This window comes from Spirochaetota bacterium (genome assembly GCA_035477215.1).
GTDB lineage: Bacteria > Spirochaetota > UBA4802 > UBA4802 > UBA5368 > MVZN01.
The window spans coordinates 1-57,671 of sequence record DATIKU010000018.1 but is presented as its reverse complement, the minus strand read 5'-3'; the positions used below and the strand labels follow the sequence as shown (position 1 = coordinate 57,671).

Genomic DNA, 57,671 nt, shown 5'->3' with positions numbered 1-57,671 from the left:
TGGCATGACGATATCCGGTTTCATTGGAATGCGCACCATTTTGCCGACAAGGCACCCACAACGGGCACGGGCGGATTATAGCACGATCGCACTGTCACTGACAAACGAAAAACCTCCGGCGGACGGAACACGCCACATCGGGCGCGCCGAAATTGTCCTTAAGACTTTATAAAGCGTATCTCCACCGAACCGCCGTGCTTGTCGTCAAAGCCCTCGATGCGGGACATCGTCATCACCGGCTCGAGCGCGTCGCGGAGCGCGCCGGGAGTAAGGTGCTGGAATGTGGTTCGCCGTAAAAAAGTTTCCACCGATACCCCCGAGGAGAACCGCGCGGCTCCGCCTGTGGGCAGTATATGATTGGTGCCCGAATAGTAGTCGCCGACTGCGACCGGCGCATGTGTCCCCAGAAAGAGCGAACCCACGTTTCGGATGCGCCCCAGGTACTCGAGCGGCTGTGGAACCATTAATTCCATGTGCTCGGGAGCGTAACGGTTTGAAAACTCGATAGCCTCGTCGATCGAATCCGCCAGGATGATGACCGCCCGCTCGAGCGCCTTCTTTTTAATTTCGATGCGGCCCATACCGCGTTCGATGTCCTTTGCTATTTCAGCGACAACCCGGCGCGCGAGAGTCTCGGAAGTCGTCACCAGCACCGCGAGCGCCCGCTCTTCGTGCTCCGCCTGCGACAGCAAGTCGTACGCCACCCATGCCGGATCGGCCGATTCGTCGGCGATGATGAGTACCTCGCTCGGGCCGGCCATCGAATCGATCTGAATAATCCCCATGCTGAAGAGATAGGTCTTCGCCGCCGTCACGTAGATGTTGCCCGGCCCAACGATGATGTCGGCCTTGCGGACGCTTTCGGTTCCGAAACCGGAAGCCGCTATCCCCTGGGCGCCGCCCGACTTCAGCACGCTGCCAACGCCGATGATTTTACAGACGGCAAGCACCGCGTCCGGAATGTTTCCGGCTTTATCCGGAGGCGTGATTATCGTGATATTCTTCACCCCGGCGATCCGGGCCGGAATAGCCCCCATAAGCACCGAGGACGGGTACGACGCCTTGCCGCCCGGCACATAGAGCCCCGCACTCTCGATCGGTTCATATTGAACGCCAAGGGTCGTACCGTCCGGGCGCGCGTACATAATGTTCGTGCGCCTCTGGTGCAGGTGGAACTCCTCTATGTTTTCCTTCGCCTTCCGGAAGGCCGCGAGCGCCTTTTTATCGAAACGGGCGGAAGCCCTTTCGATCTCCTCTTCCGTCACCATCATGCCATCAAGCTTCGCGCCGTCGAAGCGCTCGGTGTACATGCGCACGGCGTCATCACCCCGTGCGCGAACGTCGTTCACGATGGGAACCACCGTGTTGATCATGATGTCGCTGAAATCCCCGCCGAAGCGGTTGAACAGGGCATCAAGCTCGTCCGTCGAAAGCTCCACAAGCCTTTTTACCGGTATCATCACGTGCACCCCGCGTCGTGTAGTAAGGTTTCCCCGCCGGGATATTCACCTGCATTTACCCGGTCGGCCTGTTATTTTTCAAGAATAATAAACCTGTTTCACGTTTGGTCGGCTCGATAAACCGCCATATGACACTATCGATCACCCTGATAAATATTCTTGACATCTCGAAAAATCTCATTCATACTGCGTCGGCAAACGGTACTACTTATAACGGCATCAGAGCCAGCCGCAGGGAGCGCCGGAGAATATTGACGAAATCCAGGAGGTATTATGAAATACGCGAAGTTATTGCTGATCGCCATTGTCGCCTTCGCTCTTGCCACCTCATGCTCTAAGTTCTCGGGCGAGATGACGCCGGAGGAATTTCTGAGGATAGACAGCGAGATATACGATACCGATCTCACTCCCGAGTCGAAGGAAGTCATCGTTAAGAAATACAATTACACCCTCAAACAGTACGAGGATTTCGCAACGAAGGTCGAGAGCGATCCCGATCTCAAGGCTAAAATCGGCGAGATCAGGCTCAAAAAGCTCCGGGGCGAACAGAAATAGCAGGACCTCCGTTTCTCCGGGCAAAGACGGCACACGCGACAGACACGGCGAGCCGATGCCGGTCTGTCGCGTTCACTTTATACCTCCAAGCAGCTTACGGGCGTTTTCTCCCATCACGGCCCGCCTCTGTATGTCGGAGAATGGCGCCGCTTCCATGGCATCGAGATAGGGCCGGTATCCGGCAAGCGGATAATCGGATCCGAAGAGTATTTTTTCCACGCCGGTAATCGAAAGCGCCGCGGGGTAGACCTCGTCCCGATAAAGAAACGGCGACGCCGCGGTATCGTAATAGACATCCGCAAACGCCTCCTTCACCTCGGGCATCAGCTCATAGAAGAGTATGCCGCCCCCCCAGTGCGCCAGAATTATTGGAAGCCCCGCCTCCGCGCCGATGGATTCATATAACATGGAAAAATCCGTCGCGTACTTGCCCGCATAGCGATGACCCAACGGCTCGTTCACGTGCACGCAGACTGGAAGCGCGGCTTTACGCGCCGCGGAGAACAGTGACGGGAGGATCCGGGCCGTTTCGGCGGTCAGGCCCGTAGAATAAAAGGCCACCTCTCCTATCCCGGCGAATCCATCGGTCCGCGCTCTCTCAACGGAGCGTGAAACGGCCCCGGCCTCCCCGACGGGAAGCCCGCAGAACGGCAGTATCCTTCCTCCGGATGCCGAGGCTGATTCGAGAAGATAGTCGTTGTGCAGCCACAGGCGGTCGGCATCGGACCAGGGAAAACCCATCACCACGGCCGCGTCGATTCCGTTTTCATCCATCGCTCGCAGAAGTCCGTCGCCGCCCACGATTCGGGATTTCACGGAACCGTATATGGCGCGAAAGTCGGCGTCGTCCAGAAAATCATCGCGGTTCCGGACAATCCGGTCGGGGAAGATGTGCGTGTGAAAGTCGATGACCATGACCGCATCCTATCCTCTTTCTCCGCAGGCGCAAGATATTTCCATCCTGGGAAGCCGGGGCATTCGAATTTTATTTGCCTTTTCCCGGCGAAACATTTACTCTCCCGTCGTCAGGATGGAACACGAAATACCGGAAAAGGATCAGACGATGAAAAAAAACGCACTGTTCGTTTCCTTGATGGCGTGCATCCTCGCCGCGTCCTTTGCGGTTGTGCTGTTCTCCCAGATACTTCCCCCGCAGGTGGAAAATATCGCGAACATGGGTCCATCTATTAATACCCCTTTCGATGATTTCGCCCCCTCCTTTACCGCCGATGGGAAGACCATGGTATTCAATTCTAAACGCTCCGGCGAACCCTACCAGAACATCTACCTGTGCAGCAATAAGGACGGCGAATGGAGCGAGCCTCGCGCCATCAGAGAGATAAATTCGTCGTTTAACGACGAAACCCCGTTCATAACCGCCGACGGGACCTTCATTTTTTTTGCGTCCGACCGCGACGGCAGCCTCGAGATGCCCGCCGACGCCGCCGGGAAAATACGGGTTTCGTACGACATCTATGTAAGCCAGAACATCAACGGGAACTGGCAGCGCCCTATCAGACTGCCCGGCACGGTCAACACCATCCACCACGAGCGCTCTCCCAGCCTCAGCCGGGACTTCACCACCCTCTACTATACCACATGGCCTTTCGGCACCATAGACAAGGCCTACATAATGAGCGCCGAATACCGTGACGAAACCGGCGACGGTTCCTTCGTCGATCCACGGCGCATGCCCGCGCCGATCAACACCGGCGAGCAGGACATCAGCCTCGTCCCCTCGCTCGACGGTAAAGGCTTCTTTTTTTCCTCGCGTCGGGCGGGCGGGTTTGGGGGATGGGACCTGTATTTCGCGCCCTTCGAGAACGGCAAGTACGGCGCTTCGGTGAACCTCGGCCCCGGGATCAATTCAGACGCCAACGACGTCCATCTTTCCGTAATCGGCGGCAGCCTGTTTTTCTGTTCCAATCGAAAAGGCGGCCTGGGGCTGTACGATATCTACACCTCCACCATCGTTAAAATCGAGCCGCTTAAAATCATCATCCGCGATAAAAAGACCGGCAACCCGGTAGAAACCGAACTTAACCTTTTCACCAGGATTGAACAGGACGGAGAGGATGCCATGACCGTCGCGCTCAAAAAAAAGACCGACGCGAAAGGCGAGGCCGTAATCACCTACAATCCCGCCGTTAAAACGATCGACCTCAATATCAGCGAAAAGGGATACATGCCGCTCTTTAAAACGATCGACCTCGCAAAGGCAAAGGGTACGCCTCAGGTTATCGAACTCACCCCCGTCGAAAAAGAGGCGCGCTTCGATATGCACGCAATACACTTCGATTTCGAATCCGCCAGGATCAAGCCCGAATCGATCCCTTATCTGGACGCGCTCGCGGAGTATCTGAAGAAGAGCCCGGAGCTCCGGTTTCAAGTCATCGGCCACACCGACCTCCACGGCACGGACGAATTCAACAACAAACTCAGCCTCGAGCGCGCCCGCGCGGTTAAAGACTACCTGGTCAATAAGGGCGTCAACGCGTCGCGCCTCTCGATACGCGGTGCGGGAAAGACCGAGCCCAAGGTCGGGAAAACCGGCCCCGAGTACGACGAGCAGAACCGCCGCACCGAATTCAGGCTGTTGCAATGACGGAACGGGAAAGGGCGGATCGATAAAAAGCGAAAAAAAAACACCGATTGTTTCGATCATTAAAGCATGGACCGATCGCCGCGCTTCGTCATAGAGCCATCCCGTGAAGGCCCGCCGACCCTCGCCGTCATGGATGGCGGCGCCAGGCACTACCTGCACAGCAGGGTGGCTCCCACACGAGAGGCGGAATCCCTTCGCCCTTCGTTCAATACCGATAAATACGACGTGCTCATCGTCCTCGGCGCCGGCCTCGGCTACCACCTACTTCCCTTGGGTGAGGACGCCCTTGCATACACGCGGGTGCTGATCATCGACATCCTGCACGGAATCGATTCGGAGATCGCCCGTAATCCATTGACGGCCTTTCTGCTCGAGCAGCCCGTAAGCCTGGTCGCCGGCTGCTCCATGGACGAAATCGAGCCCCGTGTCGACGAATTTCTCTCCCATGGCGCGACGAGGGGTATCCAGGTGCTCGAGCACCCCGCGTCGCTTCGTCTTTTTCCGGAATACTACGACGGTGCCAGGACCGTCATCCGCAGGGCCCTCGACCGCTTTAGCGCCAATATAGCAACCAGGAATGCCTTCGCCCGGCGCTATCTCCGCAACGCCATCCTCAACATCGGGAGCCTCGGGCGTTTTTACCCGGTCAACGCGCTGTTCGACCGGCTGGAGGGCCTTCCCTCCGTCGTCATCACCTCGGGACCGACGCTGGATTGCGTTCTTCCGTTTATTAAAGAATCACGCTCGCGCATTGTGATCGTTGCGGTAGACTCGGCGCTTCCGGTGCTCTCCGGCGCCGGAATTACACCGGATTTCGCGATCTCCATCGACCCTCAGCAGCATGTCTGTGAACACTTCGCCCGCGGATGGCCCGAGGGAGCGATGCCCGTATTTTCGCTCACCGCATATCCGCTTCCGGTTAGGCGGCACGGCGGGCTTTTATCGCTCAACACGCATCCCGTCTCCCAGCTTATCGAGGAGCTTCACCCGGGGGCAGTGGGCTCTATCGATTCAGGAACAGGTACGGTCGCCGGAGACGCCATACTGTTTGCGGCGCGTCTTGGGCTATCGCCCATCGCTCTTGCCGGCTTCGACTTCTGCTTCGGCGATCACACCATCTACGCGCGATATACGGCCTATCAGCGGCGCTTCGCTCTCTTTTTCCAGGGACGGTTCGAACCGATTGAAACGCGCAACCTCGCCTACATCATGAAATCAAGCGGCGGTCATCTCGTTGACGGCCGGTTCAGCCGCAAGTCCTTCGCCGCTTACCGCGGTTCCATCGAGTCGCTCATCCGCCGCAAGGACATCCGTAACCTGTACCGACTCCGGACCTCTGGCGTTTCGCTTGCCGGCACGTCGGATATCGAACCTGAAATCTTTTTCTCGTCGTTCGCCGTCCGCGCCCTCGATTCCGCGCAGATCATCCGCTCGGCCATCGAATCGTTCCCGGTCATTTCCCAGAATCCGGAAATGCGCGCTCTGCGAAACGCCTTCGCTCATCCCGATATTCGAAATCGCCTTCTGCGCGCCTCGCTCCCCGGAGAGACCGATGAAGCGATCATCAATTCAATGAAGACCAAAACAATGCATGTGTTGAATATGGAGGATGAACAATGAAGATCGGGGTAACAGGAATATTCGCATCGGGCAAGGGCACGGTTTGCGCGATGTTCGAGGATCTCGGCGCTCGCGTCATCGACACCGACATCATCGCCAGGGACATAGTCGAGCCCGGCACCGAGGGGCTTGCTCTGCTTGTCGAGGAATTCGGCACTGAAATAATCGGAACCGACGGCGCGCTCGACCGCCGGGGGTTCGGCAACCTGGTGTTCAAAAATCCCGAATGGGTAAAACGTCTCAACTCCATCACCCACCCGCTCATTTTGAAAAAGGCCGCTGAAATATTTCAAAGCGCGCCGGACGCCATTTTCATGGTGAACACACCGCTCCTTTTCGAAAGCGGTTTCGACCGGTTTATGGATAAAACAATAGTCGTCACCGCCGCCACCGAACAGGCGCTCGAACGGGGTTCGCTGCGGGACAATATAAGCAGGGAAGAAATCCAGGATCGGCTGAACAACCAAATTTCTCTCAATGAAAAGATAAAAAGGGCCGATTATGTAATCGATAATTCAGGCGGGCTGGAAAACACCAGGAGGCAGGTAGTAGAAATATGGAACACTTTGAAGAATTCCACCAGAAGGGAGTGAAGGAAAAGAACATGTATACCGTCAATCTCGACACGCCGCGCATCATCATCGTCGCGTCGGTCGCGATCGGGGTAATCATAATATCGTTTCTGCTCGGAATGAACCTGTATAAGGCGCACGAGAAGCCCGGGGACTCCCTCGCGCAGCGGGACTCCCTGCTCGATCTGCCGACGGACTCGATTTCCCCGGGAAGGATCCCGCCTCCGGACGATAGTATGATGAACGCCCAGTCTGAGATAGACCGACTCATCATGCCCGGCGCAGGCGAAAGGGACAAAACACCGGCGGCCAGGGGAAATGAGTTCGCCGCGATGGAGAAGAATTCCTTATCTCACGATGTACTCACCTCCGAGGCCATTAAGGAGATCATACCGCCCGCACCCGATCTAAAGGAGCATGCCGTTCCCGCGGAGAAGATTAAGCCTTCAAAAAAACAGACGGTGAAGAAGGGGGACAAATCGCGCAGGCAGAAGACCGTGGAGGTCGTTTCGGACACGAAGAAGGAGACCAGCCATGCGCTCAGGGGGGAGTACTCCGTGCAGGTCGCGGCATTTGATAAAAAATCCAAGGCCGCTACCGAAATCGAAAGCCTCAAAAAGATGAAATACGACGCCTTCATGGACCGGACACAGGTGAACGGTAAGAGCTATTTCAGGGTTCGCATCGGCCCCATCGCAACGAAAGCCCGCGCGCTCGACATACTGAACGAGATACAGGAAGACTCGCGTTACACCGAGAGCTTCATGATCCGCGAATAACAAACTCTTATATAATAAAAAAAGCGCGGGAAACCGCGCTTTTTTCGCACCGGCCCACCGGCCCACGAGTCTCCTTCTACAGCTCTTCCGAAATTACCGCGAAATCCGTAACCACATCGCTTTCGTTCAGATCAAGGAGCTTGACTCCCACCGTTGACCTGCCCTGTATCGACACGTCCTTCGCCAGAAGGCGTATGGTCATGCCGGTCTTCGACGCAATGATGATCTCGTCCTCGGGGAATACCGATCGTATACCCGATGCAGGCCGGTTTTTATCCGAAACCTTGAGGTAAGCCATTCCCTTGCCGCCCCTGCCCTTGGTGGCGAAGTTGCGGTAATCAATCTTTTTCCCGTAGCCCTTTTCGGTTACAACGAAAAGCGAGGAGTCCTTTTTCACCACGTCCATTCCTATAACCATATCGCCGGAAGCAAGGCGCATGCCGATGATCCCCGAGGAGTTCCTCCCCATCGGGCGCATCGACCGGATGTTGGTCCGCACGAGAAGTCCCTTACGCGAGGCGATAATGACATCGTCATCTCCCTTGACGAGCTTGACCTCGGAGAGTTCGTCGTCCTTTTTCAGGTTGATCGCGATGATTCCACCCTTCTTCGCGTTGCGGAAATCCTCAATCAATGTTTTCTTGAGGATGCCGCCCTTCGTCACCATGCAGATGTACATTTCGCTTTCCATGTCGGGAACGGCACAGATGGCCGTAATATCCTCGCCCGAGGACAGGTTTATCATTCCCTTCAGCGATTTTCCGCGACTGGTCTTGGAAGCCTCCTGAAGCTCGTAGGTCTTCATCCCGAAGATCTTGCCCTTGTTCGAGAAGAGAAAAACCATATCGTGCGTGGCCGCCACCATCATCAGCTTGATAAAGTCTTCCCTCTTGGACGACATCCCCGTAACGCCCTTGCCGCCGCGCCTCTGTTTTTTAAACGTGTCCACCGAGAGCCTTCGGATGAACCCGTCGTTGGTAACCGTGACCACCATGTCCTCGTCGGCGATGAGGTCCTCCACGTCGAACGAGGTGGATGATTCGGCCCCGACCAGTATCTCCGTGCGGCGCGCGTCGCCGAACTTCTGCTTAACCGCAAGAAGCTCGTCCTTCACGATTCCGAGGATCCGCTTGTCGCTTTTAAGGATTGCCTTTAGCTCCTCTATCAGCTTCAGTAGATCCTTTAGCTCCTCTATTATCTTTTTCACCTCCAGGCTGGTCAGCCGCTGCAGGCGCATCTCGAGAATGGCCTTTGACTGGACCTGAGAGAGCTTGAACCGCTTGCGCAGGCGCTCGTCGGCTTCGTCGACGGTCTTGGAGGAGCGGATTATGCTTATGACCTCGTCGATATTGTCGAGCGCGATCTTAAGGCCCTGCAGAATATGCTCCCTCTCCTCGGCGCGCTTGAGCTCGAACTGGGTCCTGCGCGTCACCACGATCTTGCGGTGCATTATATAATTTGAAAGCAGGCCCTTGAGGTCGAGCACCTTGGGCTCGTTGTTCACCAGCGCGAGCTGGATGATGCCGATCGAGGTCTGGAGCGGCGTATGCTTGTAGAGCTGGTTGAGTATGATATTGCTGTTTGCGTCCTTCTTTAGCCCTATGACGATGCGCAGGCCCTCGCGGTCCGATTCGTCGCGAAGCTCGGAGATGCCCTCGAGCTCCTTGTTGTTAACCATCTCTGCGATGCGCGTTATCAGCAAGGCCTTGTTTACCTGGTAGGGTATCTCGCTTACGATGATCGTTTCGCGCCCTTTTTTGTCCTCCTCTATTTCCACGCGCCCGCGCACGACAACGCTTCCCCTTCCCGTGGAATAGGCCTTGGCAATGCCGTCCGCTCCCATTATGATTCCGCCGGTCGGCAGGTCGGGCCCCTTGATGATCTTCATGAGCTGCCTGATGGTAAGATCGGGATTGTCGATTAGGGCCACGGTTCCGTCCACCACCTCGGAGAGGTTATGAGGTGGTATGTTAGTCGCCATACCAACGGCGATGCCGGACGACCCGTTGACCAGCAGATTGGGATAGGCCGCGGGAAGCACTGTCGGCTCCTTCCTCGTCTCGTCGAAGGTGGAGAGAAAATCCACCGTCTCCTTGTCGATGTCTTTAAGAAGCTCCTCGGCGAGGTTCGCGAGCCTCGCCTCGGTGTACCGGTAGGCGGCCGGCGGGTCCCCGTCGACCGAGCCGTAGTTGCCCTGGCCGTCGATGAGCGGAATGCGCATCGAAAAATCCTGCGCCATTCGGACCATGGTATCGTATACGGCCGCGTCACCGTGCGGATGATAGTTACCGATGACCTCACCGACGATCTTCGCCGACTTTACATAGGGACGGTCGCTTCGCCAGGCCCGCTCGTTCATGGCGTGCAGGATGCGCCGGTGCACCGGCTTCAGCCCGTCGCGGACGTCAGGCAGCGCCCTTCCGACGATGACGCTCATCGCATAGGCCAGATACGAGTCTTTCATCTGGTCTTCGATCTCTATGTTGATGACCCTCTGACTCTGGTCTTTCCCTTCTTTGGAGTCCTTCTTCGTCACGTCCTGTTCTCCTCTCTCAATCGGTCTGTTTAACCAGGTCGACCCTTACAGGTCGAGGTTCCTCACGTTGCGGGCGTTGTCCTCGATGAATTTACGCCGTGGTTCTACCGCGTCTCCCATGAGGACCGTAAAAACGTCCTCGGCCCCCACCTCGTCCTCCATGTTTACCTGGAGGATCGTACGTCGTGCCGGGTCCATCGTGGTTTCCCACAGCTGGTCCGGATTCATCTCGCCGAGGCCCTTGTAGCGTTGAATGTTCACCTTGGATTTGTCAATGCCCTTCAGTATCCTGTCGCGCTCCTCGTCCGTATACGCGTAGAGCTTGTCCTTGCCCGACTTGATGTTGTACAGCGGCGGTTGGGCGATGTACAGGTAACCGTTGCGTATGACTTCCGGCATATACCGGAAAAAAAAGGTCAGAAGGAGCGTTCGTATGTGTGAACCGTCCACGTCGGCGTCGGTCATGATGATGATCTTGTGATACCGCGTTTTGGCGATGTCGAACTCGTCTCCGATCCCGGTCCCGATGGCCGTGATGATGGTCTTGATCTCTTCGTTCGAGAGCACCTTGTCCAGGCGCGATTTCTCGACGTTGAGTATTTTACCCTTCAGCGGAAGGATCGCCTGGAAACCCCTGTCACGCCCCTGCTTCGCCGAACCGCCTGCGGAATCGCCCTCGACCAGGTAAAGCTCGCAGTGCGCAGGATCACGCTCCGAACAGTCGGCGAGCTTTCCGGGGAGCGTATCGTTTTCGAGTGCGTTCTTGCGGCGCGTGAGCTCCTTCGCCTTTTTGGCCGCGAGGCGGGCCTGCGCGCTCAGAATGCATTTTTCGAGAATCTTCCGCACCACCTGCGGGTTCTCCTCGAAAAACTGTCCCAGGTTTTCGTTCGTCGCCGACTCCACGATTCCCTTGACGTCGCCATTGCCGAGCTTCATCTTGGTCTGCCCCTCGAACTGGGGATTCGGAAGCTTCACGCTTACGATGGCCACAAGGCCCTCGCGGACGTCGTCGCCCGAAAGCTGCGCCATCTTCTTGTCGAGGCCCTCTTTTTTCAGAAACTCGTTCAGTACGCGCGTTAGCGCCGATTTGAACCCGATAAGGTGCGTTCCACCCTCTTTGGTGTTGATGTTGTTTGCGTACGTGTACACCATCTCATTGTAGGAGTCGATGTAGTCCATCGCCACCTCGATGTCCACTTTCTCGCGCACCGAGTGAAAAAATATGGTCTTTTTTGTGATTGAAACTTTGTTCTCGTTCAGATACTGAACGAAGGAGACGATACCGCCCTTAAACTGGAAGACGCTCTCCTTGCCCTTGCCGCGATCGTCGCGCAGGATTATCTTTATTCCGCCGTTGAGAAATGCGAGCTCCCGGAGCCTTCTTGCAAGCGTGTCGAAATTGTATTCCGTCGTCTCGAAAATCTTCGGGTCGGGCTTGAACACAACGCGTGTCCCGTTTTTCTTTGTTTCGCCGGTCTGCTTTACCTTTTCCTTCGGGATTCCCCGCACGTAATTCTGCACATAGGTCTTTCCGTCACGGTATACCTCAACCTTCATTTCGGCGGAAAGCGCGTTGACAACCGAAACACCAACGCCGTGCAGTCCCCCTGAAACCTTGTACGACAGGTTATCGAATTTCCCGCCGGCGTGCAGCTTGGTCAGCACGATCTCCAGCGCCGACGCCTTGTATACCGGGTGAATGTCTACGGGTATGCCGCGACCGTTGTCGATGACCTCGATCGAGTTGTCCGAGTGGACCGTCACCACGATGGTGTCACAGACCCCCGCAAGGGCCTCATCAATTGAATTGTCCACCACTTCGTATACGAGATGATGAAGACCGTTATGATCGGTCGAGCCTATATACATGGCGGGGCGCTTGCGTACCGCCTCGAGCCCCTCCAGCACCTGTATTTTATCCGCACTGTATTCGCTAGTCATGTCTCCTTCTCCAGTAAAAATCTTCCTCTTCAAGCCTGCGTTTGATCACGGTAAAGGGGCTTACAATACCGCCCAGTCTTCCGTTTTCCCTGTCGATAAAGACGGCCTTGTCGTCATCCGTAATACCTTCCAGATGGTGCGCGTTTTCCAGGGATTTTCTGAGCGTCTCCACGTTGAATATTCCGACGATCTTCCTGTCTGAAACGAGTATCCTGCCGCCGATATGTATGAACATCAACGTTTGCCCCCGCCGTTTTTTCCGGACGACGACCGCCCCGCGAAGAGGTCCCGGCGTACCACCACGCGCAAATCGCGAAGCCCGGGAACGCCGCATTCGTCCCTGACCTTGGCGAGAATTAAATCACGCATCATCGATATCTCGCCTCCATAGACGGAGTGATCAACAGCCACAAAAAGAATTCCGCTGAATATCCTGTCGGGATAACTATGCGCCGAGATGAGTTCGCCGACAACAGAAGCCCACCTTGAACGGATGGACTCAACGAGAAAATCGTCCCTGAAGCCGAACTGTGCAATTATCGACTCCACGAGGACGCCGAACCGCGTCGGCCTGTTCATCCTCGGTTCCTTTACCCTGAATTTCATTCTACGAAATCATCCCCCCTGGACCGACGTTGAAAATGCGCGCTCCACAAAAAGTCGCCGGATCGATCGATCCTGTATTAACGATCGTAAAAATAACCTGGTTCTCACCCCGAAGTGAATCGACCAGGTTTTCCCTTCTCTCGGAATCGAGCTCGGAAAAAACATCATCGACCATAATAACGACTCGCTCACCGGTGGCTTCCTCAATGAAAAGGCGCTCAGCGTTTTTCAGGGCTATGGACGCGGTTCTCTTCTGGCCCTGAGACGAGCAGCTTGAAAAGGTCCTTCCATTTTCATGGTATAGGACGTAATCATCGCGATGAGGACCGGCCGTCGTCGTACCGGCCATCATATCCCTTCTTCTGTTTCCGGATATTTTTTCGCGTATCTCATGCAGTGGGCCCTCCCCGAAGCCGCAGAGGTAGCGGAGCACGGGAACGCTGTCCTGTTTCGCCATACACTGATACGCACCACTGAAAGAGGGCGTAAAAGATTCCAGAAAATCCATTCTTTTTTTAATGACCCCTGACGAGCTCGACGCCAGCATTTCATCCCAGACGTCAAGCTCGCTCACGGCGGCTTTCCTTTCAAGAAGGGCCTTTAACAGGCGATTCCGAGACGCCAGTATTTTTCTAAACTCACCGATCATGGAAAGGTACTCACGATCAACCCGCGCGATGATGGCGTCGAAGAAACGTCGTCGACCCTCCGGCGATCCGGATATAACCAGTATATCACCTGGGGAATATATCACCGTAAGAAGTCTGCCGAAATAGTCCGATGACCTGTGTATTTCACAGCCGTCCACCTTGGCTTTTTTTGTGGTCGACCCGGGCACGGACGAGTATCCTATTTCAAGTTCTCTGAAGTCGGACTCTGCCGACATCAACCTGCAAAAATACGATTCCTCGCCCCATTTTACCATGTCGGCGTCCGCGGCCCCCCTGAAAGACCGTATATTCGCCGCCACCGAGACCGCTTCGATAATATTAGTCTTTCCGCTTCCGTTGGGACCGACGATAAAATTTATGCCGCTCGAAAAGCCCAATTCCAGGGTATCATAATTGCGAAATTTTTTTAGTACGATGCTGTCCACAAACATCGGTATAAGCCATTAAGGCGGCACACGGAAAAATCCGATTCCGTCAACCGTCTCCTATGATGATTTTACCTGGATCGGCATGATAACCGAAAAGCAGTCAGGGTCACCATCAGGAGTAATCGTGACCGGGCTCATCTGCCCGGTCAGTCCGATCGATACAGAGTAAGCGTCCATCTCCTTGAGCGAATCCATCAGGAACTGTGCGTTTATTCCCACCTGCAGAGTGTCTCCGGCGTTCGATTCCATTGCGATCTCCTCGCTCGATTCGCCGAGATCGGGAGTCTTCGCTTCCACCACAAGGCTTTCCTTGCCGAAAGTGAGGATGATCTTATTCGCGGGCTCTTTTGTAAAAACCATGGCCCTTCTCACCGAATCAATCAGGCGCTTTGTCTCCAGAACCGCGGTTATGCTCTGTTCTTTCGGAATGACCTGCCGGTAATTCGGAAACTGCCCCTCAACTATCCTCGAGATAAGATCCGTCTCACCTATCTTGAAAAAACACTGGTTTTCAAAAAAAGAAAAACTGCACATGCCGCCGGCGAGAAGACGCACTATTTCATTCACGGTTTTCAGCGGTATTATCACACTCTCGGGGAGCTGGACATCGTTTTCAACCGTCCTGGTCACCATGGAGAGCCGGCGAGAATCTGTCGCTACCACGGTCACCTTTCCTTTCTGCTCGGACACCATGTACACACCGTTGAAAACCGGTTTTATCGTGTCAATCGCCGCCGCGTGTATCACTTTTCTGAGCATGTCTTTTAATACGCTCTGGCTTATCTCCACGGCATTCTCTTCAGCGAAAAACGGGACTGCTGGATAATCATCCTTCGATGTCCCTACCAGCGTATAGCGGGCCTTTATATCCTTCGACCTGGTCTTTATATTGACCTGATATGAATTGTTGACATCGACGATAACCTCTCCCTTCGGCAGCTCCTTTAGGATGCTCGCGAAGCGCTTGCCGTTGGCGGTGAGGGACATGTCTCCGTCCGCGACCGCGTCCAGCCGCGTGCGGATACCTATCTCGTTGTCGGTCGAAACGATCTCCACCGAATCCCTTGAAATATTGAAAAGGCAATTCGATAAAATCGTATTTACGTTCTTGCTCGATATTATCGAGTCGGCGATCATTATCGACCGCTGGAGGGAATCTTTGTCGACAGTAAGATTCATATCGGTCTCCGTCCGCTGATAAAAGTTGCCGTGTTGAGAAACCGGGAAAGACCGGAAATCCAGATGTTCTGCAACACTACTGTTATAAACATATTAATTATTAATTATACTTCGTAGTAATAGTATCGCCGGATATGTTGATAACTCCGGAACTGCTGGTATGTCCAGCGGTTAACACCGTAGCATACATGTGAATAAAATCAACAACTTAATGAGACATAAGTGAATATTGGATTGTTAAGGAAAAAATATCGTATAAATACCAACTGAGAATAAAATAAAAATTTTATACCGCTGAAAAAGAAGGATATCCACCGGATATCAAGAGGATATTAACGGGAGATCAGCACTTGAGTTCGGTTATCATGTCCTCGACGCGCTCCTTGAATTCTTCGTCCTCTTTTATCATTTTTTCGACATTGTTCATCGCATTGAGTACGGTGCTGTGGTCCCTGTCGCCAAATTCCCTGCCTATATCGATAGTTGTAAGATCTGTCATCTTTCGGGAGATATACATCGCGACGAATCGCGGAAGAACGACACGGCTGTGGCGGCTCTTTGAGGAGAGGTCCTCGACGGAGACTTCAAAGCGCTCAGCGACCTTTGACATTATATCGGCCGGTGATATCTTTTTCTGCGTGTCCTCGTCGAAAAGGTCTTTGAGATGTGTCTTGGCGTGCGCTATTGTAATAGGCTCGTTTTTAACGACGGCCACCATATTGAGCCTGATAAGCGCGGCCTCGAGCGCGCGTATACTCGACTTGATGCGTCGTGCAATATAATTGAGCACCTCGTCGGGAATGTTCATGTTATCGCGCTCGGCCTTGTTGCGGAGAATGGCCTCGCGGGTCTCGAGATTGGGAGGCTGAATGTCGGTGAGCAGTCCCCATTCAAAACGGGTGCGAAGCCGCTCTTCGAGCGTGGAAAGATCTTTCGGAGGACGATCGCTCGAGATGATGATCTGCTTTTTATTGTTGTGGAGCGTATTGAAGGTGTGAAAGAACTCCTCCTGTGTCTGCTCCTTTTTTTCGATAAACTGAATATCGTCGATGAGGAGGACATCGACGTTGCGGTACTTGATCTTGAAACTTGTAATCGTGTTGGTACGGATGGCCTGTATGAACTCGTTGACGAACTCCTCGCTTGGAACGTACAGCACTTTAAGATAGGGACGTTCCCTGAGGATGTGATGGCCGATCGCCTGCATGAGGTGCGTTTTGCCGAGACCAGTGCCGCCGTGGATGAAAAGAGGGTTGTACTGAGTCGCGGGCGCGCGCGAGACGGAAATTGCGGCAGCGTGGGCGAGCTGATTATTCGGTCCAATGACAAAGTTCTCGAAGGTATAGCGCGGATTGAGCCGCTGGGCGGAATAGTCGGTCCCCTCAACCGGTCTTGACGGCTCGGCGGGCGCGGGTGTATCTACCGCAGTGGCGCGACCGTTTCCGGTGACGAACTCGCAGAACATGTTATGCCCGGTAATGGCGCCGAGAGCCGCGACTATCATCGACGAATAATTCTCGGAGATGTGCCGGCGGGCAACCTCGTCGGGAACCTTCACCTTGAGCGTGTTGTTAGACAGGGAAACAGGCTCCGTGTCCTTCAGCCACATATCAAAAGACTGCTTGTTGATATTTGACTGAACGGACAAAAGAACCTTTACCCAGATTTCCTGTACCATAAAGACAACTCACCAGTTATCAACAAATGTGGATAACTTTGTTTATAAAATGAATAATGGTTCGAGTAATGTTTGTATAATTTTTTCTGTTACGTACGGCGGACGTAAGACGAAAGAAAGATCTATTGGCACCGCGCTGCCCTTTCTTTAGTTTAGAGCTTGTATTTTTGCAACCAATTAATTCAGCAAAAAAAGTATAAGTCGAAAAAAAACGGTATTCTTGATATGTTGAGGATAAGCCCGTGAATTCGAGTGCATAAGGTGTTAATAAGTGGCATTTTTTTGTTAAAAAGCAGGTAGTAGTCTGTGGATTGGTGTTATTGGTGTTAAAAGAAAGGCGGGCGCCATGCCCGCCTTTCTTTTAAATTGAGATCAGATCAGGGAATCTATTGAAGTTCCGAAAGGTTCTTCCGGTAATCAGCGTTGTTCGGGTCGCGCTTCGCCGCCTCGCCATACCAGAAACGCGCCGTGGATGCGTCATTCAGCTTGTTGCGGTAGAGCCATCCCAGGTATCCGGCGGGCCACGCGTAATCTGGGTGATAGTCGTGTGCCTGTCGGAGGTATTTAACGGCGTTAGCGTTATCGCCAGTCTGCGCATAACAGTAGCCGAGATTCGCCAGCGTGTAACGATATTTCGGATCATGCTTGAGTGAGACAAGATAATTCTTTATCGCCTCCGGGTGCTGGTTTTTCAGAAGATAGACATAACCGATCTCGCTCCATGCGTTGGCGTAGTCGGGCTTGACCTTGACGGCCTTCTGGAACTGCTCCATTGCATCGTCGAGCCTGTTCAAACGCCTATAGCCGATTCCGAGGTTTATTATCCCGAGCGGATAGTCCGGATATTTCTGAAGCACGATCTTATACATGTCCAGGGCGCGCTCAAGATGGTTATTGCGGTCATACACCACGCCGAGGTTCATGTATCCGGTCTTGAACTCGGGATCAATTTCGACGGCCCTCGTGAAGGACTGCTCGGCAAGGTCCAGTTTTTTCTGGTCCAGATAAATGACGCCCAGGTTGTTGTGCGCGTCCGTAAGGAAGTTGTTGAGCCGGATGGCCTTTAAAAGATATTCCTCCTCCTTTGCGTCGTCGTAGCCGTAAATCCGACTGAGAAGAAAATACGCCTCGGCATTATTTGGATTGATCTCGAGCGCCTTGCGCGTTTCGTCCTCGCAGAGCCGCCACTTGTCCGGGTAGCGCTTGTCGTCGGCCTCCTGGTAGTAACGCGCGACAGAAAGGTGCGCCTCGTCGAGATTGGGGCTTATTTCAATGGCCTTCTTGCTGAACTTGAATGAATTCTCGATAAGAGAGACGTCGATTTTATTGGCGTAATTTCGAAGCTCCCAGTAGCGAAGCGAATATGCCTTGCCGAGACCGGCGTACGCAAGGCTGTAATTGGCGTCTATCCCGACAGCCTTGTTGAACATCTCGATAGCCTTTACGTAGTCGAGTTTGTTAAGCAGGAACTCCTGCCCCTTAACGTAGTACTCATAGGCGCCGATGTTGCTCGTGAAGTTCTGGGTGATGCGGTTCTTTACATCGAGCGTAATTGCGATGTTGGTCTGGTTTATGATCTTCAGTGCGATCTCGTCCTGAAGTTCGAAGATATTGTCGAGGACGCCGTCGGACTGCACCTGCTTGAGTATTTTATGGCTCTCGACCTCGACGAGCTTGGCATTGATTCGGATGCGATTGCCGCTCTTCACGTAGTTTCCCACAACTATGATATCCGCCCCCAGGGCCTTCCCGACCTTCTTGGCCTTGGTCTCGTCGAGCACCCCGGACTGGCCCAGCTGGACCTCGCCGAGCACCTTGTCCACGTTGACCCGGTCGATGACGATATAATCCTGTACGTTTTTAAGCTTGTACGAGATGGAGTCGGCCAGGCCGATCTCGAGCCAGGCGATGGACTTGTCCATGGTCAGGTTGCTGAACGAGGACACGCCGATCACCTTTTCCGCGAAGAGGGAACCGGCGAAAAGAAATTGAAAAAAAAATAGAAATATGAGAGTTGTTCTCTTCATGGACTGTCTCCTGATTTCGAGTTTTCCGAGCCCGGTTACCCTGGTCCCGCAACTGGGCGAAACCAGACAATACGACTGAAATGATATAAAATAAAGAAAATTTTAAGGCGACCAGCAAAGGGAACATTTAAACACATGATGTAAGATGTAAACAATTATATGCAACGAGATAGAAGGGACGGATAGATGATCATGCGCAGGCTGTTGATACGGGGAGGGAGTATAGCAGCGGGAATAGGAGCCTCCGAGCCGTACGCGTTGATTCTTGCCGGTGAGCTTGCGGCGAATGGAGTCGAGGTGTTTAACCGTTCCCGGGCGGGAGACACGAGCTTTGAGGCGGTACGGACGTTTTTCGATGACATCGCTCCGCTCAGCCCGGACATACTAATTCTTCATTTCGGATTGGACGATATGTACCATCCGGTTTACCGGTCCGAATTCAAGGAGAATATGGTGCAGGTAGTGAGGCTCGCGCGCGAACGATTCGCTCCCGATATATTATTGTTGACCTCGCAGTCCTTTACCGATTCCTCTGTGATGGACGCCGCGTCGATTTACTACAGGGCGATCCGTGAGGTCGCTGTGGACCTCGGCTGCGAGTATCTGCCGGTGCATCTGTGGTGGATGTCGCATCTCGAGTCGAAGGGCGAGAACAGCGCCACGCTGTATGATTACGATGAGCGATTTCCCAATACGGAAGGGCACAGGATAATCGCTTCGGCAATCGCGGAGAAAATAAGGGAAATACTGAACAAATCGGAGAAATTGCAATGAGCGTTCTGATAAAAGACATTCCAAAATCGAACAACGAGATCATCAGGATAGAGATATCCGAATTCAAGGGACGGGATCTCATCAATATACGGATATGGTTCCAGTCCCTCGATGAAAAGGGAAACGCCGTGTACAAGCCGACACAGAAGGGCATAGCGGTCAATGTCGCCCAGTATGAAGAGCTGAAGGACGGCATAGAGCGTATCGGCGCATACCTCAACGACAAGAAGGACGGCACTACCTCGAAAACCGAATGACGCCGCGTTCATAGAGCGAGAGTATGCGATCGGCGAGTTCGTCACCGGCCCTGCGCACCTGGGGTTCATCGTGCAGGATGTCGGGATTGACAGTTCCCCTGAGTACGTCCTCGACGAGAAAGCGTGCGGGCTGCACGATCCCCGCGAGAAGGCGTCGGCGCGTTTCGCCGCCGACCCCCTTAAGCGCGGTCGCGATAAGGAACCATCCCGCGTCCACCAGAAGAAGATCGTAATCCCGGGGTCCGGCGAGGCGTGAGAGCAGGAACGCGATGTCCGTACGCCCCGAGGAAAGGCGGCGCATCCCTGCCTTTCGGACGGTTGAGGCGAAACGCGCCCTCGCCTCGGACAGTTCCGTAACGCCGAAAGCGGTGCAGCCGGCCGGAAATACAATGGCCTCGACGGTGCGCCCCGAAACGCACGACCGAAGCGCCTCAACGCACGACGGGGGGGCTCCCGCCAGGGCTATGGCGGCGGTACGCTCGCCGCAGAGACCGAGAGCCTCGTACAGATATCCATCACGGGCAGCGGTCTCACAGAGAGACCATAACTCGCCGCAGGGCAGGGAACGTGTAAGGCGAAGGTCGAGGATGACGGCACGCAGTTCGCGAAAGGGCTTAAAATACTTAGGGGGATCGGCCGACATGATGAGACGGTGCAACGCTTCCTCGACGGAATAAACGCCCCCGACAAGGTCGCGCCGCGTTATTCGCAAACAGCGCGCGGCGGCAATGCCAAGGCCCTCCCGGACGAGCGCCGGGGGCAATGCGGCGCGTATGCGATCGACGTATTCGGGAAACGCATGGAGCAGCAGAAGGGCCTGGTAAGCGGAAAGATGACCGTGGACGCGGAGCGCGTGGAAAAGAGCTTCGAGATCCAGGGGAGGAAGACAGTCGATGAGCGCCCTGATGCGGGGAAAGCACGCACGGGACTCCAGGAAGAAGGCGCCGATCGCCTCTTCTATAAACTGAGGGTCTTCACCGCTAAATTTAAAGGGCAGGAACAGACGGAAGAATTCAACTGGAATAACCAGCCTGAGAAAACCGCCGCCTACAATGGAAAGATCAATAATATAGGATACCCCGGGCACCGCGTCCGGTGCGAACGTCTGCACGCGCACCGAGACCGGCATACCGAAGGCGATGCATAAAAGCATGGACACGCTGCGCTCAAGCCAAGCGGCATACCCGGCGAGCGTTTTGCAGGTTTCATCGGAAAGGCCGCCGGTGGAGAGTATAACTGACAGGCGGCGGTGCCCGGAGGCGATCGCCATTGAGAGCACGGGGGCCGCGAAGGGGTCGCGCGGGTCAGTCCGGACGAGAGGGGAAAGCGCGGCAATCCCGCCGTCAACGTGCGCCTCGATCCCCGGAAGAAGAAGGCCTGTAAGGATACGCGAGGGCATGGTATAATGCATTGATCGCTCCGGTCCGGATTATCAAGGTGGGTGTATGATACGTCGAGGCGCGCCGTCGGGCAACAAAAAGATCATGAGCATCCTGTACGTGCAGCTACCGCTCATCGACCACGGATACAATTATATACAGGGGAATGTGCCCTACGCACCGGCAGCCATCGCGGCATACGTGCGCCGCAATCACCCCGGCAGGGTCGCGATCGAACACCTGCCATTCGTCATCGCGAACCTCTGCTCAGACCGGGTGATCACCCGGTATATAGGGAACACCGCGCCGGACGTGCTGTGCTTTTCATGTTACCTGTGGAACGTCGAGCGCAACGTCGAAATAGCCGGTATCATCCGGACAATGCTGCCGGAACTGACCGTGCTGATGGGAGGCCCGGAAATACGGGAAGGCTCGTGGGCGCTTTCGGAGCGTCGTGATGCGGTAGATTATTTTGTCGCCGGAGAGGGGGAATGGTTTTTTGACCGGTTCTTTTCCGGTAATGGAAATGGAATTGAAAAATATATAAAGGACGTAAACGGAAACCGTCTGGTCCGTCAGCCCGATACGGAACTGGTGGACATCATTAAAGCGCCGGAGCCGTTTACGGGCTGCGAGCTTGACACCATGACCGACGGCTCGGTCTTCATGGAGATGACCAGGGGATGCCCGTACCGCTGTTCGTACTGCTTTTACTCGGGCAACTGCCCCGGCGTCCGGGAGCGCGAGTTTGGCGTGCTGCTCGACGCGCTCGATAAAAACGGGCGAATCGATCTTTCCGAGATATATATCCTTTCGCCGACCTTCAACCGCATGCCGGACTTTCGCGCCAGGCTGCGAACGCTTGCCGGGCGCAACAACGGCGTCCGCCTGCATACGGAAATGCGCTCGGAGGATATTGACGATGAGACCGCGATGCTGCTCCATGCCGCCGGTTTCCGCAGCCTCGAGGTGGGCATCCAGACGCTCACTCCCGGTGCGCTGAAGCGCATAGGCCGGAGTGGAAGCGTGCAACGCGCTATGCAGGGAATGAAAAGCCTCGCATTTGCCGGCATCGATCTGAAGATCGGCGTCATTCCCGGGCTTCCCGGCGACAACCCCGCGCGTTTTCTTGAAGGCGTGCAGACCCTGGTGGATAAGGGCTTCGGGGAATCGATCGAGCTTTATCCTCTCATGATGCTTCCAGGAACCCGCATACGTGAAGAGGGAACGCGGGAGGGGGCGGTGTTTCAGAAGAAACCCCCTTATTATCTTGTCGATGGATGGGGCTTCGATTTCAGCGATATAACGGCCATCAGACGCGACCTCGAGGCGATGACCGGCTATTCGCATCAGACGATGAGGATCCCGGATTTCAGCGAGGCCGAGGGGGGCCTGTTCTGCCGGGGCGTGCGATTTGATGGGAGCGTCGCCGGGGCATGGGACGGGGCGCGATACGCGGATCTCATTGAGAGCGCGGTATTCGGTTTTAACGTTTATTGCGATACCGGGATAAAAGCCATGCCGGCCCTGGTATCCCTTTTCGAGGCCCTTCCGATGCGACACCAGTTTTACAACGTGGTTTTCTTTTCGGAAGAGCCGCAGGACGAAAGGGGTATCGGCGAATTCCTCAGGCACATCGACGGCGATTATCCGAATCGCCGCATGCGCGTATTTGACGAATGGAGGGAAGGCTCACAGATCATGTTTTACCAGGTCTTTCGCGGCGAGCGAAGGTTCCGGGAAGCCCTCGGGAGGTATCGCATCATCGACCCGATACTGCGGATCGATGCGAACGGTGGTGGCGCGCCGGCGGCCGTTGCGCAGCTCCCCGGGGCCGCCATACTCGTGGCGCGGGGCGCCCTCGACGCGATCGGGGACGAGATACTGGAGCACTGGGCTGACCGGATAGAAAACATGGCATTCGAGAGCGAGGAGGAGGCGGCGCGATACTATCGACGCGCCGGGTGCGAATTCTTGAAATGGCCGTTCAACTTCGGCGTGAAAGACATGCGATAGCGTGCCGGCATTACGAACTCTGCCGCATGTTCGATATAAACGGTCCCGAGGCGTGAAAGATCTTTAGATCTTTAAGAATCTGAAATTCGTCTTCGAGGAGGATATTGCGGGCGAGTACGGGTATTCCCAGCTCGTCGGCGAAGAGCTTGAGCCCGTTGATGATCTTGATGCGATCGGGAAACAGGTGGATGTTCCGTATAATGTTCTCGGAAAAGCAGAGCAGGCGAAGGTCCACCGTGGAGAGTATATTGAGAATGTCGTTTCCGATATAGCAGTTGTCGATTCCCAGCGAGACGTTCCCGGGCAGATCGGAGGCTATGCCGACGAGCAGCTCGGGCGGAAACGACTCGAGAACGCTCTCATTCAGCATAAGCACCACCTCCCTGTCGGGGAGCGCCGCGCCCAGCAGCCGCGCGTACTCGTCCAGCTCGACTGCGGAAACCCACGGGATGACGAGTGGGCATTCAATCTCGTCCGAGAAGGATTCGGCGAAGAGTCTCATGAATCTCTCGAAATCATCGCTCCCGACGATGCTCTCCCTGAGGAGGAGCTCGGTGAAGTCGGCCTTTATGATGAAGTTGCACGATGAGAAATAATTGTACGAGGGCTTCATCGACAAGAAGTTGTAAAAACTCCTTATCTCGAGCACGCCTTTCAGGGAGGAGGAGTCATAAAGTGCCTGGCGAACCTCGTTGAAGATGTTCACGAAGAAGTCTCGTTTGTCGTCCAGCAGGTACACCCTGTCCCGTATGTGCTCGATTTCATCCAGGAGGTTGCGCGGATTCCACTTTTCGAAATAGATAACGTCGCCGGAGAAGTAGATGTCGAAAAAATAGTTAAGGATGAAGACGAAAAAATCCATGGAGATGTCGCGGCAGAGAGTCTTGAACTTCTCCGGGTTGTAGGAGAAATCGACGATGCTGGGGAAGAGGGCCACGACTTCGTGGCTGAAGAAATTGGTGACGGCCAGGTAGATGTCTGACGGGAAGTTGCACTCGCACGCCCAGCTGATGATGAACTTGATGTTCTCGACATCATAATCCATGTTCTTCTGTCCGCGTAGCTCCCTGAGATTAAACAGCGGCTGGAGCTTGATGATGAGCACGCCGATGCTCCGCACCTCGTAGTCGAGGTTGATGATCTGTTCCAGCGTCTGGGGAAGATAGGGGAGCTTGGAGACCGGCTCGTTGAACGGCGCCTCGAAAAATGTCCCCTTGCAGGTCTTCAGGTATTCCCAGAAACGGTCGTTGCGCGCCATGATGGGCCTGAAAATGTAGGTGCGCGCCCTTCCATCGTTCTTGGCCGCATAGAGCGCCTGGTCGGCGCGGGAAAGCAGCTCGGAGATGTTGGAGGCCATGGATGGATATTCGGCAATCCCGGCGCTGAAGGAGATATGGAACACCTCGCTCGAGCCGGCATGTCGAAACGGCGTCGCGGCGAGCTCATCGCGGAGCGAATCGATCGTCGTAACTGCGGAAGGCGCGCTCGTGCCGGGAAGGAGGATAACGAATTCCTCCCCGCCGAAGCGCGCAGGGAAGAAATTGTCGGAAGAGCGATTCTTTAACATATCCGCCAGCTTCATGAGTACAAGGTCCCCGGTCTGGTGGCCGTAGGTGTCGTTGACTTTCTTGAAAAAATCGAGATCGAGAATACAGAGGGCGACAGACTGGGTCCGGGGATTCTCGAGCTCGCCGGCGAAGCGCTTGAGAAACTCGCGCCGGTTGAAAAGGCGTGTGAGATCGTCGGTGACGGACAGATGATACAGCTCGTCGAAGCTGTTTACCTTTGAGCGCACCAGTGCCCGCAGCTCGTCTGCGTTGAACGGCCTGGCAAGGAACGCGTCGGCGCCGGTCTGCAGGGCGGCGATACGGTCGTCCACTTTGTCCGACGGGGCGATGAATATGAATGGGATCAGGCGCGTTTTTATACCCGCGCGGATCTTACGGCAGAGCTCGTAGCCGTTGAGTTCGGGAAGGTAGATTTCGGAGATGATGATGTGCGGAAGCCGGTAGGTGATGACGCTGAGCGCCTCGATCCCGGTGTGCGCCGTAATATAATCGTAATCGATGTCGTTCAGGACCTCGCAGATAAGATCGACGTCCTCTTGCCGGTGGGCGACCACCAGCACTGTTTTTTGGCTTCCTCTGGGGTCCTTCAACCGGGGCCTCGTCACTCGGTAAGAAAGGAGTTGATTTCGTCGTTCAGGACGGCAAGCGCGGCCGCCGCGGCGTCATCGAATCGGAGGTCCGGCCGCTGACGGTACGCGTAGTTGATGGCGCTCGACGAGTTGATCCGGTGTATGGAGGAGTCGGGATGGAGCCTGAGCGCGGAGCAGACGGCCTCGACGCTCCCTCCCTGGGAACCGACGCCAGGTATCAGCAGGGGAATCTCGAGCCCGGAATCAATAAAGATCCCGCAGATGTTCACGAGCTCCTCGGGGTAGGTGGCGCCGACTACCGCACCTATGCCGGGACGGTGCCATTCAACGATTTTTTTCGAAACGCGAATGTACAAAGGCTCCCCGTCGACGATGAGGTCCTGGAGCTCGCCGGAGCTTTTATTAGAGGTCTTGTTGAGGATGTACGCTCCCTTCCCGGGGTAGTTTGCAAGGAACGGCTCGATGGAATCGAAGCCGAGGTAGGGAGAGAGCGTCACAGCGTCGGCATTGAAAAAATCATAGGCCTCGCGGCTGTACGCCTCGGCGGTGGAGCCGATATCGCCGCGCTTGACATCGAGGATGACGGGGAGGCCGAGCCCCCTGCACGCGTCGATGACGGAGGCGAGGGTGCCGATGCCGTCGAGACCGTGCTGGGCATAAAACGCATAATTGGGTTTAACGGCCGCCGGAAGGATGTTCCTGCGCGCCATCGTGTTGAGCATCGTTTCATAAAAGGACCGGATACGGTCGCCCGGGCTTCCATTCTCGACGGGTATGTTCCCCAGCACCGGATCGAGCCCCAGGCAGACGATGGAGTTGAACTTCCTCGAAGACGACCTGAGCAATGAGCAGTAATCCATATATGATCCCTTGTGAAAGGTTTTGCCTAAACGGTCCCCGGTAGATGCGCATCCCGTACGGGGCGGGCATGCCTCACCGATTTCCGCCGTCTGCTGGAGGAGCGGCCTGCCTCCTTAGTGCTTCAATAAAATTAGAATATATATAATAAATGTTATTATCAAATAAAATAAAATAAACATCAATCATATGTCCGGTTTCCGCCATAAAATCCAGGACGGCATACACGGCAACCTCGCAGGCTTCCGCGGCCGGGTAGCCGTATACGCCTGTGGATATGGCGGGGAATGCAATGGAGCGCAGACCGTTGTGCATCGCCAGGTCCATGGAGGTCCGGTACGAGGAGCGCAGTGTCTCCCGCTCTCCCGATGCGCCGTCTTTATAGACGGGTCCGGGAGTATGGATGACATGTCGCGCCGAAAGATTATACCCTCCGGTGATTCTCGCCTCGCCATGGCGACAGCCGCCGATGCGCCGGCATTCCTCGAGAAGCCCGGGTCCGGCGGCACGATGGATCGCCCCGTCGACGCCCCCTCCGCCGAGCAGGGCCGGATTGGCGGCGTTTACGATCGCGTCGACGCGCTCACGGGTAATGTCTCCCTGCCGGACAAAAAGCCGATCGAGCAGTTCGGATGGATACGAATTCACGGCCCGTCCTCTCATGAAGAATTAATTTTGTAAGCGTGCCGGGGGCTGTTTATACACCGTTCGCCCCCGTTCTCTTTGTATTGCGGCCTGACTGGCGTACTGTAAGACCGTGTAAGGACGAACGATACTAAAAAATTATTCCAATAGTAAAAATGTTGTATACTACTTGCGATGGGGCGATGATGAACCGTCCCGCTGAAAAATGGAAGTAAAATAATATGTCTCATTGAAAAACGATAAAACAGAGGAAGATGATACGGACGTTCGACATAATCATTGTGGGGGCGGGGCACGCCGGTGCGGAAGCGGCACTCGCCTCCGCACGCATGGGATGTTCGACGCTGCTGCTGACGGGGAACCTCGACACGATCTGCCAGATGAGCTGCAACCCGGCGATCGGCGGGCTCGCCAAGGGGCACCTTGTGCGGGAGATCGACGCGCTCGGCGGAGAGATGGCCAGGGCAATCGACGAGACGGGAATCCATTATAAGATGCTCAACAGAAGCAAGGGTCCCGCCGTGTGGGCGCCGAGGGCCCAGGCCGACAAGAAGGCGTATCAACTCAGGATGAAATCGGTCATCGAGGCCGAGCGCAACATCACGCTGATACAGGACATCGCCGCCCGGATCGTGGCGGAGAGCGGCCGCGTTCGGGGGGTTGCGACCGTGCGGGGGCAGGAGCATCGGGCTGAGGCGGTCATCATCTGCACGGGGACGTTTCTAAAGGGGCTCATCCATATCGGGGAGTACAATGAGAAAAGCGGAAGGCTGGGCGACTTTTCGTCAGAAGAGCTTTCGGATTCCCTGCGCGAGCTTGGATTCCCCGTACGCAGGCTGAAGACGGGTACGCCGCCGCGCGTTAACGCCGATTCGATCGATTTTTCCAAATGTATTATTCAACACCCCGACGAAGTGCCGTCACCGTTTTCGTTCGACACCGCATCGATCGACCGTCCACAGTTGCCGTGCTGGATCACCGGTACAACCGGGGAAACGCACCGAATCATCCGCGAGAACCTGCACCGCTCGCCGCTCTATGGAGGGCGCATCAGGGGCATCGGGCCGCGATACTGTCCCTCGATTGAGGACAAGGTCGTCCGCTTCGCGGGCAAGCCGGGTCATCAGCTGTTTCTCGAACCCGAGGGAATGACGACGAAAGAGGTATATATAAACGGTTTTTCGAGCTCACTGCCGGAGGATGTACAGCTCGAGATGATTCGTACGCTGCCGGGGCTCGAGAACGTTCGGGTGATGCGACCCGCATACGCGGTGGAATACGACTTCGTTCCACCGGATGAATTGAAAAGCACGCTCGAGACCAGGCGCATCGCCGGACTGTACCACGCGGGACAGATAAACGGCACGTCGGGTTACGAGGAGGCGGCGGGCCAGGGGCTTGTCGCCGCGATAAACGCCGTGCGAAAGATACGGGGGATGCAGCCTTTCGTCCTAAGGCGCTACGAGGCCTATCTGGGCGTGTTGATCGACGATCTGGTCACCAAGGGCGCGGACGAGCCGTACAGGATGTTTACCTCGCGGGCGGAGCACCGGCTGATCCTCAGGCAGGACAATGCCGACCGCCGCCTGATGGGATACGGCCTCGAGAACGGCCTGGTAAGCCGGGAGCGCTGCGAGCGAATGGAATTGAAATACAGAAGGGCGGACGATCTGGTGCGGGAACTGTCGTCGAGGGTTGTCGTCGTGGAAGGGGCGCTGAAGGAAAAGCTTGCCGTGTCCCGGCAGGGAGGATCGGAGGTGTCGGGGAAAATGAACGCAGGACAGCTTCTCAGGCGTCCCGAGATCAGGATTTCGGATATACTCGACGCGCTCGGGGAGGAGATCGACGCGGACAGGGCCGCTATAGCGGAGATGCATATTAAATACCAGGGGTATATTGAAAGAGATCTTGAACGGATACGGAAAATGGAACGGATGGAGTCGCGCCGTATTCCGGAATCGTTCGATTACGCCACGGTTGCGGGGCTGAAGAACGAGGCTCGAGAGAAGCTTAAGCGCCTACGGCCGGAGACGATCGGGCAGGCGACAAGGATCTCCGGCGTAGATCCGTCGGATATATCGCTTGTAATGGTGCGCATCGAGGCGATGGCGCGTGCCGCACGCAAAGCGGAGACGGAGAACGGCCATGATGGACCGTAGGCCGGAGGACTCCGTCGGTCATGCGCGGGGCGCCGGACAGGCGGACGAGAAGGACGGAATGTTCCATGTGGAACGGGAGGCCGTTCGTGAATGGGCCGAGCGAAACGGAATTGTCCTCCCGGAAGGAGCGGCGGGCCTGCTGGCCCGGTACGCGGGCATGGTGATCGAGGCGAACGGGCGACACAACCTTACGGGCTGCTCGACCACCATGGGGGCGCTCGAGGCGCTGGTGCTGGGGAGCCTGGAGCCCCTTTGCCGCCTTGATGTTCCACGTGGAACGCGCTTCGCGGACATTGGCTCGGGCGCCGGGGTGCCGGGAATCCCGCTCGCGCTCGCTCTCTCCGGGATTACGGGCGTGCTGATGGAGGCGCAGGCGAAGCGGGCGGAATTCCTCGAGTACGCGCGGAAGGAGCTGCCGGTCCCCGGCCTGTCGGTGGTCTGCGGACGGACCGAAGAGCTTGCACGAGTGCCGGAGTGGAGGGGGGCATTCGACGCGGTGTTCAGCCGCGCTTTTGGGCCGGTCTACGCGGTGATCGAGATGGCGCTTCCGCTTTTAAAGACAGGAGGATATCTGTATATATATTCAAAACTTCTGGGGGCCGATCTGGGGAGGGTAATCGCCGATCATGCCATGGCGCTGGGGGGGCGGATCGATACGGACCCCATGGGTGGGCCCGGCATCATGGTGAGAAAGGTCGGAGAAACGCCGGATGCCTACCCGCGCCGCTACCCGGCCATCAAGCGTGCGGCCGAACGCATCGGCGGGGACGCGGGCCATGAGACATAATAAATCGACAATGGGGGCCCGCTGCAGGCGTGAAGTGGCGCCATCATCCCGGGGGAGAGGGCAATGATGAATCATTCCATCGTGCTGGGTTCATTGCTCGTTATCACGGGGAGCCTGTTCTCTCCCGACGAGCTCGCTCTGCGCTTGAAGAACGATACCTCGCTCGTGGCGCCGGGTTTGGGCTCGGAAGGGGTGGTGCTGGGCGAAAATGTCAGTTCGCTCGTACGCGACCGGGGCCGGGCGGACCGCGTCGCAATGCCCGGGGGGGTGAGGGACCTCCTGAGGGATGTGTTCGGGCAGACATCGGGCCCCGCCATCCGTTTTGATCGCGTCTACCACTATGCGTACGGGCGCTTCGCGGTATTCCTGCTGGGGGATGAAGTGGTCGCCGTCGCCGGGTACGATCGGTCGCGCGTTACGACGGACGCGGTGAGCATATCCGCGGGGGCCGAATCGTTTGTCTTTAATTACGGAAACGAGGGGCTGGAGCGGCTGACCAGGCGTAAAAACGTCATGTACGTCTACCGGAACCTCGGCATCGCCGTCGCCGATGACGGCGGCGACGATTCCATCGACCTGGTTATCGTCTTCACTGCGGTGAAAGCGCCGGTGCCGGGGAGAGCACGGCCTCGCTGATGCGCGCGGCCTCGGCGTCGCCGATACCGTAGATGCTGAAGACAATGTCCTCGATCGTCTCCCTGCTTCGCATCCCCGCTCCCGAATCCGGCGACTCCATGACGCGTCTCACGAGTGAGCGGATCTTTCGCCTGGTTCCGCCATCGGCGGTCCGAAGCGGCAGTCGCTCGAGGTTTCCCCTCAGGACCTTCACCGTAAAGAAGTTCTTTTCATAGTAATACTGCATGAGGCGCGAGTTGAGGAGCGCAAGCAGGCATTCGGGTTCGAGCATCTTATCCCCGGGAATGAACGCGTTGACGTTATTGAGCGAGTAGCGCCCCTCGGTGTCGAGCGCAAAGACCAGGCGCCTGCCGATGAATTTATAGAGGAGCTTGTTCGGCGTAAGATAAAGTTGGCGCGGCGCCACCTGCTGGAGCGCGCCGGGGTCGAACCTGAAATGATGGCCGCTGAAATCGATCCTGTACTGCGAAAGATCGCGTCCGACAATGATAGGGTCGGGCGCATCTTCCGAGCGCGCGTCCCTGAGGTGATGCGGGTTATCCCCGGTCACCACGCCGAGGAAAAAGCGGGCGGAACCCTTCAGATAGAAGCACCCCTCATCCTCCATGCGCGAGATGAGCTCGACCGCCCTGCGCGAATAATGGATGTTGAAGATGTTCTGAGGTGTCGAGTCGTACTGCGCTTGCGGTATCAGTGTGGCCGTTGCGGAGCCGCCCGCCGGCGCCGAAGATATCCTGACTACATGCCGCGATCGCGCACTCGCCGAATCCTCGCGGGCCGCGATGAACGAAACGGAGGGGGCGAACACACCCCTGAAGCGCTCGCCCCAGGCCGCTATATCGAGTATCCGCATGTGGTCGAGCACCTGCCGCCGCGAAGCACTGTGCGCGCCGATGTTCAAATAAGCCTCGGGAAGAAGAAAGGCCATCGTCCCCCCGGGGGCCAGGAGCCTGCGCGTGCGCTCGATAAACAGCGTAAAGGTATTGATGCCGGACCCTGCCGAGGAAAAACGCTCGCGGGCGGCGCGCCGCTCGTCCGCCGAAAGGCGCGACCCCCAGGGAGGGTTGCCAATGACGGCCGTATAGCCAGCGGCTTCATCGCGGGAGTCACCGCGAAGGCTTTTGAACAAATAATTATTATTGTGTATATTTTTGATTTCACTCTCATTGATGCCGGAAACCCTGGAAAGGTTCCATCTGCATATCGACGCGGCGACCTGGTCGTTGTCGATGCCGTGAATACGGTGATGGATAAGCTCCTCCGTATTCCGGCGCATACTACCTCGCCGGTTGCCGGAGCACGAGAGGAGGGCATAGGCGGCGATGAGAAACTGGCCCGATCCGCAGGCCGGATCAAGAATCAGCGGAAGATCCGCGCCGGGTACTGGAGCGAGCGCTCGTGAAACGATGTAGTCGACGATATCGCGGGGGGTGAAATAGCGGCCGTGCTTTTTGCGCGTTTTCCTGGACTGGAGTTCCTGGTGGATGTAGCCGAGAAGGTCTCCATCACGCAGGATGTCCCACCGGCGCAGGAGATCCTTCAGCTCCTCCAGCGCCCGGCGGGGTTCTCCCCGAAGAGCCGCCGGCAGCGGAGCGTGGTCCATGAGGTAGGACACCATCCCGCAGGCAGACGCGCATTCCTCCTCGTCCCAAAGGTTGGGACCGCCGAGGAGGGCTATGCGGTAATCGACGTATTTTCCGTGCCGTGAGAGATAGTGTTTTCGATTCATCGGTATGGCGGCCTGCCGCCGGGAATTTGTCTTGAAATAAACGCACCGGTCTCAGCATCTATATCGTGCCTTTGCGGTAAAAAGATTTAGCAAAACATCGCGGGCGGGGACGCCGACAATGCACGAGCTTTCGATAATGGGCAGCATCCTGGACATCGTCCTGGATTCCGCGGGGAAAAACGGGGCCAAACGGGTCGCCCGAATCAACCTGCAGGTGGGTGAAATTTCCGACCTTATCCCGGAATGGATGCAGACCTATTTCGATTTTGTCAGCAAGGACACCATCGCGGAAAAGGCCGAGCTTTCGGTGGAAAAAGTACCCGCCGTGCTGCGCTGCAAATCGTGCGGAACGGAGTTCAGGTTCACGAAGGAGGACTGGCGCTTTTCCTGTTCCGCGTGCGAATCGGCCGATATCGAGATCTTAAGCGGCCGGGAATTCAGGATCATCAGCATCGAGGTTGAATGAGGAGGCGGTCATGGTCCGTGTCGGAATAATCACCGTCAGCGACCGCTCGTCGAGGGGGGAGCGCGAGGACCTCTCGGGGCCCGAGATACGGCGCTGGGCGGAGCGCAGGGGGCACCTGGTGGAGGCTGAATCGATCGTTCCGGACGAGACGGAACGCATACGGGACGAGCTGATCGCCTATGCCGCGAGGGGGATCGATCTCATCCTAACCACGGGAGGAACCGGTTTCGCACCGCGCGACGTGACCCCCGAGGCGACGCTCGCGGTCATTGACAGAGCGGCCCCCGGTTTCGCCGAGGCGATGCGGCATCGTTCGCTTGCCATTACCCCCCACGCCATGCTCTCAAGGGCGGTTGCCGGTATCAGGGGGACGAGCCTGATCGTCAACCTGCCTGGAAGCCCGAAAGCAGTGCGCGAAAACCTCGAGGTGATCGAAAAGGCGGTCCCGCATGCCATTGAGCTTTTGCGAGGGAGGGTCGGCGACTGCGGTGCTCCGAATTGCTGAAGACTTTCGTTCGGCGTACAATCATGCGCGTTGCCCTGCATGGAAAAAGCCTGCACAGATTATCCGCGGAAACCGATAGTATATAATGAAAACGGTATCATGCGTACAATCGAACCATGACATGATTTTACTACCCGAACACAGGACGAAACCGGTGCTCCGCACGGCGGCGCTTTTGCTTCTCGCGGCATGCATGCTCACACCTGCGCTGGCCGGCCCCAACATAGAAATCATCTCGGCGGACGGCGAGTCAGAGTTTCCGACGGTCCTGCTCCGCATCGCCGTGTCGAACGGAGGACGGGGAGCGCCCGGCGACCTTACCGACGAAAACATCCAGGTCTATGAGGACGGCTTCCGCGTAAATTACGTGAGCGTCAAGCCTTCGGCTAAAGACGCAGTAGCGGCCAGTTACGTTCTCGCCATCGACTCGAGCAAAAGTATCCGCCCGAAGGAACTCGAACGCATCAAAAAGGCGGCGCGAGGGCTCATCGCCTTGTCATCTCCCGCGGACGGCTTCGCCGTCGTGCGGTTCAACGACGAGGTGAAGATAGCCTGTACTCTCACAACAGCGCGCGACAGGCTGGACCGCTGCGTCAGTGAAACGCGCCGGCATGGTTCGCGCACCAGTCTGTATACGGCGCTCTACGATTCGATCGAGCTGCTCGGAAGGGAAGCTGACGGGGCGAAAGCCGTAATCGTTTTTTCCGACGGCAGGGACGAGGGGAGCAGCCTGGAGGGCGGCGATGTTGTGGCCCTTGCGAAGGAAATGTCTGTTCCGGTCCACGTCGTTGCAGTTCGCCCGGGAAAGGCGTCGCGCCGGCTCGAGCGGATCGCCAGGCTCAGCGGCGGCAACTTTATCCGATGCTGCACGGAAGAGGACGTTCGCGCACTGTACGGTACCCTAAAATCCGGCGGGTCGAACCGATACGACGTGCGTTTCCGATCGATGGCCGCGGCCGACGGCAAAGCGCGCTCGGTCGAGGTGCGCCTGCGCTACGATTCGATCGCCGACCGGGACGTCCGGGAGGTCACCTACCGGCGCGGAATCGCCGGCGTGGAGCTTCCGGCATTGCCGCAGATTCTCCTGGTGGCGCTCATCCTGCTGATCATCGGTCTTTTAATCGGCTGTGTATTCATACTCCTGCGCAGGGGCACTCTCGCGATACGACGGGCGGCAATGAATCCGGCAGGGTTCGCTCCGGGCCTGCGCCCGCCCTTTTCGGCGGATGAGTTTGAAGCGGCCCTCAAACGCGACGAGGAGGCGAAGCTTCACCGGGACCGTCTGGTCACTTCACAGGACCCGGAATATGTATACGCAAAGGCATGGCTGGTGCAAAAGGATGGTCCCGAGGCGGGTAAGAAGTTCCCGATGTACTGGGAGGAGATTACGATCGGGAGGGACGAAGAAAACGCGATTGTCGTACGGGACGACGCCGTGTCGCTTAGACACGCCCGAATAAGGGAAACGAAGGGAGCATATTATCTCTTCGATCTCGCCTCGGACAACGGCACGTTTCTCAACGGCAAGAAGCTCCTCAGGCCCCGGCCCCTCTACGACTGGGACGAACTTCGCATGGGGCGCACCCTTTTCATTTTTCGAGGGACGAAGATTTCCTGACCCCCGTGCGCCGTTGGCACGGGCCTTTTTGAATCGCGCATTTTTGCTTGCCAATATTTGATAAATTCACTTTCATACGATCCATTGACCGCCGGGACTTCCCGGATTGAAGCGCCGCGCCGCGGCGGTCCGGACGGCCGATTGCGCACCGGAGAAAAAGACACGCGGGGGACAGACATGCGGTATTGCATAATAGGTTCCGGGGGCAGGGAGCACGCGATCGCCTGGAGGCTTATGACCGATGGCAGCGCCAGAGAGGTATACGTGCTGCCCGGGAACGGCGGCATCGCCGATGAGTTCAGGGTGAACATGAAGATCGATGATTTCGGGGGTATCACGAAATTCTGCTACAAAAAGAAAATCGATATGGTGGTGGTAGGGCCCGAGGTGCCGCTGTCGGCCGGGATTACGGATTATCTCGTTGAACGCGGAATTAGGACCTTCGGCCCCTCGAAGCGAGCGGCGATGCTCGAGGGAAGCAAGCTCTTTGCGAAGAAAATCATGCGCGCGTATGGAGTCCCGACGGGAGACTACCGCGAGTTCGATTCGCGCGACGGGCTGCTTCGCTATATCGACTCGGTGCAAACGTTTCCGATGGTGATCAAGCTCGACGGTCTTGCCGCGGGAAAGGGGGTCGGGATTCCCGAGAGCAGGGAGGACGCCCGTGCTTTCGTCGATTCCATGGTCAGGGACGGAATGAAGGTCTTCGTTGAGGAGTATATTGAAGGCGAGGAGGCCTCGGTGCTCGGGATCTGCGACGGCGAGACGGTGCTCCCCCTGGTGGCGGCCCAGGACCACAAGCGCGTTTTCGACGGCGACCGGGGGCCCAATACGGGCGGAATGGGCGCATACGCGCCGGCGCCGGTGATGACGGCCGACCGCCTCGAGCGCGTCCGCCGCGAGGTCCTGGTGCCGACTGTCGAGGGCATGAAGAAAGAGGGTATCCCGTTTAAGGGAATCCTGTACGCCGGCGTCATCGTAAACGGGGACGATCTGAGGGTCCTCGAGTTCAATGCCCGCTTCGGCGATCCCGAGACGCAGGTGATTCTGCCGCTGCTTGAGAACAGACTGGGGGATCTTTTTACCGCGGCGGAGGACGGCACGCTTGCGAAGTGCGACATACGTTTCGCGCGCAAGAGCGCGATCACGGTCGTGATGGCATCGGGGGGATATCCCGGGGACTACGAAAAAGGGAAAGCGATAAAGGGGCTCGACGCGGTGCCGGAAGGCGCGCTCGTGTTCCACGCCGGAACGGAAAAGCGCGACGGCTCCTGCCATACGGCGGGCGGGAGGGTCCTCAATGTAACGGCGACGGGAACCGACCTCTCCGCTGCGCGGGACCTGGCGTACGAGGCGGTCGGGAGGATATCATTCGAGGGTGCTTTTTTTCGCAGGGATATCGGCTACCGGGCTCTTAAATAATTCGCGAAGGACGAACCGCTCCTTTTGAAAAAAAGAATCGGGATGTTCGCGCTGGAATTCGAGGTTGATGGCGCCGAGCATTGTATTGAGGTTTTCAAGCCCGAGGATGAACGGCGATTCGATGCGGCTGACTTCGGTAAAGTTTTTAGGGCAGAAGTCGACGGCGCCGTCAAGGTAGACCGGAAGCCCGTGGGTGCGGCATATGAGCGGCCGGGCCTCGTAGACGGCGCAGAGCCCGTTTTCGAGGAAGACGCAGGGCTGCCCGGCGCGCGCTGGTTCGGCCGCCCGGAGCATGACGGCGTCCCTGTGCGCCGGCCCGATCGATGCCGCATGGTTGAGAAGGACCCCGGCTTCAACCGCGTTTACGGTTTCAAGTATGCAGCAGGAGTCGCAGCCCGGGGCACAGGCCATAGAGCTTCGGTATTCCCGCAGCACTTCGGCGCAAAACGCGTCGACGCGGCGAACGAGGGCGGTATAATGAATGAGCGAAAGCATTCGGTTCGAGTGTATCCTGTAGCCCCGCTTTGTCAATTTTTCCATGGGAGTGTGCTCATGAAATTCGGGAATTTTTCGGTAATTTCGGTCATTGCAGCCATCCTTTCGTGCTGTGTACCCGCCGGTGCGCAGACCGTCACCAATTTCGATTACTTCGGCGCCGAACTGTTGAAGAAGGGCGCGGAACATGAGGAGTACGTAAAGCCCGACGGAACGAAAATATTCAAATATCCGGAACATGAAAAGGCGGTATTGAAAGACGGTACGGTCATCATACGGCACAGGGACGGGAAAAGGGAGATAACCGTCCCGGACGGGAGAAGCCTGATCATTGATTTCGACGGGACCAGGCATTATCGAAAGCCCGACGGAAGCGAGAGGACGATCTCACTCGACGGCAAGACCCCGTATGGAGAAGATATCGCCCCGGTGGAGGCGGTAGTGGCGAACGGCGGCGCCCGCATTACGGTGGCCTTCGATCCGATGCTTTCGGATGACCACCTTGACGGGGCCGGGAAGAAATTCTTCGACGAACTGGCAGGCTCGCTCAGGGCGAAAGCCGGGTCGGTTAAATCGCCCGGCGGATTCGAGTGCCGCCTTGTTGTTTCACAATGCCGGTTCGCCGTGACGGGGCACTGCAGGCGAAAGAACGCACAGGAGCTCTCGGTAGCGATTTTCAGGGGTAGTCGGGAGCGGGTGGTTATGAGGCTCCCGTATTTTTCCATGATTAAGGACAACGAACGCCGGGACTTCGCCGCGCGGGTCGCGGAGCGGGTGTTTACCGAACAGGCAATGACCGATTAGTATTTGACCGAAGCCGGTTGCCGGACAAAAATACATGCAGGTGAAGTGATTTATTCGTAGTGATTTAAAATCCGGGGTGATGGATGACAAATGAAATGCAGGACGATTGCCGCGCGATGGTGGAGGAGCTTCGTGCCGGGCATCCCGAAAAATTCACCACATTCGAGAAGGCGTTTTCCCATATCCGGCGCGGCCGGAGGATCTTCGTTTCGACCGCATGTGCAGTCCCCCGGTATCTTATTCGATCGCTTGTTGAATACGCCGGAGCAAATCCGGGTTTTCTTCCCGGGGAAGAGAGCATTCGCGCGTATACGCTCGGCGTTTCGCCGTATTTCGACGAGAGGCTGAAGCAGAGCTTCCGGTATAATTCGTTTTTTATCGGTCACAGCATCCGTGAGGCGGTCAACCGGGGCGAGGCCGACTACACCCCGGTTTTTTTCTCTGGAGTCCCCCGACTCTTCCGCCAGAGGATCATCGAAATAGACGTTGCGCTTATCCAGACATCGTCTCCGGATCCAAGCGGTATGCTGAGTCTCGGCGTAAGCATCGATATCGTCAAGGCCGCCGTCGAGAATGCGTCGATCGTCATCGCGCAGGTTAACTCATTCATGCCCAGGGTGCACGGTGACACCTTCATCAGCGTGGATGAGGTCGATTTCATTTTTCATCACGACGAGCCCCTCCTCGAGTATGAATCGGGAGAGCCGGACGAGGTTTCCGGCCGGATCGGGCGTTTTGTCGCTCGCATCGTCAGGGACGGCGACACGATCCAGGTCGGCTACGGCAGTCTCCCCAACGCGATTATGGCCAACCTTCATAAAAGGAAGAACCTGGGAATCCACACGGAGCTTCTTTCTGACGGATTGGTGGAGCTGATAAAAAGCGGTGCGATAAACAACAACAGGAAGACGATCGACCGCGGAAAGACCGTGGCGACTTTCTGTATGGGAAAGAAATCCACGTACGATTTTCTACACGATAATCCCAGTATATCCTTTCATACGGTGGATTATACCAATAATCCACTCGTCATCGCCTCCCTTAGGAACATCACGGCGATCAATTCCGTTCTCCAGCTCGACCTCTCCGGCCAGGCGAGCGCGGAATCCCTGGGACGGTATAATTACAGCGGGATCGGAGGCCAGGCGGATTTTATGCGGGGGGCGATGCTCGCGCCGGACGGCAGGAGCATCCTCATGCTTAAATCGACCGCGAAAAACGGTACGGTCTCGCGTATTGTGCCGGCGGTCGACGCCGGGGCGGGGGTCACGCTCAGCCGCGGAGACATACACTACATCGTCACCGAATACGGTATCGCCTATATCAACGGCAAGAACCTCCGGGAGCGGGCGCTGTCCATTATCGCGATCGCGCATCCCGATTTTCGGCCGTGGCTGGTTGAAGAGGCGAAGAAGCTTGGCGTCATGGATGCCACGGCGACAGGAATCCCCGGCGCGAAAGATTGGTATCCCGCGCACCTCGAGGCCCGTCGTACGACAAGGGGGGGCGACCGACTGCTTCTGCGGCCGGTCAGGCCGGATGATATCACGATTCTCCGGGACTTCTTCTCGTCGCTCTCGGATCAGAGCGTACGGGGGCGCTTCGTGAAAAGCGGAAAGGTGCCGGACGATCTCGGTGAGCTGGTCGAAGTCGATCACATCAATGATGTTATCATCCTCGGGGTCGCAAATCTCGGGGGGAACGAGATCGTGCTGGGGGTTGGAAAGTATGCCGTTAACGAGGACGATCATGGCGCCGAGCTTTCGCTCGCTGTACTGGACGGATACATGAACCGCGGCATCGGAACGGAAATCATCGCCTACCTCAGCCTCCTCGCCCGCAGGGAAGGGCTTTTCTACATTTCAGCGGAGGCCCTCATAGAAAATAAGCCGGTACTGCACCTGCTCGAAAAGTGCGGTCTGGACGCCGAACGGAACCTGGGGGCGGGAGTCTACGAGATGAAGGCGTATTTCGGACGCGACTGACGCGTATTCCTTGAACAATCCTTGCCTAAAGCCTGCGTTTGCAGTAAATTTGATTTGCGTTTTTAAACGGTCGGTGGACAGCCTGTCCGACGTTTGGCGGTGCAAGCCGGACTGGACGGTTGGTGGCTGGACCGGTCTAAATGTCAAGGAGCGTGAGTTGTTGCTGAGCAGGCAAGGGGTAGTGCGGAAAATCGCGGCGGTGTTGATTGCATTCGGTGCGGTCGCGGTGTGGTCGGATTTCGACCTGAAAGCCGACATTCACGGGGACGGCGCGCAGGACCATTCGTACTCGCAGAGCTTTATAAATATTCGGACCCCCAACGGCAAACTGTATGCGTATGTCGTCCTGCTCTTCAACGAAAACCCCCATTTCGTCAATATGATACAGGAGCACAGCATCCCCGTTGAAAAGATGCAGAAGGACGGCTTTCATATAGCGGAATACCGGAATTATCTGAAAAACCTGCGCGATCCCGCCACCTATCGCATCGCCGAACAGCTCCTTAACGCCAGCCGCCAGCCGAGGAAGTACAACGACAAGGTTCTGGACTCGCTGCGCGATGCGCTTGAGAAACGGAACATCATCCTCAGGTTTTCACGGGACAGGAAGGGGAGCGATGAAGAGAGGATCCTCCTCGATTACTGTATCTTCGGCGCCCGGAAACCGCTTACTATAAATCATCCACTTTTTAATACGAGCGAACGCTTTTATAACATCATCCCGTTTATTTACTATGATGAGTTTTCAACCAGTAATTCAACATTCTATTTCGATATGATATACATCAATCCGGAAGAGGTGCAGAACGATTATATAATCGCCAGGAGAATACTTACGGGAGAGAACGTGGATTCCATGTTCTTCGTCGGGGCCCGGGTGGGCGAGGACATCAAATACTGCCTGGCGAGGGCCTTCGACAATTCGAAGTCTATTCGCGCCGAGATATGGAAGCTCTTCGAAATTCACGAGCTGACGCACAAGATACTTAATAATAGCTACAATTATTACGACCAGGTGTCGGGTGAGGAGCTTGCGCTTTCAAGCACGGTCTTCGCCAACGCATACCTGGGACTGTCGGTACTCTACGCATACCTCGATTATAACAGCACCAACCCCCACAGGATAGCGGCCATGAATTATATCCGGTACGTTGCGGCCGAGACCGGGAAAAAGGAAATTACGGAAAACCCGTCACTTTTAAAATATTTACCGGTTGTGGAGCTGCAGCGCCTTTCCCGTCTGCATTTCAACTCTCTCCTCAAACATATACGGTAATTTTGAAGCCGAAATAGATCCCCGGCGTTCTACGTTCACCTAAAAGTGCAGACGAAGGGGCTTTTTTTCCTTCATGTGTGAAGGGCCGTTCCCGGCTTCGCCGGTGTGCGAGTCCACCGATAGTTCAGCTATAATCGGTGATATATCGGTTGCGCCGGCATAGAGCGCCGATTCCATTCTCACCCATGCGGCCACCGTTCGGTCACGGGCAATCTTGAACAGATCCTCAACGGATTCATAGTGCAGACCCGGCGTGCCGAGCGGGTGAAACCAGCGCTCGCGGTGAAGGTTGAGTGCATGCCGGTTCATGCGCCGCGGCTCGGGATAGCGCGTTACATAGTCGGGGAAAAACCTGCGGCGGACCCTCAGCCGATCCAGCAGTTTGCGCAGCGCCCTGCTGCCGCTGCGCTTGATCAGGTAAGTGCGGCGTATAAGGTGCGGTATCAGGTCGAGCGGTCCGCTTTTCCAGGTGCCGTCGGCGCTGCGGGGGTTGCGCGCGTTCCATATCAGGCGGGAGATCTCCCCGGGGCAGGTATCCGTCAGCGTCTCAAGGATCAGACTCTTGATCCGGTAGTCGAGCACCCGTATCCCACCGCGGATGTACCGTACCGGAAGCGACTCGTCGATGACGAAATCAAATACCCGGGTATTGTAGTGGTACTGGAAAAAAAGGTCCATATTGTACTGAAAAAGGAGAAGCTGTTCGCGATAGCGATATATTTCGGCGCGGCTTTCATTGTCGGGGAAACCGGCCCAGTAATAAACAAACGGATGGAAGACGGCGTCGGCGATAAGATGGGCGACATAGCCATACGAGTAGGCCCGTCGTGTCGCCGACCACTCATTGTTGAAATCTCCGACGAGAAGCGTCCGCGAGAGGAGCGCCGCAATGCTTTGCGATAGTCGCGGGGAATGGAGCTGCATGGTGAGAGAGGTTCCGAAAAAATCCCTTCGCGCAACCGGGAGATAGTCGAAGATGTCGGGTCCGATGGAGCCGAAAAATCCAGCCTTGAGCCGTTCGGGTGCGCTGTAAAGGGCTTCGATCGATTTGCCGAACGGCGTAGCGCTTTTCGCCCTTTTCAGGGAGAAAAGCGACTCGTGAAACAGCCTGCTGTGGGTTATGATTCCGGGCATGGTTCTTTCGGATTTTAGGCCTGCGATCGATAATGGGACAGTATGGAATGCAATACTGTCAAATAAAAAAAGCATGCTCCGCGTGGAACATGCTTTTTTACCGTGGTGGACGCGTTTTGAGTTTATTTAACGGGATGGCATCCGGATCCCATGCACAGGGGGTTCTTGTTGACCAGCGCTATCCCGTACCCCTTTTTTTTCTCGATCTTGGCGGTCGTGTGACAATAAACGCAGTTGATCATCTTGCCGTCTTTTTTCAAACCCTTATGTTTTGCCTGAATATTTGGATTCGCGAGCGCGACCTGTGCTGCGCAGAACGCCGCAAGCAGAACCAAGAACCCGATCTTTTTCATTACGGTGCTCCTCGATTATAAATAGTTTGGGAGAAACAACGACACGGCGGATTGTGGGGGGTGGAATCAGCGACAGTCAATACATTTATTTTCCAAAAAAGGCGCTCCCGGGCCGCCTGTGCTCATAAGCGCTAACACATCCCCCTGGGGGGAGCGTGAATACCCTTATGCCGACACCGGGGAATTTTTCCTTCAATTGATATTTTTAATTATTGATAAATCAATTCCCGTGCGCTTCATTGTAGCGCCGCGGTATGCGGTGTAATCATAGAACGAACGGCTTCTGTCCGCCGGGAACAGGCCGGGGACCTTTTGCGGTATACGGGGATTGAGTCGCCTGTCATGAGTGAGGCGCTCCATCATTACATAGCGGGGAGGAATATGTCATCACTCACCGGATTTTTCGGTTCGAAAAAGGGCATTGTGGCGACCGGCCTTTTTGTCGGAATAGTCGCGGCGGTTCTCCAGAAACTCGGCAATCCCGCCAACATGGGGATCTGCGTGGCTTGTATGGAGCGCGACATTGCGGGGGCGCTCGGGTTTCACAGGGCCGCGGTCGTACAGTACATCAGGCCCGAAATCATCGGTTTCGTGATAGGGGCGCTCGTTGCGGCGATCGCCTTCAGGGAATTCCGCGCCCGCTCGGGCTCGGCGCCGATGGTGCGCTTTGTGCTCGGTTTCTTCGCCATGATCGGCGCTCTTGTTTTTCTGGGCTGTCCCTGGCGTGCGCTGCTTCGCCTTTCGGGCGGGGACGGGAATGCAATCGTCGGCCTTGCGGGTTTGATTGCCGGGGTTGCGATCGGGGTTTTCTTGATAAAAAGTGGATACAGCCTGGGTTCGAGTAAAAAGACGTACACTGTGGCGGGCTGGATAATGCCCGCAATAATGATTGCCCTGCTTGTGCTCCTGCTTGGCAACACCGTCTGGGGCGCATCGAAGGCACTGCTGTATCCGGAGCCCGACAAGTTCGCCCCATTTTTCAGCGAGATGGGGCCCGGATCGCAGCATGCCCCGCTGTTCATTTCACTGGGAGCGGCACTCGTCATCGGATTTCTCGCGCAGCGCACGCGATTCTGCACCATGGGCGCCATCCGCGACGTCATCCTGATGCGCCAGATGCATTTGATGTGGGGTGTGGTCGCGTTGGTAATCGGCGCGCTTGCGGCAAACCTCGCGCTCGGCCAGTTCAACCCCGGTTTCGCGGGTCAGCCGGTTGCCCACACCGCCCACGTCTGGAACTTCGGCGGAATGATGCTCTCGGGTCTCGCCTTCGCGCTTGCGGGCGGTTGTCCCGGCCGTCAGCTTTTTCTTTCGGGTGAAGGCGACGGCGACGCGGCGATCTTCGTGATGGGAATGATTGTGGGGGCCGGTTTTGCGCACAATTTCGCCACGGCAAGCTCTCCGGCTGGTCCCGGACTCTGGGGCCCCGCGTCGGTGGTCGCGGGTCTTGCGGCCTGCCTTGTGATCGGTTTTACCATGCGCCGGACGGCTTGAGGGAAGGAGGAATCTATGGCATATAAACTGGATATGCGCGGGCTTTCGTGCCCTCAGCCGGTCTTCGAGACGAAGAAAAAAATCGAGGAGATGGGTTCGGGCGCGCTTGAAGTGCTTGTCGATTCCGGAACGGCGCGCGATAACGTCACCCGCCTGGCCGAGAACAAGGGATGGGCGGTTTCGATCAGGGAACAGGACGGAGAATACTCGCTGACGCTCAGAAAATAATTTCAGGGAACACTCCGGGCGAGGCGGATATTTTCGTCCGGAGCGTTTCGCATATCCCACACAATGATCTATCTCGATAATGCGGCGACATCCTTCCCCAAGCCTCCGGCCGTTTACGAGGGCATGCTCCGTTTCGCGCGTGAAGTCGGCGCGAACCCCGGAAGGTCCGGACATCGCCTTTCCGTTGACGCGGGGCGCATCATCTACGAAACGCGCGAATCGCTCGCGTCGCTGTTCAATGTTCGCGATCCGCTGCGCGTGCTCTTCTCGAACAACGCCACCGGCGCGCTGAACCAGGCGCTGCTTGGCTTTTTAAATCCGGGCGACCGCGTGGTGACCAGCGGCATGGAGCACAATTCGGTGATGCGTCCGCTGCGCGCCCTCGAGGCGGAAGGCGTCCGGGTGGTCGTCGTCCCTTCATCCTCCGGGGGCGTTTTCGACCCCGACGATTTAAGGCGCGCGCTTTCGGAGAAGACCGCGATGGTGGTCGTCAATCACGGCTCGAACGTCAACGGCTGCCTGCAGCTGGTTCGCGATCTGGGAATTATCGTCCGCGAGACGGGGGCCCTGTTTCTCGTTGACGCGGCCCAGACGGCCGGATGCGTGGACATCGACATGGAACGCGACTACATCGACCTCCTCGCCTTTACGGGCCACAAGGCGCTGTATGGCCCGCAGGGGACGGGGGGCCTTATCGTCGGCGAGCACTCGCCTCTGGAGCGCATGCGTCCACTAATGTACGGAGGGACCGGCAGCCGCTCCGAATTCGAGACGCAGCCCGAATTCGCACCCGACCGTTTCGAGAGCGGGACGCCCAACACCATCGGTATCGCCGGGCTCGGGGAAGGGGTGCGCTTTGTCCAGGGAACGGGGATTGCGGCGATCCGCCGTCACGAAGACGACCTTGCGAACGCGCTGGTCGACGGCCTTTCCTCGATCGACGGCGTACGCCTGTTCGCCGGGCCGCCCGGCCGGCGCCTTTCGACGGTCTCGTTTACCAGTAATGCCGTGTCGCCAGGCGGGTTGGGGCTGCGGCTCGACGAGGAGTTCGACATTTTGTGCAGGGTGGGCCTTCATTGCAGTCCGGCCGCGCACGTAAGCCTCGGCAGCTTTCCGGACGGGACTGTCCGGTTCAGCGCCGGATACTTCATCTCGCACGACGATATCGCCGCGGCGATCGATGCGGTGCGCGTCATCGTGCGAAAAGGGAGCGGGGCGTGAACGAAGAATGGTGCGTCGCGCTCTTTCACTCAACCAGCCTGGCGCTTCGAGGGGAGAGGCTGTGCCGGGAGGAAGAAATCCCCGTAAAGCTTATACCCGTTCCGCGCAATTTGGGCTCGGACTGCGGTGTATGTCTCCGTTTTCACTGCGCCGATGAAGTCCGGCTGCGTGCCGTCTTCGCGGCGAAGTCCCTCGAGTTTGACGAAATCGTCCGCCTTTAGGCGATTATTCTGAGGTTTTTTAAGGTTTTTCCTTCCGGTAATGCTATGTTTTGCTGCATATATGCCCATGATCCCATAGCCAGGACGGATACGAAAATGAACGGTGAAGGAAACAATGTGGTCGATTTTACGACCATCATAAAGCTCAAGGAAGTCGAGAGCGGCTTAAAGAAGGAAATTCAGGACCGGCAGCGCGAGCTCATAGAGATCATGAACAAAAAGGAGGAGTACATCGTCCACCTCGTTCGCGTTCTGCTCGCGAAGATTGATTCAATGGAAAGCGCAGCCGGCTCTCCCGCGCGCGTAGTCGGCGTGAAGGCGGAGGAAAAGGCCTCGAAGAACGGCGGCTTTGCCTGGGCGAAGCGCAGGTCGTGGGGCGGACTGCTGTAAATCCCCTCAGCCCGTCGATTCGTCGATCCAGTTGAGATACGGCGTATTGCCCGCCGCAATCGGCAGGGCTATTATCTCGGGCACCTCATAGGGGTGCAGGGATGTAATCGTTTCACGCAATCGTTCGAAAAGCTCCCCGCGCGTCTTGATTATCATCAGACACTCCTCTTCGCGGCAGAGCTCGGCCTTCCATGTGTAAATGGAATGAATACCCCCGACGATATTGACGCATGCGGCGAGCCGTCCGGAAACCAGTGATTCGGCGATGGCGACCGCCACCTCCCTGGACGGCGTGGTGCAGTAGACGACAACGTGCTTTTCCATCGCTTCCCTCGAAATAATGGTTTACCGGTTTGTGCCGGGACCACACACTATCCCCGCTCTGACTGACAGTCAAGCGCTTGTGAATATCCGCGGCCGGGATTTTACCGAAACGCGGAAAAAAAAGCGGGATGAACGGATGAGGATTCGCAAAGGCTCCATGGTGGGGATTGCCGTGATCATATGCCTTCTGCCATGCGTACCGCCCGCCGGCGGCAACACGCGTGGCGGCGACTATTTCATCATCGGCGCGAACACCGCGCAAAAGGTGCGCTGGGAGGTGAGCTCGAGCCATGGCCCGAACCACACTGGGTTCATGGCGGTCGACAGCGATATCGACAGCTCGTGGAGGTCGGCGCGCTCGGAGTCGCCGCAGTGGCTCAGCGTCGATTTCGGGGCGAAGCGCCTGTTAACGAAAATCGTTATCGTCCCCGGGTACAGGGACAATTACCGCATGCTCCGTAATTGCACCGTTCAGTTCATATACAACGGCGAATGGTTCGATTTCGCGCGGGTGGAATTCACCGGGCAGTCGCGCAGAGGGATTATTGCGCGGCTTGCCGGGAGGGCGGGAGCGGGCGACCGTGCGGAAGTAGACCTGGGCGGGGTGGACGCGAGCAAGTTCCGGATTTTAGTGCCGGTTGACGGCATGGTGGACGGGCAGGCGGCGATCGCCGAGGTCGAGTGTTTCGTCGGCGCGAACAGCCTGAGGTATTTCGACGGCCGGCTGAAGGGGCTGTGCATGCCGGTGCGTAACGCCCTGCTTCCGCCGAACGACGCCGGATATCCGAATGCTCAACGGGCGTACCGCGGCGGGATCCATGCGGGGCTGGATATCTACAGTGCGTTCGCGGAAGGCAGCTACGAAGCGAAACCGGTCGATTTCACTACGGCCGTATACGCAGCGGACGGCGGGACGGTGATCCGGGCCGACTGGAAGTACGAGGCGCTCACGCCGGTCCAGTGGAAACAGCAGTCGGAGTATACCAAGAGCAACCCGCGCACCTTCGTGCTGCGCTCGTTCGGCGGCAGGCAGGTGTGGATCGACCACGGGAACGGTGTCGTAACCACGTATAACCATCTGTCGGAAATCGACAGGAGGATCGTCGCCGGCGGGAAAGTCTCCAAAGGTCAGCGTATCGGCCGCATCGGGAACTCGGGACTTTTAGGCGAGGCCGAAGGGGAGAAATACGGAGCGCACCTGCACTTCGAGATATGGGTCGACGGGTTTTACCTCGGTTACGGGATGGCGCTTGCGGACGTAAAAAAATACTTCGGCTGGATATTCGCCACAGCGGTGCAGCCCGGAGAGTGAGCGAGGCCGGGAAAAGACAAAACCGCACGGGACGCGCGGTTTTTTCCTCATGAAAATCGTAAAAAGTAATGATAAGAATAACAGGGATAGCAAGCTAATTCATACTCAGCGTGCGGCGGGTTTGATGAAAAGGGTCAGTGAATACTCGAACGAAAAATTCGTAAAGAAGCTCAAATCGAAAAACAAATTCAAGGCGATCGAGGAGCTCGCGCGGCTTTTTGACGGCGCCCATGTGTGTGCGGACATGGACGAGCTGGTCAATGCACTCGTTGAGCGAGAGAAAATAATGAGCACTGGGATCGGTTTGGGCCTGGCGATCCCGCACGCCAAGATCAAATCAGTAAAGGATATAGCCTTTGCTGTCGGCATTTCGAAAGCGGGAATCGATTTCGATTCAATCGACGGCAAGCCCGTCCATCTCATCATACTGGTCGCCGCGGGCGACCGCCAGCACAAGGATTACCTCACGCTGCTGTCCAAAATAATGTTCATTCTTAAAGATGAGACGCGGCGCTCCGAGATTATACACGCCTCGAATCCCGCGAAAATCATCGATCTCCTTTCAATCGAGAGATGAGACCGGGTCGGTTTTTCACCTGGCGGGAACTGGCAGACGCGCAACGCGGACTTCTTACGCGCTACGCGAGCACCGATATATCGAAGTACATCTCGCATATCATTTTCTCCGTACTGCTCGGTGTTCTCGCCGGCGCGGGGGCAATCGTCTTCCACTCACTGCTCGAGGGGACCCGCCATTTTTTCGAATATTTCAATCTTCGCACCTACATGGGAGTCGATGTCAATCTGATCTTCATATTCCCAGTCATAGGAGCAATAGTTGTGGCGGTGATGACGAGATATCTACCGGCGATCGCGCGCGAGCGCGACGTGACGAGCGTGATCAAGTCCGTGCTTTTTCGTAATGGATTCATCCCCTTCAAGGTTACGCTGTTCCACTTCTTCGCGCCGATCATCTCGATAGGGTCGGGTGCGCCGCTGGGGCCGGAGGGCCCCGCCGCCAAGATGGGGAGCGGCCTCGGATCGCTCATGGCGCAGATTTTTCGACTCAACCAGCGCGAGATGCGTATGTACGCCGTGGCGGGTGCCGGTGCGGCGATTGCGGCGGTGTTCAACGCCCCCATCGCCGGGGTCTTTTTCGGTATCGAGGTCATCCTCCTGAACGACTTTAAAAACCAGGCCATGAGCTCGCTGGTTATCTCCTCGGTGGTCGCGGACGTATTTTCCCGCGCGGTCCTGGGCAACAAGCACGTATTCAGAATCCCGCAATACTCTTCGGGAGAGGTCGGCGATTTTCCGTACTTCCTTTTGCTCGCGATTCTGTGCGGCGCGGTTTCGATTCTTTTTTTCCAGCTTCGCAAAGGTTCTTCGTTTCTCCTCGTAAAAAAGCTCGGCATCACAAACGAATTCATGAAGCTGGTACCGGCCGCGGCGCTTTTCGGGGTCGTGCTCCTTTTCTTTCACCAGCTTTACGGTATCGGCTACAACACTATCAACGAGGTCCTCAACCATCACTATTCCCTGGCTTTCGTGCTCGCGCTCCTCGTGCTCAAGCTGGTCTTCATGGCGCTTTTACTCGAAGCGGGTTTCTATGGCGGCACCTTCGCGCCTTCGCTCATGATCGGCGTTCTGCTTGGACACTCCTTCGCCGTGTTGGTGAACGCGTTGTTCGCGACCTCCCTCGATCCGGTCGTATTCGCGCTTGTGGGGATGGGAGGTGTACTTGCCGGCATCAATGCCATTCCGCTGACCTCGATACTCCTGGTGTTCGAGGTGACGGGCGACTATCACTTCATCCTGCCGCTCATGTTCGTCTCGATCATCGCCTACCTTGTTGTGATCTACGTCAACAAGGGGGGCACTTACACGCTCGAGCTGATGAAGGAAGGCATCGACGTTTCGAAGCGGGGGGAGATGGACCTCCTCGGGAAGATCAAGGTGCGCGAGCTTCGTAAGACAAACTACGATGTGGTGAGCCACCGCACACCGTTTCGGAAGCTTACTGATATACTCATGCACTCGACATACGGTGACGTGTTTGTGCTGAATGACAGGAAGGAGCTCCTCGGGGTCATATCCCTCCGGCAGGTGCGCCAGGCCATCGTGTCGCATGAGCTGACCGAGCTCCTTATCGCGGACGATGTCACCGCCGAGGTTCCGGTGGTCACCGAGGATGATCCCGTGTCGTTCGCCATGCAGAAAATCGAGGAATACGACCTCGAGACGATCCCCGTGGTGAAGTCCGAGAAAAACCGGTCGGTGACGGGCGTGCTGACGCATCGCGATATAATCCAGGCCTACAGCCGGCTTCTCGACGCGTGGACCACGGACCAGTTCCTGACGGATTCAAAGCCCCGCGGGTCATAGGGGGGGCGACGCGTCCCGGATTTCGGCAATTTACTTGACTTTTACCGCTTTTAAAAAGAATGAAAGCGTCGATACCAACGAGCGCGAGGTGTTCCATGGCGGAGCGCGATTACACGTTTAAAGAGATTGAATCTAAATGGCAGAAGCGCTGGGAAGATGCCGGGGTCTTCGAATCCAGGCGCGACCCCAAACGTAAGAAATATTATCTTCTCGAGATGTTTCCCTATCCATCGGGCCGGCTGCACATGGGCCACGTGCGCAATTATTCCATCGGCGATCTTATGGCGCGTTTCAAGCGCATGAGGGGGTTTAACGTGCTGCACCCGATCGGCTGGGACGCGTTCGGCTTGCCGGCCGAGAACGCGGCCATCAAGGGAGGCATCCCGCCGTACCGGTGGACGCTCGACAATATAGGCCACATGAAGGAGCAGTTCCGCAGGCTCGGCGTCTCCTACGACTGGACGCGCGAGGTCGCCACCAGCGACCCGGACTATTACCGCTGGAACCAGTGGATGTTCTGCAGGATGTACGAGAAGGGCCTCGCCTACAAGAAGAAGGCCTCGGTGAACTGGTGCCCCTCGTGCAACACGGTGCTGGCTAACGAGCAGGTGGAGGACGGCCTCTGCTGGCGCTGCGACTCGAGCGTCACACAGAAGGAGCTCGAGCAGTGGTTCTTCAAGATAACCGATTACGCGGACGATCTACTGAAAGGCCACGACGAACTCGGCGACGGCTGGCCCGAGCGCGTGGTCGTGATGCAGCGTAACTGGATCGGCCGTTCGACCGGTCTTACCGTAAACTTCAGGCTTGAGACCGGCGGGGACTTTCCCATATACACGACACGTCCCGACACGGTGTTCGGCGTCACCTTCATGGTGATCGCGCCCGAGCATCCGCTGCTGGACCGGGTGACAAACCCGGAGGTACGTGGGTTTATAGAGCGATTCAAATCGCAGTCCCTAATCGACAGGCTTTCGGAGGAGAAGGAGAAGGAAGGGGTCGACACCGGGCTCAAAATAATCAATCCCTTCAACGGCGATATCGTGCCGCTGTACGTGGGCAATTTCGTGCTGATGGAATACGGAACGGGCGCCATTATGGCGGTGCCGGCGCACGATACGCGCGACTTCGTCTTCGCGCATAAGTATGGAATCCCGGTAAAGATCGTGATCGACCGCCCGGGTGAGCCGCTATCGGTGGATACCATGGACGACGCCTATGTGGATGACGGCCTCTGCATCAACTCCGGGCCGTTCGACGGGCTGTGGAACGGGGAGGCTATGGCGAAAATAGCGGATTTTGCGGAGGAGAAGGGTTTCGGCAAGCGCGCCGTCACCTATCGTCTGCGGGACTGGCTGATCTCGCGACAGCGCTACTGGGGCTGTCCCATTCCGGTAGTCTACTGCGAAAAATGCGGCCCGGCGCTGGTGCCGGAGGGTGAATTGCCGGTGGTTCTCCCCACGGAGGTGGAGTTCCGGGGAGACTCGCGCTCGCCGCTTACGTTCATGGATGATTTCATCAACACCACCTGCCCGAAGTGCGGCGGGAAGGCGCGGCGCGAGACCGACACCATGGACACCTTCGTGGACTCGTCGTGGTATTTCGCGAAGTTCACCTCGCCGAAATCGAGGGAGATGTTCGACCGCGAGGAGGTCGACCACTGGATGCCCGTGGACCAGTATATTGGCGGCATCGAACACGCGTGCATGCACCTGCTCTATGCGCGCTTTTTCAACATGGTGCTCCACGACCTTGGGCTCGTCAAGTGCCGCGAACCGTTCACCAGGCTCCTCACCCAGGGAATGGTGATCAAGGACGGCGCCAAGATGAGCAAGTCCAAGGGGAACATCGTGGACCCCGATAAGATTATGGAAGATTACGGCGCGGACACCGCGCGGCTTTTCATGCTCTTCGCCTCACCGCCCGACAAGGACCTCGACTGGTCGGACAAGGGCGTGGAGGGTTGTTTCCGATTCATCGGCCGCGTGTGGCGCATCGTGAGCAAATATGCCGATCGCTATACCAAAGAAAAACCAGAGCCCGACGCCGCGCTTACAGATGCGCTCCGGTCGCTTCGAATCGAGCTCCATCGCACGGTGAAGATCGTGACCAACGACATCGAGGAGCGAATGCAGTACAACACCGCCATCGCCCGCATGATGGAGCTGGTGAACGCGCTCTACCAGCTCCCCGTGGCGGAGGCCTCCACGCCCGACGGAGCGAAGGTTCTGTCCGAAATTTTCGATTCGCTGATCCCGATGCTCTCCCCCTTCGTGCCGCACGTGGCCGAGGAGATGTGGGCCATGCTGGGACACGGGGAGCTCCTCGTCGACCATCCGTGGCCTTCCTATATTGAAGCGCTTTCGATGCGCGAGGAGATCGAGATCGTCTTCCAGGTAAACGGCAAGAACCGGTCGAAGGCGGTGGTCACTCCCGGCATCCCGAATGACGAGATGGAAAAGCTGGCGCTTGGCGACCAGCGGATCGCGGAATTCACCGCCGGCAAACGGGTCGTAAAAGTGATCGTGGTTCCGGGGAAGCTGGTCAATATAGTCGTCAAGTAAAAGCCTTAATCGAACCATGCGGCATGAAAAGGCCGGGTGAAAGCCCGGCCTTTTGTTTTTAGTGGAAAGGGTGTGATTTCTTCTTGCAATATTTGCGCGCAAATATGATATAATATTTACGATATGAAATACCGGGGAGGGTGTTTCCCATTAGTCGGGGAGTACGCAGTGCCGCACCATGCTCGTCGCCGGGATTGAATATCGGGTGTGCCGCAGACGCTCAATTTCACGGGGAGAGTGACGGGCATGGACAATGGCAAAGACGAGAGGTTGAGGCTTTCGACGAAGCTGGGTTTCGGCGCGGGCGATATCTTCGGCGGCGGATCGCTGGTTATCATCGGTTTTTTTTATTTGTATTTTATCACCGACGTACTGCTCATCTCGCCGGCTCTGGCGGGGATAGTTTTTCTCATCAGCAAAATCTGGGACGCCTCAATCGATCCGATCATCGGAGTCCTCACGGACCGTACCCGGACGCGCTTCGGCCGCAGGAGGCCGTATTTCCTGGCGGGCGTAGTCCTCGTCTCGCTCGCCTTTTCCATGCTCTGGTACAACGTCGGCTTCGAAAAGGAATGGCACCGGCTGGCTTACGCGCTGGGCTCGTACATGTTCTTCACGACGGTACATTCCTTCATGATGATCCCGTATTTCTCGCTGGCGTCGGAGCTCACGCTCGATTATACCGAGCGGACCTCCCTCGCAACCATAAGAATGCTCTTTTCGATGGGTTCATCCCTTGTCTGCGCGGTGGTCCCCTTCCAGATCGTCAAGATGTTCCCGGACGAGAGCACCGGTTTCTTCGTGATGGCCGTTATCTTCGGCCTGGTGTTCGGCCTGCCGTACCTGGCGACGTTTTTCCTGACCAGGGAGCGCAGGGAATTCCAGCGCGAACCCGAGCCGTTCAGCATCAGGAAGACCTACATCGAGCCGTTCAAGACCCCCACCTTCGTGAATGTACTGCTCATGTACCTGTTCACGATGTCGACGATGGACATCATCATGTCGATAATGATGTACTTTATGACCTATTATATGGGGCGTGCCGGTGAGACCAATTACGTGCTGGGGGTACTCCTTTTCTGTCAGATTATCGCGCTTTTAATTTTTTCCGCGACAAGCCGTAAAACAGGCAAGAAAAAAGCCTTCCTTGCCGCCGGGCTCTTCTTCGCCCTTGTAATGGCCGGAAGTATCCTGATAACCAGAGATCAGCCGCGATGGGTTATTTATGTTTTCTCCGCGTTTGTGGGGCTGGGGTCCGGGGGCATGGGGATCATGATCTATTCAATCCTGCCCGACGTCCCCGATGTGGATGAACTCTATACCGGTGAGCGCCGGGAGGGGATATATTCCGGGGTGCTTTCCTTTCTCCGGCAGCTCAGCACCGCACTGGGGATCTTCATCGTGTCGAACGTGCTTGCCTATGCCGGTTTTATAAAGCCGATCGAGCAGACGATCGACGGGGTAAAGACCCTGGTAAAGCAGCCGCAATCGCCGGAGCTTTTACTCACCCTGCGATTGATGCTTATGCTGGTGCCGGTGGTCTACCTGACCGTGTGCGTGTATAATGCCTGGCGTTACGGTCTCACGCGGGAGCTGCATGACCGGCTGAAGGTGTTTCTCATCGCCCGGCGTGCCGGAGCCGTGAACGTAGCGGAGGAGGAAGCATTGAAGAACGTCTTCGAACGCGGCAAGACCGGCTCCGGTCGAAGGAGATAGGAGAGGGCCATGAAAGGGAAAAGCGGACCGGCCTCGCGTATTCATGTGGCTTTCAGGTTCCACGGGAACTTTTATCACTCCTTCAGGGGTGATACGCCGGATGAGCTCGGTTTCGGCAAAGACATCCGAGTGATTCGCCGGGTCATCGAGGTGCTCGACGAATTCAATGCAAGAGGGGTACCGGTGCGCGGGACATGGGATTTCGAAAACTATTTTTCGCTCGAGACCATCATGCCGCGCCATTGCCCGGATATAATCGAATCGATGCAGCGAAGGGTGAGGAGCGGGCTTGACGAGATCCAGATAATGTCCTACAACAACGGCCTTGTGAGCGCGTCGACCGCGCGGGAGTTCGACGAGGCGATCGCGCGCGCGATATCGAATCCACAGGGATCGGGAGTGCGCGATCTGTTCGGGGACTTCGCTCCCATGGTACGTCCACAGGAGATGATGTTCACACCCTCGCACCTGGCTTTATACCCCCGCCACGGGATTCGTTACATAAGCCTGTTTTACAGCGCCATCCCCTTCAACGGTTTCAGTAATTTCGTCCCGGAGCTTTCACTTGCCGAGCGGTACAATCCTCTTGAATTCTCGGTCCCCGGGATGGAAGGCTCCATGGTGCTCGTCCCCGCCTACAATCCGGGCGACCTGCTCGACAATATCTCACTGCGTCGCTGGGTGAAGCGTCTCAGGAGAAAGCAGCGCTCCATGGAGGAGCCGACCGACCTGCTGCTCATTATCGATATGGACGCCGACGATCAGTTCTGGTACGGTATCAGTGTGCCGGTCGTTTCGCGCCTGTACTCGATGGGGCAGGGCTTGAAGGGGCTGGTCGAGAGCATCCTCGATCTGGAATATGTGACCTTCACAACGCCCTGCGAGTACCTGAAAAATCATCCGCCGGTCGGGAAACTGAGTTTCGGACAGGATACGGCCGACGGAAGCTTTGACGGCCTCTCGAGCTGGGCGGAAAAATGGGAGAACCAGGAGATATGGACCGGGCTCGAGCGTTCGCGTCTGCTCGAACTCCAGTCCCTCAGGCTGCTTGAGGAATCGGCGGCGTCAGGGCAGCGCGTCGGGGGGCTGCTGGCGGAATCGTTCGAGGAACGGTTGCGCCTGCTTTCCACTACCCATTTTGGAATGGCCGCGCCGGTCATGAATCTCACACGGCTCAGGACCGCCGCCTCACTGACCTCCCGCTCCGTTGATCTGGCGCGAAACGGCTTCGAGGCCGCCGCCGCTTCGCTCGGTGCCGGTAGCTCCGATTGCCAGCTCTTCGATTATCCGCGCGGCGTCTCCACCGGGGCCGTTCGATACAAGGCGAGCCCCTCCCGGTCCATGCTCGGATTGAAGCTCGGAGCGAGGTTTAAAAATCCGGCCGGGGTCGAGCTCGTCGACACCGGCGGGCGCAGCGTGCCCGCCGCCGTGCTGGAACGCGATGGTGGAAGTGAACTCTATGCGGTCGTGCATCTCGATGCGAACGAGCGCCGTGACTTCAAACTGGTCGCGCGAGGCGGGATCACAAAGGCCCCGGACCACCCGGTGCACATATATACAGGAGGAATAAAAAACGGCCGGATCGCGCTGCGTTATGACACCTCCGGAAATGTTCTTGGACTTGAGCATGACGGGGAGGATGTCTTGCGCGGTGGAGGAATGTCAACGGCCATCGGCTATAACGGAAAACGCCGCGAGCCCGTGTTGTGGAAGATGGCGGAGTCGCTGACGATCGGCGAGGGCCGGTTCGGTTTCGTTCGCATGAAAAGTGAAATCGAGCTACCCGACGTGAACGCCCATGCCGTGGTGGAACGCGAGTTCGTCCTTGCCGCGGACCTCCCTTACCTGTATGTACGGATGACAATACAGTATCCATCAACACCCATGAAGGGATTCGAGAAGGGCAAGGCGGCCCGTCTCCAGCAGAAATGGGACGCCCGCTGGGAGGAAATCATTCCCTGCGAGATCGCGCCTTCTATTAGCGGAAGTGCCGGCTCTCCTCTCAGGGTGTGGAAGCACAATTATTTCGGCCAGGTGAGCTCGTACCACCTCGATTACGGCGATTTTTCGGGCAATAGCGAGCTTGATTCCTGCAATAACCATGTGACGAACGCCTGGGTGGCGGTTTCCAACGGCCGGGAGGGGATGCTGGTCGCGCAGACCGCGTCCGCGTCCGCCTCCATGGCCTTCTGTCCGCTCAGGACACGGCGGATTCAAAATAACACTTGGGTCTATCTCAATCCCTTCGGCAGCTATTGGGGTAAACAGTATTCCTATCATACGGCCTATACCGGAATCGGGGCCTTCGTCGCCAAGCGGTTTTCGGCATCGGATCATATACTGCCATATGCACCCTCCTTCAACGGGCGGCGGCAGTCCTTTGAGATCATGCTGGCGCCGTATCGGGGCGATGCGCCGCCGGAAGATATCAGGGCCGACGCGTCGGCATTTGCCTATCCGCCGTGCGTGCTCTCGCCTTCAGGCATTATTGAGGAGCCGTCCTACCGGCGGTGGGCTTTTGCGGATTAATGCTGATGAAAAAGGGTACGCATATGATACGACTCAGCGCCTCGACATTCGTATACTACCGCTATTCGCTGGATGATGCGATACGGCGCACGGCCTCGTTCGGTTACGAGGGGGTCGAACTGTGGGGAGGGAGGCCTCATGCCTACTGCGAGGACATGAGCAGCGCCAGGGTCGCCGGACTCCGGCGGCTGATGGAGGACCTGAATATTTCCGTGTCCAATTTCATTCCGGCACAGTTTCGCTATCCCGTCAATATCGCCGCACCCGACGATGACATGCGCCGCGCAAGCGTGGATTACATGAAGCGGAGCATCGACGCCGCGGCCGGTCTCGGCTCCCCGTCGGTGAGCGTGTGTCCCGGATACAGCCTTTACGGCCAGGGGCGGGACGCGGCGTGGGGCGCCATGCTCGAAAGCATGCGCGCGCTCTCCGAGCACACGGCCGGGATACCGGTCTCGCTCCTCCTCGAGCCCGGGAACCGGCACGAGACGGACCTCGTTATCACCCTGGATGACGGGATGCGCGCAATCCGCGAGCTCGGCCGTCCCATGGGACTCTGCGTGGACACCGGCCATTGCTTTGTCAACGCCGAGGCGCTTTCCGATGTCGTTTCGAAAACCGCGGGGATGGCCTGCCATTATCACATCGACGACAATAACGGCGTCACCGACGACCACATGGTGCCCGGTGATGGAGGGATGCACTACGATATTTTCCTGAGCGCGCTCATGACCTCCGGGTATACGGGATTTCTGGCCGTGGAGCTCGGCTTCCAATACACGGCCGATCCCGATGTCGCCGTTCGGCGAAGCGCCGCGTTTCTGCGAAAAGCCATGGGGGCGCCGTGATGCGGATTCACGCGCCGGGAAACGGGCAAAACGGCCGACTGCCGAAGATCGGCATACGCCCGGTGATCGACGGGCGCCGAAACGGCGTCCGGGAATCGCTTGAGGAGCCGATCATGGCCATGGCGCTTTCCGCGGCCGAACTCATAACCGGCGCCCTCAGGCATGCGTGCGGCCTCCCGGTTGGGTGCGTGGTGCCCGATTTCACGACGGGCGGCGCGGCGGAGGCCGCGCGCTGTTTTGAGCTGTTCCGTAAGGAGGGCGTCGGCGCGGTGATCGATGTAACACGCTGCTGGTGCTACGCGGCCGAGATCATCGATCTGGACCCG

The 57,671-nt window shown here is 56.9% G+C and carries 51 protein-coding genes (1 of these 51 running past the window's edge); 31 read left to right on the top strand and 20 right to left on the bottom strand.

The window, feature by feature from the left end:
• Positions 1-6 carry the 5' end (the start) of a hypothetical protein gene (locus tag VLM75_04190; protein HSV96118.1) on the bottom strand. It extends 1,086 nt beyond the left edge of the window, so 6 of the gene's 1,092 nt are visible here — the first part of the coding sequence; the start codon lies at positions 4-6; its stop codon lies off the left edge, out of view.
• 152 nt (positions 7-158) lie between these two features.
• Positions 159-1,460: a histidinol dehydrogenase gene (gene hisD / locus VLM75_04185; protein HSV96117.1), complete on the bottom strand. Its 1,302-nt coding sequence runs from the start codon at positions 1,458-1,460 to the stop codon at positions 159-161.
• Positions 1,461-1,733: 273 nt separating this feature from the next.
• On the opposite strand from hisD, the gene VLM75_04180 reads away from it, so the two are divergent.
• Complete coding sequence (locus VLM75_04180; GenBank protein ID HSV96116.1) at positions 1,734-2,015, top strand: hypothetical protein; 282 nt, start codon at positions 1,734-1,736, stop codon at positions 2,013-2,015.
• A 72-nt stretch (positions 2,016-2,087) separates the two neighbouring features.
• Here the strand turns inward: VLM75_04180 and VLM75_04175 are convergent, their stop codons facing one another.
• On the bottom strand, positions 2,088-2,930 hold the full coding sequence (locus VLM75_04175; GenBank protein HSV96115.1) for an amidohydrolase family protein: 843 nt from the start codon (positions 2,928-2,930) through the stop codon (positions 2,088-2,090).
• Positions 2,931-3,078: 148 nt separating this feature from the next.
• Here VLM75_04175 and VLM75_04170 point away from each other — a divergent pair, with 148 nt between their 5' ends.
• The 4 genes from VLM75_04170 to VLM75_04155 all read left to right on the top strand — a co-directional run bounded on the left by VLM75_04170 (position 3,079) and on the right by VLM75_04155 (position 7,591).
• The gene (locus tag VLM75_04170; protein HSV96114.1) at positions 3,079-4,620 is read left to right on the top strand and encodes an OmpA family protein; all 1,542 of its coding nucleotides are present in this window, start codon (positions 3,079-3,081) and stop codon (positions 4,618-4,620) included.
• 66 nt (positions 4,621-4,686) lie between these two features.
• Positions 4,687-6,240 carry a 6-hydroxymethylpterin diphosphokinase MptE-like protein gene (locus VLM75_04165; GenBank protein HSV96113.1) on the top strand — a complete coding sequence of 518 codons (1,554 nt, stop codon included), beginning with the start codon at positions 4,687-4,689 and terminating at the stop codon, positions 6,238-6,240.
• Positions 6,237-6,833, top strand: a complete 597-nt coding sequence (coaE, locus tag VLM75_04160; GenBank protein HSV96112.1) for a dephospho-CoA kinase — start codon at positions 6,237-6,239, stop codon at positions 6,831-6,833. The genes VLM75_04165 and coaE overlap by 4 nt, the downstream gene beginning before the upstream one ends.
• Positions 6,797-7,591, top strand: a complete 795-nt coding sequence (locus tag VLM75_04155) for an SPOR domain-containing protein (GenBank protein HSV96111.1) — start codon at positions 6,797-6,799, stop codon at positions 7,589-7,591. The genes coaE and VLM75_04155 overlap by 37 nt, the downstream gene beginning before the upstream one ends.
• Positions 7,592-7,667: 76 nt before the next feature.
• Here the strand turns inward: VLM75_04155 and gyrA are convergent, their stop codons facing one another.
• The 8 genes from gyrA to VLM75_04115 all read right to left on the bottom strand — a co-directional run bounded on the left by gyrA (position 7,668) and on the right by VLM75_04115 (position 18,657).
• A complete protein-coding gene (gene gyrA, locus VLM75_04150; protein HSV96110.1) occupies positions 7,668-10,127 on the bottom strand; it encodes a DNA gyrase subunit A in 2,460 nt (819 codons plus the stop codon).
• A gap of 45 nt (positions 10,128-10,172) precedes the next feature.
• Positions 10,173-12,068, bottom strand: a complete 1,896-nt coding sequence (gene gyrB / locus VLM75_04145) for a DNA topoisomerase (ATP-hydrolyzing) subunit B (GenBank protein HSV96109.1) — start codon at positions 12,066-12,068, stop codon at positions 10,173-10,175.
• Complete coding sequence (locus tag VLM75_04140) at positions 12,061-12,303, bottom strand: hypothetical protein (protein HSV96108.1); 243 nt, start codon at positions 12,301-12,303, stop codon at positions 12,061-12,063. The genes gyrB and VLM75_04140 overlap by 8 nt, the downstream gene beginning before the upstream one ends.
• On the bottom strand, positions 12,303-12,674 hold the full coding sequence (locus VLM75_04135; protein ID HSV96107.1) for a DUF721 domain-containing protein: 372 nt from the start codon (positions 12,672-12,674) through the stop codon (positions 12,303-12,305). Before VLM75_04135 ends, VLM75_04140 begins: the two co-directional genes overlap by 1 nt.
• Position 12,675: 1 nt before the next feature.
• Entirely contained in the window at positions 12,676-13,776 is a 1,101-nt protein-coding gene (recF, locus tag VLM75_04130; protein HSV96106.1) for a DNA replication and repair protein RecF, read from the bottom strand.
• Between the two features lie 54 nt (positions 13,777-13,830).
• Positions 13,831-14,952 (bottom strand): DNA polymerase III subunit beta, encoded by a 1,122-nt coding sequence (gene dnaN, locus VLM75_04125; GenBank protein HSV96105.1) that lies wholly within the window; start codon positions 14,950-14,952, stop codon positions 13,831-13,833.
• A gap of 343 nt (positions 14,953-15,295) precedes the next feature.
• Positions 15,296-16,630, bottom strand: a complete 1,335-nt coding sequence (dnaA, locus tag VLM75_04120) for a chromosomal replication initiator protein DnaA (protein ID HSV96104.1) — start codon at positions 16,628-16,630, stop codon at positions 15,296-15,298.
• 386 nt (positions 16,631-17,016) lie between these two features.
• The gene (locus VLM75_04115) at positions 17,017-18,657 is read right to left on the bottom strand and encodes a FlgO family outer membrane protein (protein ID HSV96103.1); all 1,641 of its coding nucleotides are present in this window, start codon (positions 18,655-18,657) and stop codon (positions 17,017-17,019) included.
• Between the two features lie 186 nt (positions 18,658-18,843).
• On the opposite strand from VLM75_04115, the gene VLM75_04110 reads away from it, so the two are divergent.
• Together VLM75_04110 and VLM75_04105 are read left to right on the top strand one after the other, a co-directional pair.
• On the top strand, positions 18,844-19,431 hold the full coding sequence (locus tag VLM75_04110) for an SGNH/GDSL hydrolase family protein (GenBank protein HSV96102.1): 588 nt from the start codon (positions 18,844-18,846) through the stop codon (positions 19,429-19,431).
• On the top strand, positions 19,428-19,688 hold the full coding sequence (locus VLM75_04105) for a transcriptional coactivator p15/PC4 family protein (protein ID HSV96101.1): 261 nt from the start codon (positions 19,428-19,430) through the stop codon (positions 19,686-19,688). The genes VLM75_04110 and VLM75_04105 overlap by 4 nt, the downstream gene beginning before the upstream one ends.
• On the opposite strand, the gene VLM75_04100 is transcribed toward VLM75_04105, so the two are convergent.
• Positions 19,669-21,099 (bottom strand): hypothetical protein, encoded by a 1,431-nt coding sequence (locus VLM75_04100; GenBank protein ID HSV96100.1) that lies wholly within the window; start codon positions 21,097-21,099, stop codon positions 19,669-19,671. The genes VLM75_04105 and VLM75_04100 overlap by 20 nt on opposite strands.
• A 34-nt stretch (positions 21,100-21,133) precedes the next feature.
• Between VLM75_04100 and VLM75_04095 the strand changes: the two genes are divergently transcribed.
• On the top strand, positions 21,134-23,083 hold the full coding sequence (locus VLM75_04095; protein HSV96099.1) for a B12-binding domain-containing radical SAM protein: 1,950 nt from the start codon (positions 21,134-21,136) through the stop codon (positions 23,081-23,083).
• A 10-nt stretch (positions 23,084-23,093) separates the two neighbouring features.
• Here VLM75_04095 and VLM75_04090 read toward each other — a convergent pair whose 3' ends face one another.
• The 3 genes from VLM75_04090 to VLM75_04080 form a co-directional block, all read right to left on the bottom strand.
• On the bottom strand, positions 23,094-25,241 hold the full coding sequence (locus tag VLM75_04090; protein HSV96098.1) for a diguanylate cyclase: 2,148 nt from the start codon (positions 25,239-25,241) through the stop codon (positions 23,094-23,096).
• Positions 25,242-25,252: 11 nt separating this feature from the next.
• Positions 25,253-26,101: an orotidine-5'-phosphate decarboxylase gene (gene pyrF, locus VLM75_04085; protein HSV96097.1), complete on the bottom strand. Its 849-nt coding sequence runs from the start codon at positions 26,099-26,101 to the stop codon at positions 25,253-25,255.
• Between the two features lie 73 nt (positions 26,102-26,174).
• On the bottom strand, positions 26,175-26,747 hold the full coding sequence (locus VLM75_04080; GenBank protein HSV96096.1) for an O-acetyl-ADP-ribose deacetylase: 573 nt from the start codon (positions 26,745-26,747) through the stop codon (positions 26,175-26,177).
• 251 nt (positions 26,748-26,998) lie between these two features.
• Between VLM75_04080 and mnmG the strand changes: the two genes are divergently transcribed.
• From mnmG to VLM75_04065, 3 genes are all read left to right on the top strand, one after another.
• A complete protein-coding gene (gene mnmG, locus VLM75_04075; GenBank protein HSV96095.1) occupies positions 26,999-28,903 on the top strand; it encodes a tRNA uridine-5-carboxymethylaminomethyl(34) synthesis enzyme MnmG in 1,905 nt (634 codons plus the stop codon).
• Positions 28,890-29,690: a 16S rRNA (guanine(527)-N(7))-methyltransferase RsmG gene (rsmG, locus tag VLM75_04070; GenBank protein ID HSV96094.1), complete on the top strand. Its 801-nt coding sequence runs from the start codon at positions 28,890-28,892 to the stop codon at positions 29,688-29,690. The genes mnmG and rsmG overlap by 14 nt, the downstream gene beginning before the upstream one ends.
• Before the next feature lie 63 nt (positions 29,691-29,753).
• Positions 29,754-30,326, top strand: coding sequence for a hypothetical protein (locus tag VLM75_04065; protein HSV96093.1), 573 nt, complete (start codon positions 29,754-29,756; stop codon positions 30,324-30,326).
• On the opposite strand, the gene VLM75_04060 is transcribed toward VLM75_04065, so the two are convergent.
• Positions 30,280-32,055 carry a TaqI-like C-terminal specificity domain-containing protein gene (locus tag VLM75_04060; GenBank protein HSV96092.1) on the bottom strand — a complete coding sequence of 592 codons (1,776 nt, stop codon included), beginning with the start codon at positions 32,053-32,055 and terminating at the stop codon, positions 30,280-30,282. The genes VLM75_04065 and VLM75_04060 overlap by 47 nt on opposite strands.
• 118 nt (positions 32,056-32,173) lie before the next feature.
• Between VLM75_04060 and hypA the strand changes: the two genes are divergently transcribed.
• The 4 genes from hypA to purD all read left to right on the top strand — a co-directional run bounded on the left by hypA (position 32,174) and on the right by purD (position 36,066).
• Positions 32,174-32,521, top strand: a complete 348-nt coding sequence (gene hypA / locus VLM75_04055; GenBank protein ID HSV96091.1) for a hydrogenase maturation nickel metallochaperone HypA — start codon at positions 32,174-32,176, stop codon at positions 32,519-32,521.
• A 10-nt stretch (positions 32,522-32,531) separates the two neighbouring features.
• Entirely contained in the window at positions 32,532-33,026 is a 495-nt protein-coding gene (gene mog, locus VLM75_04050; protein HSV96090.1) for a molybdopterin adenylyltransferase, read from the top strand.
• A gap of 85 nt (positions 33,027-33,111) precedes the next feature.
• Positions 33,112-34,644, top strand: a complete 1,533-nt coding sequence (locus VLM75_04045) for an FHA domain-containing protein (GenBank protein HSV96089.1) — start codon at positions 33,112-33,114, stop codon at positions 34,642-34,644.
• Between the two features lie 177 nt (positions 34,645-34,821).
• Positions 34,822-36,066 (top strand): phosphoribosylamine--glycine ligase, encoded by a 1,245-nt coding sequence (purD, locus tag VLM75_04040; GenBank protein HSV96088.1) that lies wholly within the window; start codon positions 34,822-34,824, stop codon positions 36,064-36,066.
• Here the strand turns inward: purD and VLM75_04035 are convergent.
• On the bottom strand, positions 36,013-36,606 hold the full coding sequence (locus VLM75_04035; protein HSV96087.1) for a YkgJ family cysteine cluster protein: 594 nt from the start codon (positions 36,604-36,606) through the stop codon (positions 36,013-36,015). The two genes, purD and VLM75_04035, sit on opposite strands and share 54 nt — an antisense overlap.
• A 12-nt stretch (positions 36,607-36,618) precedes the next feature.
• Between VLM75_04035 and VLM75_04030 the strand changes: the two genes are divergently transcribed.
• The 3 genes from VLM75_04030 (at position 36,619) to VLM75_04020 (ending at position 40,626) form a co-directional block, all read left to right on the top strand.
• A complete protein-coding gene (locus VLM75_04030; protein ID HSV96086.1) occupies positions 36,619-37,365 on the top strand; it encodes a hypothetical protein in 747 nt (248 codons plus the stop codon).
• A gap of 83 nt (positions 37,366-37,448) precedes the next feature.
• Positions 37,449-39,350, top strand: a complete 1,902-nt coding sequence (locus tag VLM75_04025; protein ID HSV96085.1) for a GNAT family N-acetyltransferase — start codon at positions 37,449-37,451, stop codon at positions 39,348-39,350.
• A 160-nt stretch (positions 39,351-39,510) separates the two neighbouring features.
• The gene (locus VLM75_04020; GenBank protein ID HSV96084.1) at positions 39,511-40,626 is read left to right on the top strand and encodes a hypothetical protein; all 1,116 of its coding nucleotides are present in this window, start codon (positions 39,511-39,513) and stop codon (positions 40,624-40,626) included.
• Positions 40,627-40,665: 39 nt separating this feature from the next.
• On the opposite strand, the gene VLM75_04015 is transcribed toward VLM75_04020, so the two are convergent.
• Together VLM75_04015 and VLM75_04010 are read right to left on the bottom strand one after the other, a co-directional pair.
• Positions 40,666-41,760 (bottom strand): zinc dependent phospholipase C family protein, encoded by a 1,095-nt coding sequence (locus VLM75_04015; protein HSV96083.1) that lies wholly within the window; start codon positions 41,758-41,760, stop codon positions 40,666-40,668.
• A gap of 122 nt (positions 41,761-41,882) precedes the next feature.
• Positions 41,883-42,113, bottom strand: a complete 231-nt coding sequence (locus VLM75_04010; protein HSV96082.1) for a hypothetical protein — start codon at positions 42,111-42,113, stop codon at positions 41,883-41,885.
• A 381-nt stretch (positions 42,114-42,494) separates the two neighbouring features.
• On the opposite strand from VLM75_04010, the gene yedE reads away from it, so the two are divergent.
• The 5 genes from yedE (at position 42,495) to VLM75_03985 (ending at position 45,667) form a co-directional block, all read left to right on the top strand.
• A complete protein-coding gene (gene yedE / locus VLM75_04005; GenBank protein ID HSV96081.1) occupies positions 42,495-43,607 on the top strand; it encodes a YedE family putative selenium transporter in 1,113 nt (370 codons plus the stop codon).
• A gap of 15 nt (positions 43,608-43,622) precedes the next feature.
• Positions 43,623-43,835 (top strand): sulfurtransferase TusA family protein, encoded by a 213-nt coding sequence (locus tag VLM75_04000; protein HSV96080.1) that lies wholly within the window; start codon positions 43,623-43,625, stop codon positions 43,833-43,835.
• Between the two features lie 63 nt (positions 43,836-43,898).
• Positions 43,899-45,056, top strand: coding sequence for an aminotransferase class V-fold PLP-dependent enzyme (locus tag VLM75_03995; protein ID HSV96079.1), 1,158 nt, complete (start codon positions 43,899-43,901; stop codon positions 45,054-45,056).
• Entirely contained in the window at positions 45,053-45,277 is a 225-nt protein-coding gene (locus tag VLM75_03990) for a DUF3343 domain-containing protein (GenBank protein ID HSV96078.1), read from the top strand. The genes VLM75_03995 and VLM75_03990 overlap by 4 nt, the downstream gene beginning before the upstream one ends.
• 96 nt (positions 45,278-45,373) lie before the next feature.
• Positions 45,374-45,667, top strand: a complete 294-nt coding sequence (locus VLM75_03985; protein ID HSV96077.1) for a hypothetical protein — start codon at positions 45,374-45,376, stop codon at positions 45,665-45,667.
• Between the two features lie 6 nt (positions 45,668-45,673).
• On the opposite strand, the gene cutA is transcribed toward VLM75_03985, so the two are convergent.
• Complete coding sequence (gene cutA, locus VLM75_03980) at positions 45,674-45,991, bottom strand: divalent-cation tolerance protein CutA (GenBank protein HSV96076.1); 318 nt, start codon at positions 45,989-45,991, stop codon at positions 45,674-45,676.
• Positions 45,992-46,127: 136 nt separating this feature from the next.
• On the opposite strand from cutA, the gene VLM75_03975 reads away from it, so the two are divergent.
• The 8 genes from VLM75_03975 to fucI all read left to right on the top strand — a co-directional run.
• Complete coding sequence (locus VLM75_03975) at positions 46,128-47,303, top strand: peptidoglycan DD-metalloendopeptidase family protein (GenBank protein ID HSV96075.1); 1,176 nt, start codon at positions 46,128-46,130, stop codon at positions 47,301-47,303.
• Positions 47,304-47,427: 124 nt separating this feature from the next.
• Positions 47,428-47,880, top strand: a complete 453-nt coding sequence (locus VLM75_03970; protein ID HSV96074.1) for a PTS sugar transporter subunit IIA — start codon at positions 47,428-47,430, stop codon at positions 47,878-47,880.
• Complete coding sequence (locus tag VLM75_03965) at positions 47,877-49,688, top strand: chloride channel protein (GenBank protein HSV96073.1); 1,812 nt, start codon at positions 47,877-47,879, stop codon at positions 49,686-49,688. Before VLM75_03970 ends, VLM75_03965 begins: the two co-directional genes overlap by 4 nt.
• 95 nt (positions 49,689-49,783) lie before the next feature.
• Positions 49,784-52,252 (top strand): leucine--tRNA ligase, encoded by a 2,469-nt coding sequence (leuS, locus tag VLM75_03960; GenBank protein HSV96072.1) that lies wholly within the window; start codon positions 49,784-49,786, stop codon positions 52,250-52,252.
• A gap of 246 nt (positions 52,253-52,498) precedes the next feature.
• The gene (locus tag VLM75_03955; GenBank protein ID HSV96071.1) at positions 52,499-53,968 is read left to right on the top strand and encodes a glycoside-pentoside-hexuronide (GPH):cation symporter; all 1,470 of its coding nucleotides are present in this window, start codon (positions 52,499-52,501) and stop codon (positions 53,966-53,968) included.
• A gap of 9 nt (positions 53,969-53,977) precedes the next feature.
• Positions 53,978-56,497, top strand: coding sequence for a hypothetical protein (locus VLM75_03950; protein HSV96070.1), 2,520 nt, complete (start codon positions 53,978-53,980; stop codon positions 56,495-56,497).
• 5 nt (positions 56,498-56,502) lie between these two features.
• A complete protein-coding gene (locus VLM75_03945) occupies positions 56,503-57,345 on the top strand; it encodes a TIM barrel protein (GenBank protein ID HSV96069.1) in 843 nt (280 codons plus the stop codon).
• Positions 57,345-57,671, top strand: a 327-nt coding sequence (fucI, locus tag VLM75_03940; protein HSV96068.1) for an L-fucose isomerase, incomplete at its 3' end; no start/stop codon positions are given. The genes VLM75_03945 and fucI, both read left to right, overlap by 1 nt.

Bases quoted from the DNA above. Each gene is read 5' to 3' on its own strand.
- VLM75_04135 (HSV96107.1), bottom strand. From the start codon at position 12,674: ATGAAATTCAGGGTAAAGGAACCGAGGATGAACAGGCCGACGCGGTTC.
- VLM75_03995 (HSV96079.1), top strand. From the start codon at position 43,899: ATGATCTATCTCGATAATGCGGCGACATCCTTCCCCAAGCCTCCGGCC.
- VLM75_04025 (HSV96085.1), top strand. From the start codon at position 37,449: ATGACAAATGAAATGCAGGACGATTGCCGCGCGATGGTGGAGGAGCTT.
- rsmG (HSV96094.1), top strand. From the start codon at position 28,890: ATGATGGACCGTAGGCCGGAGGACTCCGTCGGTCATGCGCGGGGCGCC.
- VLM75_04110 (HSV96102.1), top strand. From the start codon at position 18,844: ATGATCATGCGCAGGCTGTTGATACGGGGAGGGAGTATAGCAGCGGGA.
- VLM75_04140 (HSV96108.1), bottom strand. From the start codon at position 12,303: ATGTTCATACATATCGGCGGCAGGATACTCGTTTCAGACAGGAAGATC.
- leuS (HSV96072.1), top strand. From the start codon at position 49,784: ATGGCGGAGCGCGATTACACGTTTAAAGAGATTGAATCTAAATGGCAG.
- VLM75_04155 (HSV96111.1), top strand. From the start codon at position 6,797: ATGGAACACTTTGAAGAATTCCACCAGAAGGGAGTGAAGGAAAAGAAC.
- mnmG (HSV96095.1), top strand. From the start codon at position 26,999: ATGATACGGACGTTCGACATAATCATTGTGGGGGCGGGGCACGCCGGT.
- gyrB (HSV96109.1), bottom strand. From the start codon at position 12,068: ATGACTAGCGAATACAGTGCGGATAAAATACAGGTGCTGGAGGGGCTC.
- VLM75_04030 (HSV96086.1), top strand. From the start codon at position 36,619: ATGAAATTCGGGAATTTTTCGGTAATTTCGGTCATTGCAGCCATCCTT.
- pyrF (HSV96097.1), bottom strand. From the start codon at position 26,101: ATGGATTACTGCTCATTGCTCAGGTCGTCTTCGAGGAAGTTCAACTCC.
- cutA (HSV96076.1), bottom strand. From the start codon at position 45,991: ATGGAAAAGCACGTTGTCGTCTACTGCACCACGCCGTCCAGGGAGGTG.
- VLM75_04175 (HSV96115.1), bottom strand. From the start codon at position 2,930: ATGGTCATCGACTTTCACACGCACATCTTCCCCGACCGGATTGTCCGG.
- coaE (HSV96112.1), top strand. From the start codon at position 6,237: ATGAAGATCGGGGTAACAGGAATATTCGCATCGGGCAAGGGCACGGTT.
- hisD (HSV96117.1), bottom strand. From the start codon at position 1,460: ATGATACCGGTAAAAAGGCTTGTGGAGCTTTCGACGGACGAGCTTGAT.
- VLM75_04180 (HSV96116.1), top strand. From the start codon at position 1,734: ATGAAATACGCGAAGTTATTGCTGATCGCCATTGTCGCCTTCGCTCTT.
- VLM75_03970 (HSV96074.1), top strand. From the start codon at position 47,428: ATGAAAAGGGTCAGTGAATACTCGAACGAAAAATTCGTAAAGAAGCTC.
- VLM75_03955 (HSV96071.1), top strand. From the start codon at position 52,499: ATGGACAATGGCAAAGACGAGAGGTTGAGGCTTTCGACGAAGCTGGGT.
- VLM75_04170 (HSV96114.1), top strand. From the start codon at position 3,079: ATGAAAAAAAACGCACTGTTCGTTTCCTTGATGGCGTGCATCCTCGCC.
- VLM75_04105 (HSV96101.1), top strand. From the start codon at position 19,428: ATGAGCGTTCTGATAAAAGACATTCCAAAATCGAACAACGAGATCATC.
- VLM75_04010 (HSV96082.1), bottom strand. From the start codon at position 42,113: ATGAAAAAGATCGGGTTCTTGGTTCTGCTTGCGGCGTTCTGCGCAGCA.
- VLM75_03965 (HSV96073.1), top strand. From the start codon at position 47,877: ATGAGACCGGGTCGGTTTTTCACCTGGCGGGAACTGGCAGACGCGCAA.
- dnaN (HSV96105.1), bottom strand. From the start codon at position 14,952: ATGAATCTTACTGTCGACAAAGATTCCCTCCAGCGGTCGATAATGATC.
- VLM75_04100 (HSV96100.1), bottom strand. From the start codon at position 21,099: ATGCATTATACCATGCCCTCGCGTATCCTTACAGGCCTTCTTCTTCCG.
- VLM75_03950 (HSV96070.1), top strand. From the start codon at position 53,978: ATGAAAGGGAAAAGCGGACCGGCCTCGCGTATTCATGTGGCTTTCAGG.
- dnaA (HSV96104.1), bottom strand. From the start codon at position 16,630: ATGGTACAGGAAATCTGGGTAAAGGTTCTTTTGTCCGTTCAGTCAAAT.
- VLM75_04115 (HSV96103.1), bottom strand. From the start codon at position 18,657: ATGAAGAGAACAACTCTCATATTTCTATTTTTTTTTCAATTTCTTTTC.
- VLM75_03945 (HSV96069.1), top strand. From the start codon at position 56,503: ATGAAAAAGGGTACGCATATGATACGACTCAGCGCCTCGACATTCGTA.
- yedE (HSV96081.1), top strand. From the start codon at position 42,495: ATGTCATCACTCACCGGATTTTTCGGTTCGAAAAAGGGCATTGTGGCG.
- VLM75_03985 (HSV96077.1), top strand. From the start codon at position 45,374: ATGAACGGTGAAGGAAACAATGTGGTCGATTTTACGACCATCATAAAG.
- VLM75_04060 (HSV96092.1), bottom strand. From the start codon at position 32,055: ATGAATCGAAAACACTATCTCTCACGGCACGGAAAATACGTCGATTAC.
- VLM75_03975 (HSV96075.1), top strand. From the start codon at position 46,128: ATGAGGATTCGCAAAGGCTCCATGGTGGGGATTGCCGTGATCATATGC.
- VLM75_04165 (HSV96113.1), top strand. From the start codon at position 4,687: ATGGACCGATCGCCGCGCTTCGTCATAGAGCCATCCCGTGAAGGCCCG.
- purD (HSV96088.1), top strand. From the start codon at position 34,822: ATGCGGTATTGCATAATAGGTTCCGGGGGCAGGGAGCACGCGATCGCC.
- VLM75_04065 (HSV96093.1), top strand. From the start codon at position 29,754: ATGATGAATCATTCCATCGTGCTGGGTTCATTGCTCGTTATCACGGGG.
- VLM75_04000 (HSV96080.1), top strand. From the start codon at position 43,623: ATGGCATATAAACTGGATATGCGCGGGCTTTCGTGCCCTCAGCCGGTC.
- VLM75_04035 (HSV96087.1), bottom strand. From the start codon at position 36,606: ATGGAAAAATTGACAAAGCGGGGCTACAGGATACACTCGAACCGAATG.
- hypA (HSV96091.1), top strand. From the start codon at position 32,174: ATGCACGAGCTTTCGATAATGGGCAGCATCCTGGACATCGTCCTGGAT.
- VLM75_04045 (HSV96089.1), top strand. From the start codon at position 33,112: ATGAAAACGGTATCATGCGTACAATCGAACCATGACATGATTTTACTA.
- recF (HSV96106.1), bottom strand. From the start codon at position 13,776: ATGTTTGTGGACAGCATCGTACTAAAAAAATTTCGCAATTATGATACC.
- mog (HSV96090.1), top strand. From the start codon at position 32,532: ATGGTCCGTGTCGGAATAATCACCGTCAGCGACCGCTCGTCGAGGGGG.
- VLM75_04015 (HSV96083.1), bottom strand. From the start codon at position 41,760: ATGCCCGGAATCATAACCCACAGCAGGCTGTTTCACGAGTCGCTTTTC.
- VLM75_04095 (HSV96099.1), top strand. From the start codon at position 21,134: ATGATACGTCGAGGCGCGCCGTCGGGCAACAAAAAGATCATGAGCATC.